Origin of the sequence: Nocardia sp. BSTN01, from assembly GCF_015354405.1 — a bacterium.
In the GTDB taxonomy this organism is placed as follows: Bacteria; Actinomycetota; Actinomycetes; order Mycobacteriales; family Mycobacteriaceae; genus Nocardia.
In genome coordinates, this window is record NZ_JADKYP010000009.1 from 1 (window position 1) to 56,312 (window position 56,312).

Consider the following 56,312-nt stretch of genomic DNA (forward strand, 5'->3'; position numbering starts at 1 on the left):
ACCGGACCCGGCGGCGCCGGATTCGGCACCACCGGAGCGGGCGTCCCCGGTGCCGCTGGAGTATTCGCCCCCGACGGTACTCCCGGGAGCGACGGCGTCACGGCCTTGTCGGGCTTCGACCGTTGTTCCATGGGGCGCAGCGTCCACGGCGTCGTCCCGTCGGACGGCTGCTCCTCGGTCGGCTCACCGGTGACTCCGGGCTGCACCTCGGCGGGTGATGTCATGCGCCGGCCCCCAATACCCGTTTGACCTGTACCCCACGGCTCGTCGGAACCGTCTGCTGCACAAGGGTTCCCGTCGTCGCATCGGCGGTGATCATGGTCCCGTCGCCGAGTGCCACACCGGCGCGAGCCGGCCCGCGCGAACCGTAGTCCCAGAACACCACATCGCCCGCCGATGCGGCGGAAAGTTGCACGCGCTGACCGCAGATCGCCTGACCCGCGAGAGTCGTCGGAAGGATCACCGCGCCCGAATTGCTTCCACGAATGGCGTCCGTCGAGGTCTGACAACCGTTCCCGGTGGGCGCGGGTATTCCGTCGAGCGACGTCTTCTCACATCGCTGTGTGGTCGCGGCCACCGACGCTTGGTAGATCACTCCTCGCACCAGTTCGGACATATCGGCCGCCTCGGAGCGGTAGCCGGCGGCGAGCGCAGCCGCGCAACTGCCGGCGAAACCGGTATTGCCGTAGGCCAACTCCGGCATTTGATAGGGCGCCGACTGCATCGGACCACTCAGACAGGACCGGATCCAATCGGAGACGTCGTGATCGCTCGGGTCGACCGTTACGCTCGCGTACGGATTGGTGGACGGGATATCCGATGCCGCGACCGTGCCGCCGCCTCCGCACTTGGAGCCGGTGGTGGTGGCGGTGGGCGTCTCGCTGGGGTCGTCCCCGATCGCGCTCGCGCATTGGCACTGCAGATCGGACGCCGACGAACCCGACTGTGCCGCAGTGGGAAACACCGCTCCCATGAGTACTACACCGCACAGCGCGACGACGACCACGACACCCCAAGCCCACCACGGCACGAATGCCAACGCTGTCCGCAGCCCGTCCGGCCGATTGCTCATCGACAGCCTCCTCACAAGCCTCTCGGTTTATCCGCTGCCTAGCGCATCTGCCGGCCGACGCGACCCATTTGGCGCCGCCAGTTCGGATTGGGTGGGTTGGTACCGGGCGGTTGCGGAGCATTCCACGGCGTCCGATGGACTCGAGAAGCCCAGAGATCGGTATCCGCCGCGTGGGAAATGACTCGGCGAACCTCTCGAATATTGTGCGGATCCCCTGGGTCGCCGACCAATCGGTCGACCGCTGTCGATACGACACGCGCGTGCTCGTTACCGATCCACATGAGCATACGGTCGGCACTGGTTTCGTTGATTCCGGCGAGGGCCGGCAGTGTAGATGTGCCGCCGCCTGCAACCAGCTGCAATTGTTCGATCTGTTCCTGACTGGGAGCCGCCATGTATCGCTCTACGAATGCTCGCTCCTGTCCGTGCGCCGCACCACCGTCCAACGTGACACCGCCCGGATTCGCGCGCCGGAAGCGGAAGGTCGCCGCCTGTAGGGTCGCCAGGTCCGCTGCCGCCTCTTCGACCGAACCTTCCCCCCGTAGCACACGATTGGCGGAATGCTGGGCGCGCGAGATAGCCGAGACCACATGACCGAGGTGTTTGTCGGTAAGCGTCTCGTCCTCGGCATTCTGCGCCACGATGCCCCAAGAACGAATGGCATTCGACATGATCTGCTCATCGGTGAATCCGGCGCCGATCATCGCGCCCCACGCATGGTCGAGACCACCGCCGTAGTCGAATATGCCCTGGATGGCCGCTGACGCACCCATGACGGTGTCGATACCGCCCGCGGCCTCCGCCGCTTGCCGCGCCGCGAAGGAGTACTGGTGCCGGTTCATGTACGACTGCGTATACAAACCGTCGGCACCACCGAAGTTCTCCCGGCCCCACACCCCCCACTGCGCGAGTTGCGCCTGACGCTCGGTGCGTGAGAAGGGGCGCAACGGGCTACGCGTGCGGCCCCACATCCATTCGGTGAGCGGCGAATTGCTCACGGTGCTGAAGCCGGCCAAGGTTGCCAGCATCGCCGCGCCGCCCAACTTGTGCTTGGCTCCGGCCTGTCCCATACCCAATGCCGTACCCGAGCCGCCGCCACCCCCGCCACGGGACACCCCCTGCATCGCGAGCGCGAAGCGATTGGCTACCCATTCGTTTCCGCTACTGAGCCCATTGCTCAGCCGTTGGAGCTGGAAGATGGCGATGATTTCCACGATGGCGCCGACAACGAAAATCGACATCACATCGTTCTGCGCCTCCTTGAACAGGTTTCCCAGAAAGAGAACGTAGACCCCGAGAAATATCGTGTAGCACGCCATGCGTGCGCCCGCGATGAAACCGTCGACGACATTGCGGACCAGGAAGGTCTGAGTCGGACCGTAAACGAATCCGCCTGCGGCGAAACCGAATATCGACATCAGGCCGTGGTAGATGGTGTCCAACGCGGCTTTGATGATCTTCAGCGCCAGGTAGACGGCGAACAGCAGCAACACGGTGCCCGCCAGCAGGAGGATCAGGCCCGCTCCGATCTGCCCCACGGTCGGCTCCCGGGTGGCATTGAAAGCCGCTCTGTCACAGTTCTCGAGACCGTCTTTCATCCTCTTGTCGCTGCCGGACATGACGGCCGAGGTCCACACCGACTTGCACGCCGGGTCGGTATCCACGACACGTCCGAAATTCCAGACCTGCAGCGGCCGTCGCGCGAAGTTGTCGGCCAAATCCGATTGCATATGCGGAACCATGGCCGCGGCATCGGGGCGACTGTTGCCGTTGAGACCTGCGGCCACCGAGATGCCGATATCCCGTCCTTGGGCCAGCAAGCCGTCGGAGGACAGTACGTCCGCGAGCGGCTCGGCCAGATAGATCGGACCCATGACGGCGATCAGCAGCATGGACACCACCTGCATGGTGGCCTTTGCGTGGAAGCCCCGGACGGTGAACCAAGCGACGAAGAACGCTCCGATCGTGACGGCGACCGCAAGCATCATGGGTGTGGCGATCTGACCGCTCAGACTGTGGGCAACACCGTTGAGGGCCCGGCTGAAAAGGTTCAGCCATTCGAAACTGAGGGCATAGCCGATGAGCCAGATCGCCGTTGTGACGATGACGATCCAGCCGGCGAACTCGAGGCTGATCACGAGGGATATGGCGGTGTTTCCCGGATGCAGCAGACCGCCGTGATTGGTCGCGAAAAGGTAGCTCGCCAACTCGGCGCCCGATGAGTCGCGCACATGCATCCAGCTCAGTCCACTGTTGACCGAGGACCCTTCCGCATCCCCCTCCCCCGTCTGTGCCGCGGCCACCGCACCGAGCACCACCGGCAGCACGACCATCACGACGAACACCACCAGCGCCGAGACACTCCAACGCCGCCGCCGGGTGGCCGACATCCAATTCCAGCATCGGCGGGCCACCGCGCGCGGCTGCCACCGAGCCGGGTCGAAGAATTCGAATTCCCAGTCCGGACCGAACCGGCCGTGCGCGGTGCCCGTATCGCTGATCATGGCACCGCCTGTCTTTCCAGTATCGCGCGCTTGGGTGCGGCATTCGGCGTACTGCTGATGGCCTCGGCGCGATCGGGGCGGGCCGGCCCGAGCACCTTGCCGCGGCCGATGCGGTTCAACGCATCCCGCATGAACATCTCGCCGCGCCGCTCCTCGGGCACCTGCCGTCCGGGGCCGATCGGCGGAGACGTCTCCTCGCGCAGAATCTGGAGCAGGAAGGGCGCCTCGTCGAGGTCCACGCCCAGCCATTCCAGGCTGTTGCGGGCCAGCGTCTCGTCGCGCTGCCGGAAGACGAACCGGTTCGGGATCAGATTGTGTGCCGCGCCCTGGAAGTCGGTGGCCGGATCGTGTGAGGCCAGACCGATTGCGGCCAGATGCTTTCGGCCGTCGCGACTGAAGTCGCTGGTCACCGCGGATCCCACCTGGGTCTGGGTGAAGTGGTGCGCCTCGTCACCGACGAGCAGCCCGAACCGGCCATTGTCGGAGAGGAAGGCCTCTCGCGCGGTGACGCCCACCAGTTCGTAGAGCGCGGTGCCCAGGCGCTTGGTGAGCGGCAACCGGTTGTACAGGTGGGGGGTGACCAGTTCTTCCGCCGTCGGCAGCGCCAGGTTGTGGCTGCGGATGACCGTGGCCGCGGCGTCGAGTCGCAGCGGTCGCAGGCCGGGATCGAACAGGACCGGCACCCGCTCCACGATGGCTCCCAGCCGGGCGGCGAGATCGGCGTACTCCTCGGCACTGCCGTGCTCGTCCCGCAGTCGGCACACCACGCGATACAGATCGAGCAGGCTCCGAATTCCGTGTTCGGCAATACCTTTCGGAGTGAGCATGCTGCCGATGAGCGCACCGGCACCGCTGGTGGGCGACAGGTCCAGCAGCGGCAGGATCGAGTCCAGCGCGCGCTCACCGGCGACACGCGGATCGAACAATCGCAGCGGATCCAGCGACACGGTCGGATTGCTGAGGTCGATGACGACCGCATTGTCGATCGAGGAGGCGAAATGTTCCCACTCCCCGACCTGACTGCGGTCGATGGCGAGGAACTGCCCGCCCATATCGTGAACCAGCACCGCCATCAGTTTCAGGAAATACGATTTACCCGAACCCAGTTCGCCGGTCACCGCGAACGAGGCCGACAGGTCGTGCAGCGCCGCTTCCATGATGCCGAAGTGAATCGGCTCGAATTGGCCGGAGAGCAAATTGACGCCGATCACCGGACCGCTGTCGTCACCGATCTGACTGGTCGTGAAGGGAACGAAACCCGACCACATATCCGACGGCACGATATGGGCGAAGTCATCGTAGGCGCGCCGGGGCGGACTGCCCGGGATCATCATGGACCACAAGTCGACCTGAGCGCCGACGGGTGCCGTCATCTCCACTTGGAAGCGTTTGTATCGGCGTTTGAGGGTGTTGACCGCATCCATGGTGGTGTCGTGCGAGGAACTGCCGACCGCGATCACGGTCGTGAACGACACCTCCGATTCGCCACCGTTGACCTCGAAGTGATTGTTGTATTCACCGAGCATCTGCACCTTCGACATCAAGGTATTCTGCGCGAACGACACCTCCTGATCGCGCTGATCCATCTGCTCACCGAGACGCCGCAGATTCTGCTCGTTGTTCTTCAGCACCGCGTCCGCGGGGCGCGTCGAAATTCGCATCGCCCAGTCGATGGTGACGTTCTCCATACCGTCGAGGACGCTGAGGAACTCGCTGCCGCCGGGAAAGTTCATCCCGGAGTACGGGAACGAATGGGGCGTCAGGATCGCCTGATAGGACGGCCGGAATTCGAAGTCGGGCTGAACCACCTTGATCACCGGCACGAACGACGGACGCAGGCGCCGGTTGCTGTCGGCCTGGGCGCCTTCGTCGAGGGCCGCGGACCGGAAGACGGCAGCGGTGGCATCGTCGAGAACGCCCGCGCGGGTCGGGGCGACCGGATCGCCGACCGCGCCCCGGGACAGATAGTGCTCCCACAGCCACTGGAACAACGCCGCCGGCACCGGCACCGGTTCGAAATCGCCACCGATTCGCGAGAGGATCTCGTTCGCGGTGTCGTCGTAGGCCTCCAGATCGGCGCGTGACAGCGCTGTGGCATCGATCGTGGTGGTGCTGCCGCGCCAGATCCGCGACAGTCCCGACAGTGCCGGGCCGCTGGAGCCGACAGGTATGGACAGCAGGAAGATCCGGGTCTGCGGCACGATGGCACGCACCCGTTCGTAGGCGGCGACCACCTCGAGCGCGTAATCCTCGCATTCGTCGAGATCGACGCCCTCGACCATCTTGCCCAGCACGTCGATGGTGTTGAGCCGCGCCTGAATTCCCAGCAGGAGCGACCCGTTGGGCAGGTTGTTGATCAGCGCGTGGTGGGCCGCCTTCACGTCGAACTTGTCACCGGCCTTGCGCAATCCGTAACCGAGCGGATTGATGAAATAGGTCGCGGTGACCAATCCGGCGTGCGTGAATTGCAGGTTGCCCCGAATGGCCGCGGTGGGCTGGATATCTCGCTCGAACGCCATTCAGTGCACTCCTCCTGCCACTGCGCGGCTACCCTCGGCACGAAGCGACGTGGACTGGGTAGCAAGCAACTCGGCGACATTTCCCGACCCCGGCCGGCCGACCGACGCGGCCTCGGGTGCCGGCCCGTCCGGAAAGATGATGACCACGGATTCCTCGATGAACAGGGTGTGCCGGGCGGATTCGGCGGTGACCGGAAAACCCGAGGCCGACACAGGTTTGCGGACGAAGACCAAACGGCCGAACCACATGGCCCGCGAGATAATCCGTACCCCGGTATAGGGCAGCAACCCCAGGCCGAACACCGCCACAATCGTCAGGATCAGCCCCGCCACGAACGTGATCGCCGGATTCACCGGCAGAATCATGGCGAGGACCGAGGTCACCAGAATGACCGCGATACCGCCGGCGACCTGTGGAAGTGTGTACGGCCCGAAGGGCAGTTTCTGCCCGTTCTGCGCTTTGCCGATCATGGTGGGCACCCGTTTGATCGGCGTGTACACCTTGATCAGCTGAGTCATCGGTATCGCCCGACCGGTTGATCGGGCACGACGCTGGTGGCATCGGATCGTGCGTAGTTGACCAGTGTCGGCAGCATCCAGAACAGCACCGCCGCGAGGATCGCCGAGCCGACCACGCCGAGCACCTTCGTCGGCGACAACTTCGACTTGGCCGCCTCGGAGATGAGGATGCCCATGGCGAGGATCGTGATGACGATGATGCCGAGCGCGCGGACCACCAGCAGGATGTAATACAGCAGCGCGTTGAGATTGTGCATGAGCGTCCCTTCTCGGATCAGTTCTGCGTCGCCGGCGGGATCTGCACGGTCGTCGTCGGTGCGGCGGGTTGGCTACTGCTCGGCGCCGGTGCGCCGGCGCCGCCGGGACCGGTGCCGTTCACGACCGTGAGCGGATTCGACAGCGCCGGAACACGATCGATGGCTTGTATCTGCCACTGTCCGGAGGGACGCACCATGGTGAGCGGATAGGACAGCGAGACCGAGGCGCCACCACTTCCCTTCGGCGCCACCGTGGCGAGCACTTTCGCGCTGTTTCCGCTACTGCCGCAACTGGACTCGTCCGCCGTGACCGACACACTCTCGAGGCCGGTGAACGGCGCCGGGCGCAATGCCGTGATCCCGGCGCCGACGGCCGTATAGCGGGCGACATCCCCCGATCCGGTCAGATAGGCAGTCAGAAAGCCCGTGGCGACATCGGCCAGCGGCGTATCCGAGGGGCAGGGCGTGCCGTAGGCGAGGGTGATATCCGGGCCACGCCCCGGCGGCTCCACCGCGGCCGGTAGAGACAGCGCGCGCCTGCGGCCGTCCGGTGTCACCGATACCGCGACCTGGTAGTACTGACGGGCGTCGGTCACGCTGCCGGTCCGCCCGGGGTGCACCGATAGCGTGACCGCCCAGATCTCCACGCTCACAGTCGATTCGGTGCGGCTGACGTGAACGACCATCGGGTCGCTCACCGGATGCGCGGTGGCCGGCAACCGCATCTGCTGGCCCGGATCGACATAGTCGGCGATCCGGTCCTGCTGCCCCGCGCTCGAACCGAGGTAGCTCACCACGAAGTCCTCGGCGAACGATGCCGCCAGTTGCGCATGGCCGATCAGGGTCGTCGTGTTCGCATCGGACGGACCCTGCGGCGGCTCCGAGAACCAGGACAGGACGGCATGTCCACCACCGAGGACGGCTAGTACGGCCAGTACCGCGACGAGGATGTTGTCGCGGCGGCGTCGCGCGGCCATCCGGCGAAGCAGTGCTTCGCCCGAATCCGCCGATCTACCAGCAATTGCCCGCACTCTCGGAATGGTAGAGAGGGCAACGGCATTCACCTTTCGGACTGTTCCCTGCCGTGGGAAGGATGCTCAGTACACGGGGCTGCGCTTCATCCGGCCGGCCAGACGATGCCGCAACTGGTCGTCGTAGCCGATGGGGGTGTGCAGATGGGGAAGCCCCGAGGACTGGCGTTGCGGCTCCATCACCGGGAGATCGTCGGCCACGCGGACCATCTGCGCGATCGCCAATTGCCGCGCCGAATATCCCGGATAGGGGTACAGCAGCAGGGAGGTCGGGGTGTACCCGCCACCGTAATTCAACGCCCGGACGGTCACCCCGGCGGTGTCGCCCGCGCGCAACCGCTCGTCGAGGGCGAGCAGGCGATGGCGATCGTCGGGATGGAAGACGTCGATCGGCCGGAACAGATAGTCCCACCTGATCCAGGGCGCCGGATCGGTCAGCCAGTGCGAAATGCTCGTGTATTCGAGTTGCACCACAGCCAGGTGGGTGCCGGCGCGGCGATGCGCTTCCCGCAGACCGACCTGCTCCAGCGTCGACCACGACATCGACGCCCGCTCGGCGCCGATCTCCTCGATCAACAGCCATGCGCCCCTGGATCGTTCGTCGTCGCGCGCGCGCATCGTGATGCGCCAGCGGCCGGGACGTTCACCGTCGGCACGGACGGTCACGTCGAACTGCATCTTGGCGCCGGCCGTCGGCTCGTACAGCAGATCGAGCACCTCGGTGTGCCGGTCGAATCCCGACATGCGGTGGAACAGTTCGGCGATCGATATCCGCGGCACGTACTCCTCGGCGGACATTCCCGACAAGCGCGCGACACCGCCCGGCAGCTGGATGGTCTGCGTCGACAGATCCCAGATCGCCCCTACCGCCGGACGCAGCGACGGCACCTCCGAGGTCGCCGGACCCAGCCACAGCCGGATGGCATGGACGTCACCGGCGGGACCGAAGACGGGTTTGATCAGCAGCCGATGCGGACCCGAGCGGGTCGCGATCCGCAGATCGACCTCTTGCGCGTGATCGCGGGCCGAGATCATGGCCTCGGCGATCCGCGCGGTCGTCAGGCCGTCGTAGATCGCGGGCATCTTCGCCAGCTGCCGTTGCAGCACACGCTGCCACGCCGCGAACTCGCGGGGCGTTTCCCCGACCGAGGCGACCGACATCGTCTCCGGCGTCAATGTTTCGATCGTCGTCCATCCGATCACCGCGTCACTCATCGCACTTGCCCTGCACCAGCCGTTCCTCCGCACTCATGACCGACGGGTTCAGACGATCATCGTGACCTAGACAATGTACCGTTATCCAGCGGTGCGATCAATAGGAGAGGAACAGGAGAGGAACGACTGCGCTGGTCAGCAGTGCGACCACTGCAAGTGAACCATGCTGAACGAACGCCCATTTCATAACGGACGGTGAACATGCGAAATCACGGCCGACGCCCGCATCCTGCGCGACTTCGGCCGTGATCGACGACGGTGCCGCTAGTCCTGGGCTGCGATCAGGGCGAGAACCCCCGCCCCGGCCAGGACGCCGAGATCCTCCAATTCCGAAGGGACCACTCGCAGTGCGGCCAGGAAGCCGGCCCGGGCATGGGTGGCCACGGCCGTGTTCAGCGGCTTCCACAGCGCTGGGCCGGCCGTGGCCATCGAACCGCCCACGACGACGAGACCGACGTCGAGCAGCGGCGCGATCGAAGCGATGGCCCGCCCCAACGCGGTACCCACCCGTTCGAACGCCGCGCCCGCAACCTCGTCGCCGGACTGCGCCGCCGAAACCAGTTCCGCCACCGTGGCTCCCGGCCAGCCCCGGCCCTGCGCCCACCGCACCGCGGAGAGGCCACCCGCGACGGCTTCGAGACAGCCTCGACCACCGCATTCACACGGTTCGTCGTAACCGGGAACGAGCAGATGGCCCAGATGACCGGCGTTGCCGGTACGACCTACGACCACCAGGCCGCCGACCATCACCCCGGCACTGATCCGATCCGACACCGCGATCGACACCGCGTCCATCACCTGGCCGGTGGCGCCGAAATTCTGTTCGGCCAGCGCGAGGCACACACCGTCCAACCCCAGTTGCACACTGGCGCCGGGAAACGCCTTCTTCACGGAATCGACCAGCTCGAAACCGGTCTGCCATTCCTTGACCGCGGTCGGCGCGACGACGCCGGCGGTCATGTCGATCGGCCCTGACGATCCGATCCCGATCGCCGCCACATCTTCGCCGCCCGCGGTCTCGTGCAGCAGTGTCCGGCAGGCTTCCCAGGCGCCGGCGGCGGGGATCGGAGCCCGGCGAATATCGTCGGTACCGACATCCTCTGCCACGCGAGTCGCCGCGAAGCCCGCCGGGCCGATTTCCAACGCCAGCACAGTCATGAATTACCCACCGTCACAGTAGTTTTCGCCTGTCGATGGTGACGGCTATCAGCAGCCACCGGTCGCTGCCGGTCGCAACCGGCGCCCCAGCACGATACGACGACGCGGCGTCGCGGGCGCGGGTTCCACACAGACCGGCCGGGCGCCGGTCCGGATGATCCGCAGCGGCCGTTTGTGATCCAGCGGGGCCGTCCGATGCCGATCGAGGTTCTCCACGATCTTGCCGGCGCTGTCGTAGGCGACTCCAGCCCAGATCATGGCCCGGGGACCGTCGCCACGCGCGATCAAAGTCTCTGCGAGCCGGGAACATTCGGTCAGCAGCGGGCAGCTCGCGCAGATCCGGACCGCGGCGCGCCAGGAGTCGGGGGTGCCGACGTCGAGGTCCCAGTCGTCGGGCCCGTCGGCGCACGGCGGGCGATGCGCGGCCGCGACGGCGACGGTCGCGACGGCGGGCGTGGGTACAGTCGAAAGCGGCGGCGCCACAGGGGATCCGAGGGGAAGCCGACGCGAGTGGATTGTGCTCATTTCCGTCTCCGGGGATGCCGAGGACACACGTGTGCAATCACCGTGTGGTTCGCAGACGTGGCCCATGGTCGGGCGGGCATCGGGGCTGCTCAACAGTCCCCGGCAACCAGCAGCGAACTGCTGTACTCGGCACGTTAACCCACGATTCGGCTGTCAGCAACCACTTTCGCCGCTATTTAACGGCACATTGACCAAGTCGTTGCACGGATGTATCGTCACTTAACGGGACGTTTTTGTACGGTCCGTTTTTCTACGGGGTAAGTTGTGATTTCCTAAGAGGTATGGCTGTGCACTCGGAGTACACGATCGACGAGCTCGCGCGGGCAGCAGACACCACCGTGCGCAGTGTCCGCGTGTACCACGAACGGGGGTTGTTGCCGTCACCGGAAGTCCGGGGCCGCATCGGCTACTACGGATCCGATCACCTGGAGCGGCTGCACACGATCAGCCGGCTGCTCAGCCGGGGTATGAAGCTCAACGGGATCCGCGAACTGCTCGAGGCATGGGATCGTGGCGACGGGCTCGCCGACGTCCTCGGGGTCAGCGATGCTCCGGGTGAGCGCGAACCCGTTGCCGCACAGGAGAAGCCGAACAACGACGATCCGCTCGCGGATCTGCCCGACTACGTCAAACAGGCACTGGCCGGCAGTTCCGACCCCCTGGAGGCCTATCGGGTCGCCAATCCGCGCTGCGGCGACCTCGCCGCGCGCCTCATCGACAGCGGGGTGCCCGACACCACCGCCTTCCAGCTCGTCGAGCGGCTGCGCGCGGACTGCAACCAGATCGCCGACCGCTACGCCACCGAATTGTTCTACTGCCTGGCCGGGCAGGCCTACGAGCGCTCACAGCGCGACAGCAAGGACCGCGCGCGGCTGGAAACCGAGGTGGCCATCGCCCGCCTGATCGTCACCCGCGCCGCCTCCGAGCTCATCGACCAGGCCTTCGCCCGGCACGCGGAACTGCCCGCACCCAACGAGACTGCCCGATAAGTCCGATTGTTCGCTGTGGCCGGCGCACCGGGCCGGTAGGCTCTGGGAATGCGCAGGCCTCTCGTCCCGCGGCGGGTTCGCGGAATCAATACGCTGGATCGGCGACTGGTCGACCGAAGCGCGCGGTTGCGGCCGAGTGCCGCCGATACCGTCCTGCGCTCCTTTAGTCACGCCGCCAATGCCAATCGGCTGTGGATCGCGGCGGGCGTGGGTGTCATCGCCTTCGGCACCACGACTCAGCGCCGTGCCGGGGCACGCGGACTCGTCGCCGTCGGCATCGCGAGTGGGCTGGCCAACGGCGTCGGCAAACCATTGTTCCCGCGGCGCCGGCCCCCTGCCGAGGCGGTGCCGCAGATGCGACGCCTCGTTTCGCCGCCGATCTCCTCCTCGTTCCCCTCCGGCCACGCCGCCTCCGCGGCGGCCTTCGTCACCGGAGTGGCGCAGGAATCACCGGCGCTGGCGGTCGCGGTGGCGCCGGTGGCGGCGGCGGTCGCGTATTCGCGGGTCCACGTCGGCGTGCACTGGCCCACCGACGTACTCGCCGGCGCGGCACTCGGCGCCACCGTCGCGGTCGGCACCAGGCGATGGTGGGCGGTGCGTCGCGACGAACCCGCGACGGTCGGCCCGGCACAGCGGATCGAACCGCTGATCGGCGGCGAGGGCCTGCTGTTGGTCGCGAATCCGAATGCCGGTAGCGGCGACGGCGGCGGACTCCTGGCCGATCTGATCCGGAAGTTGCCGGAGGCGGTCCTGCTCGAACTCGGCGATGACATCGACGTGGATGCCGAGATCGACACCCGGGTGCGATCCGGCTCGATTCGCGCGCTCGGCGTGCTGGGCGGGGACGGCACGGTCTCGGCGGTCGCGGAAGCGGCTGTGCGGCACGGGCTCCCGCTGGCTGTCTTTCCGGGCGGCACCCTGAACCATTTCGCCCGCGATGTGGGTGTCGAGGATATCGCCGCCACCGTCATCGCGCTCTCCTCCGGCCAGCTGGCGCTGGCCGACACCGCGCGGGTGCGCCTGGACGACGGCAGCGAACGCACGCTGGTGAACACCGCGAGCCTCGGCGGGTATCCGGATTTCGTCCGGCTGCGCGAACGCTGGGAACACCGCATCGGCAAATGGCCGGCCGCCGCGGTGGCGATGGTCTGCGTGCTCGTGCGCGCCCAACCATTGCGCGCCACCATCGACGGCGAGCCGGTCTCGGTGTGGATGTTGTTCGTGGGCAACGGAACCTACCGCCCCGGCGACCAAGTGCCCACGGCCCGAACCGATCTGCACGGCGCGGGACTCGATATCCGGTATCTGCGCGCGGATCGGCGGTTCTCGCGGGCGCGGCTGATCTGGGCGTCGCTCACCGGAACCCTCGGTGACTCCCCCACCTACGTCCATCGGCGTGCGGACAAGTTGCGGGTACGCGTGGACGGGCCGCCGATTTCGCTGGCCACCGACGGCGAAGTCGACACGCGCGGTGCGTCTTTCGAGTTCATCGGCGATCCGGCGACCCTGCCGGTATTCCGGGTTGCCGACCGTGATTCGGGGCCCCGCCGCTAGCCGGCACCGGAGACTGCGCCGAGAAGAAGTACACACCTCATGGTATGAAATCCCTAGTTTTCACATGACGGAGGTGTCGGATCGTGACGCAGGCCAATCCCATGACGGTCGAATCGGCCGAGGCCGCTCTGGCGCGGCTGACCGCCCACGATCGCGGCGTGCTCACCGATCTGGTGTGCCGGGTCGACAAAGCCGCCTCCGGCACCGCCGCCGCGGCCCGGTCACCGAAGGCGCCGGTCCTGGACGAGGTGGTGCGCTTCCTGGTCGATCGGCATCTGCTGCTGGCCCATTTCAATTGGGGCGCTTGGGAAGAAGGGCACCAGGTGATCCAGCGCCGCGACCGCGCGACGCTGGCGACCTGCACGGCCCAGCAGTGCCTGCAATATCTCACCCTGCTGGTCCGCGCGGACCGCTTCACGGAGGGCACGCTGGCGTCGGCCTTCGAGTCGGGGCTGATGCAGGCGCTCCTGCACCGCCTGCATCAGCACACCTACCCGCACGCGGGACGTTAACCCTCGGCCAGCGCGCGCACTCGGGCGAGGACGTCGGGATAGCGCTTCAAATGTGCGCCGCCGTTGAGATCGACAGCCGCACCGGTCATCCAGCTCGCCCGGTCGGAGGCCAGGAAGGCCGCCATCTCGGCGATCTCCTCGGGTCGGCCGCTGCGCCCGAGCGGGGTGTTCTCGAGGTACTCCTCGGTCAACCCCGGCACATACGCGATACCGGCGACCAGTGGGGTGTCGACCAGGCCCGGGTTGATCGCGTTCACCCGGATGCCGCGCTCGGCCAACTCCAGCGCCGCGACCTCCACCAGCATCAGCACACCCGCCTTGGCCGAACAGTAACCGGCCATTCCGGTGCCGGGCTGGCGGCCGTTGAGGGAGGCGATGCAGGTGATGGATCCGCCGTCGGCGAGGTGGCGGCCCGCGTATTTGATCGCCAGGAACGAACCGGTGAGGCAGACGTCGACGGTCGTTTTCCAGTGCGCCAGTTCGAGTTCGGTGATCGGGCCGGGCAGTGACAGCCCCGCGCAGTTCACCACCGCGTGGAGGTCGCCGCTCGCGTCGAAACCGGCCGCGACCGAGGCCTCGTCGGTGACGTCGAGCGCCACCGCGCTCGCCGCACCGCCGATCTCAGCCGCCACCGTCCGTGCCGCATCGAGATTCACATCGGCGACCACGACCCGAAAACCGTCGCGCGCCAACGCATGTCCGGTGGCGCGGCCGATGCCCGAACCGCCGCCGATCACCATCGCGCCCCGTGTGCCCGCCGGGGTTTCGGGCACGGTCGCCCCGTCGCCGGGTGTGCTCATCGCTGCGCCTCCCGGGTGGTCGCGTGCTGCGCCGCGAGATGGCGGGTCAGGAAGTGCACCTGATGGTCGACGGCGGGCTCGAACCAGTCGTTGCCGGCGAAGATGTCGAAGTGGTCGCACGGATAGTGACGCACCTCGGCACGTGCGGCGAAGGCGGCCTTGGCCGCCGCATGGGCCGGCGCGGCCCGGTCGAAGTCGGCGATCTGCATCAGCACCGGCGCGGTGATGCGCGCGGCCCGTCGATCGGCGCGATAGTTGCCCAGTTCCAGCCCGATCGCCGCGTTGACCTCGTTGCGCCAGGTCGGACCGGCCAGTGCGGTATAGCTCTCGTAGTAGCCGTCGGCCGACAGGGCGGCATGTTCGCCCGGCCTGCCGACCAGCGGCATCATCACCCGATTGCCGCCGAACCGCCCGGCCAGGGCGCTGCGCACACTCGACACCGTGGATTTCGCGATCGCCGCCGCACCGACCTGTGCGAAAGCGACTCGGCCCGCGGCCAATCCGTTCACCAGCGGCACCAGAGCCACCACCGCGCAGATATCGGAACGATCCGCGGAGACGGTGAGGGCATGGCCACCGGACAGTGAGATACCCCATGCCACCAGCCGTTTCGGATCCACACCGGGCTGGCGTGCGGCCGCGGACAGTGCGGCGCGGTAGTCCTCGGCCTGCGCGGCCATCGAGACCCGCTGCCGGGGCTCACCGGCGGAGGCGCCGAAACCGCGGTAGTCGAAGGCGAAGACGGCCAGTCCGGCCGCGGCGAGGCGCTGCGCGAACGGTTCCAGTCCGGAATCCTTCGTCCCACCGAATCCGTGTGCCATCACCACGACCGGGCGGCCCTCGGGACCGTCGAACGGGCCGTCCGCCGCGCCCTCGAAAAACCATGCGTCACAGGTGGTTCCGCCGGAAGTAAAGTCGGCCTGCCGATACGTCGTCACTGTGCCACTCCCACCGGTCGATCCGCCTCCGCCACTCGCGCCCACGGCGGCGGTCCCGACAGCCGCGCCCGTTCGGCGCCGGCCGGAATCTCGCGCGCCCGCATATCGTGTTCGTAGAGGAAGTAGTCCACCTGCTGGGTGTGCCGGGCACTGGGCACCATATGTCCGGTGTAGTGCTGCTGTTCGGCGACGATCACCCGCCGCATCTCCTCCGCCGAGGGCAACCGGTACCGGCCCACCGCATACGCTCCGATCAATCGCGCCTGACATTCGACGAACGGGAACAGGGTCGGGGTGGACTGGGCGAATCCGGCGAAGGCCAGATCCTCCATCCCGGGCAGGAACATCCGCTTGTACAGGTCGATCTTGTTGTCCGGAGCGCTGATGAACTCCGGATCGAAGAACGGGAAGGTGATGTTGTAGCCGGTGGCGTAGATGATGATGTCGAAGTCGTCGGCGGTGCCGTCCGCGAAATGCACGGTGGCGCCGTCGAATCGGTCGATATTCGGTTTCGGGATCACATCGCCCGAGCCCAGCCGCAGCGGCAGTTCCACCGACTGGGTCGGATGCGCCTCGAAGAATTTGTGATTCGGCTTGGGCAGGCCGTAATTCTCCGGCCGCCCCGCCGTCAGCGGCTGTCCCCACTGCGCGATCTTGCGCTGCCAGGAGAAGGGGATGTACGGGCTGGTGCGGTAATACTTGTCGGCCGGCTTACCGGCGATGTATTTCGGCACGATCCAGGCGCCGGAGCGAGTGGACAGCGTCAGCTTGTTGCCCAGCGCCTTCGACGACAGCTCCACCGCGATATCGGCGGCACTGTTACCCAGTCCGACCACCAGAATGCGCTGATCGGAGAAGTCCATCGGGGTGCGCGGATCGATGTAGTGGTGGGCGTGCATGGTGCGGCCGGTGAATTCGCCCGGGAATTCCGGATAGCGCGGATCCCAGTGGTGACCGTTGGCGACGACCAGGAAATCGAAGTGGCGCACCTCGTTTCGCTGGGTGCGCAACTCCCAGCCGCCACCGGGCAGGCGCCGCGCGTGTTCCACACCGTTGCCGAATTCGATGGAACGGTGGAGATCGAAGGCGGTGCAGTAATCGTCGAGATACTGCTTGATCTGGGTGTGGTGCGGGAAGTCCGGGAATTCCCCGGGCATCGGGAAGTCTCGGAACGACAGCTGGTGTTTGGAGGTGTCGATGTGCAGGGAGCGATATGCGCTGCTGTGCCCGTTCGGATTGCCGAAGGCCCAGTTGCCGCCGACTCGATCCGAGGATTCGAAGCACACATACGGCACCCCGTAGTCGCCGAGCATCTTGCCGGCGGTCAGACCGCTGATTCCGGCGCCGATGACCGCGGTACGCGGTTGATACATCCACCACTCCTTTCACGCCGTGGGGCGTGTAGACAGATTCTTGATAGTGTCTACTAGTAGACACATTCTCAGATCTGTCCACACATTGCTAGGGTTTTCCGGAAACCGGTCGACAGCGGACCGGTGCGGGTATGCGGCGAAAGGGGCGGCGGATGAGCGAGACGACAACCACGACGGTGGTCGACCGGCTCTTGGAAGCGACACAGAAGTTACTGGCCGCCAAGGGAATTCGGGCCTCCACGATGATGGAGGTGGCCGAGGAGGCGGGCGTCTCGCGCGCCTGGCTGTACCGCCACTTCCCGGACAAACCCGCACTGATCGGCGCCGCGATCGTGCGGCTCACCGACACCTGGTGGAACGACGCGCGCGCCGAACTCGACCGCATCGACACCTTCGCCGAACAACTCACCATCGGCGTGCGCATCGGCCGCGGCGCCTACGACGACCCGGGCGCGCTGCTCATGCGCCTGCGCTCCTCCGAACCCGAGGAGTTCGCGGCCTGCGCCGGCGCCGGCGTCACCGCGCTCGTCCCCGCCCTGGCCGCGTTCTGGCGCCCCTACATCGATCGCGCCGCCGAGCGCGGCGAAGTCCATCCCGGTCACGACCTGGGCGAAGTCGCCGAGTGGGTGGCCCGGATCCTGATCAGCCTCGGCACCGTCCCCGGCGACACCATCGACCCCGACGACCCGACCGCGGTGTCGCACCACCTGGCCACCTACCTCCTGCCCGCTCTGCGCCACGCTCCCGCCGGCGCTTCCCAGCGGAGCCGCCGTACGACCTGACCAGGGCCTCTGGCGCGGCCGCGCCCAGTTCACGCCACTCGGCTCCGCCTGCCGAATGGAAAATGGAAATCATTTCCGTTAATGTCTGATCTCGCTCCATCGAGCGCTGCGCAGAACACAGAACGGAACAGAGATCAGATGAACAAGATCACCCGCATGACCGTCACGGCGATGACGGTGGTGGGCGCCCTGGGCGCCGGTTCGGCCATCGCCTCGGCCGCGCCCACGGCGGCAGATCACGTCCTGAGCACCGAGATCATGCCGGGCGTGCAGTACACGAGTTCCACCGCGGACCAGTCCGTGGTGATCGAGACCGGCACGGCCATGCTCGTCGCGGCGGGCGGCCAATTCCAGGTGCGCGACGCCTCCGGCGCCACCGTCGCCGGCGTCTCCGAATTCCCGGTCGAGCCGAAAGCGCTGGCCGCCACGCACGCCGCGCCGGAGGTGCGAGCAGCAGCCCGCGCCGCCACGCCGGAGCTGCACTTGGAGAACATCGACGGCGATCCGCAGACCGAACGCTTCGATGCCGCGATCCAGGCGGCCATCAACGAATTCGGCCTGGCCACCTCCGTCGGAACCATGACCGGCGGCCTCATCGGCCTTGCGGTCGGCTGCGGAGTCGGCGCCGTAGCGGGTGCGGTATTCGGCGCTCCCGTCCTCGACGCCGCCGGACTCACTCTCATCGCCGGCTGCCTGGCCGGAGCGGGCGTCCTCGGCGGTATGGGTGCCATTCTCGGCGCCGCCCTCCTCGGCGTCCCCGTCGGCATCGCCTCCGCGATCAAGTTCCAGCACACCATGAATCAGCCGTACGAACAGCACACCCACGACAACGAGAGCAACTGAACGCGAATCGGGCCCCGCGATCGATCGCGGGGCCCGATTTCGTCGTCAGCTGACGGGTTGGGTCAGGTCGTAGACCGTCGTGCCGCCCACTGTTATCGCGGTGTAATGGGATTCGATCCAGCTGGTGATCTCGCTCGCGCTGCCGGAGCCACCACCCGGACCACCGCCGCCACCGGGGCCGCCGCCCGCGAAGAAGTAGTGGATGTCACCGTTCTTCACGTACTGCTGGAATTGGGCCAGGGTGGGCGAGTTGTCGCTGCCGGTGAAGCCGCCGATCGCCATGATCGATGTGCCGGTGGACAATTCGAGGCTGCCCGCCGACTGGGAGCCGACCGTGGCCGCCGCCCAGCGGTTGGTCGCACTCTTCACCAGTTCCTGCAGGGCGGTGTTGCCGGAGTTGCCTCCGCCGGGACCGCTGCCGCGGGTGCCGGTCGAGTCGGCACTCGCCGGTGGTTGTGCGCTCGTGGCGTCGCCGGATGTCGAATCCGTTGTGCTCGAACCAGTCCCATCGGGCGCAGTGCCGCCGGACGCGGATACCGAAGCACCCGGGGCATTTCCGCCCGGATCCATACCTCCGGGCCCGCCACCGAATCCGCCCATGCCGTGGCCAGTGTTGGGTCCGGAGGTCGGAATCGACCCACTGTGCGGGGTCGCCGCGGTTTCCAGGGCGTAGGCGGTGGTGCCGGCGAATCCGAACAGCAGTCCGGCCGCGGCGACCGCCACGGTCATCTTGCCGAGGGCGTGCCCGCCGGCGATGAGGATCGCCGCGACCACGATCGAGCCGACCAGCACGATCCAGCGCAGCGCCGGATACCAGTCGGGCGTGCGATCCAGCAGGACGAAGTTCCACACGCCGGTCGCCACCAGCATCAGACCCAATGCCGCACGTGCCGAACGGAATTCACGTCCGCGCCACAATTCCACCACCGCGATGGCGACCAGCGCGGCGATCGCGGGCGCCAAGGCCACGGTGTAGTAGGGGTGGATGGTGCCCTGCATGAAGCTGAAGACCACGCCGGTGACCAGCAGCCAGCCGCCCCAGAGCAGCAGGCTCGCGCGGATGCGTCCGGTGCGGGATGTGCGCCGGGTGAACCACAGGCCGGCCACCAGCCCGATCAGCGCCGCCGGGAGCAGCCACGAGATCTCGGTGCCCATCGAGTCGCCGAACAGGCGGGTGATGCCGGTGCTGCCACCGAATCCGGTATTGCCGCCGCCACCGCCGGGGCCACCGCCACCACCGCCGTTGCCTTCGCCGCCCATCACCCGGCCGAGTCCGTTGTAGCCCAGGGCGAGTTCGAGCAGGCTGTTGTCGGTGGAGCCGCCGATGTAGGGGCGCGAACCGGCGGGCCACATGCTCACGAGTGCAACGAACCAGCCACCTGAAATCACGAGCGCGACAACAGCTCCCAGGAGTTTGAGAATCCGGGCGCGCAACGCGATCGGCGCGGCGACGAGGAACACCAGGCCCAGCGCGGGCAACACCAGGAAGGCCTGCATCATCTTGGTGAGAAAGCCGAAACCGACCGCCACCCCGGCCGCCGCCAGCCAGCGGCCACTACCCTTCTCGGTGGCGCGAACGGTGCAATAGGCCGCCGCGACCAGCAGCAGGACCAGCAGAGCGTCCGGGTTGTCGAACCGGAACATCAGCGCCGCGACGGGAGTCAGCGCCAGCGCCGCACCCGCGATCAGCCCGGCCGCCGGACCGCTCCAGCGCCGCACCGCCCCGTACACCAGCCCGACGGACGCCACACCCATCAGCGCCTGCGGCAACAGCAGCGAGAAGGAACTGAATCCGAGCAGCCGCCCGGACAAGCCCATCACCCACAGCGCGGCGGGTGGCTTGTCGACGGTGATGGCGTTACCGGAGTCGAGCGAACCGAACAGCAGCGCCTTCCAGCTCTGCGTACCGGCCTGCACGGCGGCGGCATAGAAGTCGTTGGCCCATCCGGACGCACTCAGACCCCACAGATACAGGAACGCGGTCGCGACGAGCAGCACCAGCAGTCCGGGCCGCGCCCATCGCGGCTGGCCGGACGGGCCCGACAGGAGAGCTCCCCACCTCGTGGGCTGCGGTGGCGACCCGGTCGGCTCGGCCTGCCGACGCGGCGCCTCTGTGATCGTCATACGGTTCTCCTCCGCCTCGCTCGCCGGGCTGTCTGCCGCGGCCGTTGCATCGAGGATCGCGCCCGGAGGTGAGCCGGCTCTTTGCCGAACCTATGCGCCGACTGTGAGAAGACTCCCTTGACCTCAACCATGGTTGCGGTATGAGAGTTGTCGGATGACCACTTCGATCGACACCGTGACGCAATGGGTCGAGCAGCACGCTCGTCCGCTCTCCGCATCGGACCCCGAGCAGCCGCTCACCGATCCGGCAGCACTGCGTCAGATGATCGGCGCCGCACGCGTCGTCGCCCTGGGCGCCGCGACCCGCGACGCCCACGAACTGTCCGTTACCGCCCACCGGATCCTACGATTCCTCGTGCAACACTCGGGATTTCGCAGCCTCCTCCTGGAAGGCGACGATGCGACCAGCGCCGCACTCGACGAGTACGTGCGCACCGGGATCGGCGACCCGCGCGCGCTGCTGACCGAGGCGCGGTCGTTCTGGCGGACCGAGGAGATACTCGAGGTCGTCGCCTGGATACGCCGATACAACGAGCTGCACCCGGACGATCCGGTTCGTATCGCCCACCCGGAACCCGAGGGCCGGGTCACAGCCGAATCCGGCGACCTCGGCGATATCGAAAGAATGCTGGCAGACAACGTGATTCGCTGGCACGCCGACACCGGCCACAAGATGGTGTACTGGGGCGGAACGACGCATACGGTCGCCGCGGCGGCACGAAATGTGCTCCTCGGCGAGCAGCGGTTCATCCATCGCAGCGCGGGCGGCCATCTCCGACAGCATTTCGGCGCCGGCTACCTGTCCGTCGGCCTGACATTCGATCACGGCTCGACCGGGCACACCTTCCCCTCCCCGCCGGCCGATTTCGCCGAAGCAGTACTCGGCCGCGTCGATCTGGATGTCTACCTGCTGGATCTACGCACCCCCGCTCCGGACTCGGTGCGAACCTGGCTCACCGAGCCCGCGAAGACTCGCGTGATCGGGCCCGTGTACGACCCGGAGAACGATGCTGCGTTCCACCTCTCGGGCGGATCCCTCGGCGAATGGTTCGACCTCGTGGTCCACCACCGGACGGTGACGTCCATTCGACCACTCGGGTCCCGTCGTGGATGAGGCGGTCATGGCGGTGTCTTGAATCACTCGTGCCGCCGGCATACAACCCCAGCCTGGCCGCCGACGCGGGGTCTGTCCGCGCGGTGTCCGAGGGGTCGACGGTCGGGTGCTGCCGGCCGGTCACAGGTGCGGCGGCACGGTCATCTCCGGTGCCCTCGCCGAACTGTCCTGTCCCGCGCGCCGGCCCGACCGGCACCTTCCGAGCGCACCAGCGGCCGCTCTACTCGATGGTGGACGAGAGGCGATGCGACGGAACGGTTTCCGCCACGAGTGGCACGATTGCGCCACAGCGGTGTGTTGTATGGTCTTCGCGTTGGGCGTGTTGATCGTTCGCCGGTACTTTGCCGAATATGACTGCGAAGCAGGATAATCCGCACGACTCGCTGTTTCGCAAGATCATGTCGAACCCCGCCGCGGCTGCCGGAGAGTTTCGGGCCGTCCTGCCGGAGTGGCTCGTCGCGCTGATCGATTGGGAGGGTATGGAACTGGCGCCCAGCCGATACGTGCTGCCGAACCTTCGAAACCGCGACAGCGACATCCTGTTCAAAACGACGGTCGGGGGTCGCGATGGGTACATCCACCTCTTACTCGAACACCAGAGCACTCCCGACAAACATATGCCGTTGCGCGTCCTCGAGTACATGATCGGCACTTGGACTCAGCACCTGAACGACCAGCCCGGTTCCGATTACTACCCCCTGGTGATACCGGTCGTGGTCAACTCCGGCCCGAACACCTGGCGCTGGAACTACACCACTGAACTGTGGGACCGCATCGGCGCGGACACCGCAATCCGCGCACAACTCGGCGATCTGGTGCCACGGTTCCGGATCATCGTCGACGACCTCGCCGGACTCGAGTTCAGCGATCTCTACGGCCGTGAGCTGGCACCAGCGGTATTGATGATGCTGATCCTGCACCGGCTGGCATTCAGGAACGAGCACCTGGACCGGGATCTCCAGCCACACATCGAGGTGCTGCGCGCTGTCGAGGATTCACCGAACGCGACGAATGACCTGTTCAGCCTGTTCACGTACATTAGTAAGGTGTCCGAGACCAACGCGCGGGACCTGGGGCGCTTGGTCGACCAACTCGGCCCGCTGGCAAAGGAGGTCGCGATGACCACAGCCGAACAGCTCCGCGCAGAAGGCCAGACCAAGGGGCAAGCCAAGCTAATCCTGCGCCAGCTGACCGTCAAGTTCGGCCCTCTGGCCGCTGAGGTCGTAGACCGAGTACAAGCCGGCAGCGCAGCCGAACTGGAAATGTGGGCCGAACGAGTGGTAACCGCAACCACTCTCGACGAATTCTTCGCCTGACCGGCTGTTGGGCCGACCGACGCGTTACGCAGCGAGGTAGTCGCACTACTCGGTCCACATAGACGTCCGGCCGTGGATGGCCGCATCCCGCACGGAATGCGGCCATCCACGCGGCGATCACGCGGTCAAGTCATAGACCGTGACTCCGTCGATCGTCCGGGCGGCGAAGGTGTCGGCTACCCAGGCGGCGATCTCGGAGGCGGCCTGGCTGCCGCCGCTGGAGGTGCCGCGCATGCCGCCCATGCCGGCGCCGCCCACGAAGTAGTGGATCTTGTGCTGGGCCACGTACTGCTGGAATTGCGCCAGGGTCGGGGACGGGTCGGTGCCGTTGAAACCGCCGACAGCCATGACCGGGTCGCCGGTCGCCAGTTGGTAGGCGGCGGCGCTGTTGGAGCCGACCGCGGCCGCTACCCAGGTGTAGGCGTCGGCGTTGTCGCTCAGTGCCGCAGACAGATTCGAGCCGACGGTGATACCGCCGAGGAGCCCGCCCATCGGTCCGCCGGCATGCGCGGTCGCACCGCTCGTCGTGGACTGCCCACCGGGCGCCGCACCGAATTGGCTGTTCCCCGTGCCGGATCGGCTGCCGGCTCGCGTGCCGGGCGACGATTGCGAACCGGCGGCAGATCCGGACTGCGTGCCGTTCGAGGGCCCGGTTTGCCCACTGCCGGGAGCATTTCCACCCTGACCACCGGGCGCGCCACCCGGCGGCATCCCACCGAAGCGCCCGGTGGACGGTCCGGCGGACGGGATCGCCCCCGTGTGCGGAGTCGATGCCGTCGCCAGCGCGTAGGCAGTCGGTCCCGCCAGTCCGGCGGCCAGCGCGACGGCCACCACCGCCGCACCGAGTGCCCGTGGCAACCGGGAGACGACCAGCAGCAGCGCCGCGGCACCGACACCGACGACCGCGATGACGGGCCGCAACCACGGATTCCACTCACTGGTGCGCGCCAGCAGGATGCAGGCCAGCACGGTGGTCACCACCAGCGTGCCCGACAGGACGGCGGTCGCGCGAAGGTCGTTGCGCCGCAACCACAGTTGCCGGGCGCCGATCGCCACACTGCCGGCGACGGCCGGGGCCAGCGCCACCGTGTAGTAGGGGTGCAGGATGCCGCTCGCGAAGCTGAAGATCCCGCCGGTGAGCACCAGCCAGCCCAGCCACAGCAGCAGCGCCGCGCGAGTCGGGTCGGTGCGGGGTGCGCGGCGGGTGAGCCACAGTCCGGCCACACCGAGGATCAGCGCCGCGGGGATCAGCCAGGAGATCTGGCCGCCCATTTCGGAACCGAACAGCCGCGCCCAGCCGACGTCGTGGTTCATATTGCCCAGACCGCCGACCTCGTCGCCGGTGAGCCGCCCGAAACCGTTGTAGCCCAACGCCAATTCGAGCACACTGTTGTTCTGCGAACCGCCGATGAACGGCCGCGAGGAGGCCGGCCACAGCGCGACCACGGCCAGATACCAGCCCGCGGACACCACCATCGCCACCACGGCCAGTACGGAACGAATCAGCCGCGTCTTCCAGGGTGCCTGCGCGGCAAGCAGATACACCACAGCGAAGACCGGCAGCACGATGAACGCCTGCATCATCTTCGCCAGGAATCCGAACCCGACGGCCACGCCCGCCAGCGGCAACCACCATGCGGCGCTGTCCTTTTCGATGGAGCGCACTACGCAGTAGGCGGCGGCGGTCAGCAACAGCACGAGCAGGGCGTCCGGATTGTCGAACCGGAACATCAGCGCCGCGGCCGGCGTGAGCGCCAGCACGGCACCGGCGAGGATGCCCGGCCAATGCCCGGCGACCCGCCGCACCGCGGCGTACAACACCGCGACCGCGGCAACGCCCTCGAGCGCCTGCGGCACCAGCAGACTCCACGAGTTGAAGCCGAAGATCCGCGCGGAGATGTCCATGACCCACAACGCGCCGGGCGTCTTGTCCACGGTGATCGCGTTGGCGGCATCGCTGGATCCGAACAGCATCGCCTTCCAGCTCTGCGATCCGGCCTGCACGGCCGCGGCATAGAACTCGTTGGCCCAGCCGCCGGCACCCAGGTCCCATACGTACAGCAGCGCGGTGGCCGCCAGCAGCGCCACCAGCGACAGCCGCCGCCACCGCGGACCCGAGGCCCGCGGCTCGGGCGGCTCGGTCGTCGCCGTGGCCGGGGGCGCCGCCAGCACAGTCGTTGTCATACGTCGATCGTTATCGATCGAGGTGGTTGACACCTTGGGCCTCCCTGTGGGCCGGCTGTGAGGTTTCGGTGCCGTCGCGCTCGCCCGGGATGCGAACGGTGAAGACCGTATGCCCCGGCGCACTGTCCAGGCCGATCTCGCCGCCGTGCGATTTGATCACCGCCGCGACGATCGCCAGCCCGAGCCCACTGCTCCCGGCGCGCCGCGAGCGCGAGGAATCACCGCGCGCGAAGCGTTCGAACACCTCCGGCTGCAGCGCGGCCGGAATACCGGGACCGTTGTCGGCGACCCGCCAGATCGCGCCGCCGCCGGCCTCGCGCTCCAGCGAGACCGTGACAGTGGTGCCGGGACCGGTATGCACCCGCGCGTTGGCGAGCAGGTTGGCCAGCACCTGATGCAGTCGCGCCGCATCGCCGGTGACGACGACCGGTTCATCCGGCAGATCCAGATCCCACCGGTGGTCCGGGCCCGCGATATGGGCGTCGCTCACCGCGTCGACGGTCAGCCGCGTCACATCAACCGGCTCGTGTTCGAGGCCGCGCCCGGAATCCAGCCGGGCCAGCAGCAGCATGTCCTCGACCAGCGCCGTCATCCGCCGCGATTCCGAATCCACTCGGCTCATCGCGTTGGCGACATCGCCGGGCACCTCGGCCCGTTTCCGTTGCGCCAGTTCGGCATAGCCGCGGATCGCCGCCAGCGGGGTGCGCAGTTCGTGACTGGCGTCGGCGAGGAACTGCCGCACCCGCGTCTCACTGGCGTGGCGGGCCGACAAGGCACCGTCGATGTGATCGAGCATGCGGTTGACCGCCGAGCCGAGCTGTCCGACCTCGGTGCGTGGATCGGCGTCGTCGGCCGGAACCCGCACCGGCAATTCGACCTCGCCCCGATCAAGCTGCAGATCGGCGACCCGGGAGGCGGTGGCGGCCACGCGGTCCAGCGGCGCGAGCGCACGGCGGATCACCCAGATACCCACGGTGATCGCGATGACGAACACCACCGCGGTGACCACCACCAGGATCAGCAGGACCCGCATCAACGTGGCGTGGACCGCGGTCAACGGCATACCGGTCACCACCGTGGCCCCCGACCAGGTCGAATTCGCGACCACGCGATAGGAGCCCTGCCCGTCGAGGTCGACGGTGACGGGAGTGCCGTCCGACGACACCTCGGCCAGCTGCCGCTGGGCGGCCGCCGACAGGCGCGTCTGGGTCCCGTCGGCGTCGATTTTGGCGGCGGTGATCTCGGTGCCGTCGATACTGGCGCCGACGGTATCGGCCTGGATACCGCGACGGTCGAGGAAGTCCGGCCCCGGACCGCCGTGGTTCGGCGGCGGCGGCCGGTTGTCGTGGTCCTGAGCGCCGGGTGGCGGGCCCAGACTCGGACCACCACCGGCCTCGCCGAGGGAACGCTTCTGCACATCGACCAACTCGGTGTCGAGCTGATGCACGAGAAACTGCTGCAGCGCGAATTCCGTTGCGGCGCCGATACCTACGACCACGACCACCAGCAACAGCAATTGCCCGACGAGCAGTCGCGCGCGCAACGACCAGCCGCGTGCCGACCACCACCGGCGGGGCCGCGGCCCGGCCGGGGCCTCAGCCGGCGGGTTTGAGGACATATCCGGCGCCGCGCAGGGTGTGGATCATCGGTTCGCGCCCGCTGTCGATCTTCTTGCGCAGATAGGAGACATAGAGCTCGACGATATTGGAGCGTCCGCCGAAGTCGTAGCTCCAGACCCGGTCCAGGATCTGTGCCTTGCTCAGCACACGGCGGGGGTTGCGCATGAAATAGCGCAGCAGTTCGAATTCCGTGGAGGTCAGGGTGATCGGTTCGCCCGCGCGAGTCACCTCGTGGCTGTCCTCGTCGAGCATCAGATCACCCACCACGATCTGAGCGTCGTTGTCGACGGTGGTGATACCGGTGCGGCGCAGCAGCGCGCGCAGGCGCAGGACGACCTCTTCGATGCTGAACGGTTTGGTGACGTAGTCGTCGCCGCCGGCGGTGAGACCGGCGATGCGGTCCTCGACCGAATCCTTCGCGGTCAGCAGCAGCACCGGCAGATACGGCAGATCGCGGCGCAGCTTCGCGAGCACCTCGAGCCCCGTCATATCGGGCAGCATCACGTCGAGAACCACCACGTCGGGGCGGTTCTCGCGGGCGGCGGTGACCGCGGTGCGGCCATCGGCGGCGGTGACGACCTGCCAGCCTTCGTAGCGCAGCGCCATCGACACCATTTCCGCGAGCACCGGTTCGTCGTCGACGACGAGGACGGTCACGGGGCTGCCGTCCGCGCGGCGCATCACGACGCGTTCGGCCGGGGTGTTCGTGGTGGTCATGACCCCAGTCTGGGGACGGCTGCTATGCGTCCGCTGTGCCATGTCTGGGGGTCGGCTGTGAGTGCGGCGGTCGCGGCCCGCCCACCACAGCGAGTACCGAACGAGTCCACAGCGCAGACCCAGCTTCGCACCGCAGGGTTGACCGAGCAACGCGATCGCGGCATCGACGGCCCGCGATCGTCTTCGACGACAAGGAGTACGCGATGACCGAGCCCACCTCACAGCCGCCGGCCAGGCCCACCCCACAGCCGCCGGCCGGGCCGGAACACACCTGGGGCGCACCGCAGACCCAGCCGGCCGCCATCTGGTCGACGAAGAAGTCGCTGGCCGCGGTCGGCATCGCCGCGGTGATCGCGGCGGCCGGGGGCGGCGTCGTCTACGCGGCCACCCATTCCGGCGGCAGTGAGCACGGCGGTCCGGGCGGCCCCGGAACCAGCTGGGGTGGCGGGCGCGATGCCGCGGGTCCCGGCGGTATGGGCATGACGGGCGCGAGCCTGCACGGCCAGTTCGTGATCTCCGACGGCAACGGCGGCTACACCACCGAGATCACCCAGACCGGCACGGTGACCGCGGTCTCGGACACCTCGATCACCGCCAAGAGCGCCGACAACTTCAGCCAGACCTACACGATTTCCGGCAGCACCCAGCATTCGGAGGTGAAAGTCGGTGACACCGTGCGCATTCAGGGCACGGAGGCGAACGGGACCGCGACCGCGACGGCGATCACGAGCGGCACCGAATCCGGTCAGATGGGTGGCCGCACCGGACGGTCGAGCCGCTTCGGCGGGATGGCGCAGGGCGGCGATCCGGGGCAGAACGGTCCTGGCCCGGGTGGTGCGGCTCCCGGACAGGGCGGCGGACCCGGTATGGCACCGCCGATGGACGGCGCGCCGAATCAACCCAACGGCTGATTTCCCACTCCGGCCGCCCGGCACACCTCTGGCAAACTGGGCGAATGGACAGCGATGCGGTGCTCGTGCCCATGGGTCTGGGGCATTTGCGGCAGGTATTGGATCTGGGGCACGAGGTGTTCGACACCGACGTCAAGCCCTACACGTCGTGGTCCTTGACGTCGGTGGCCGAGCACCTCGATTCGGCGGACAACGCCTGCTGGGTGGCGTTGGATTCGGATCGGGTGGTGGGATTCGTCCTCGGATCCATGGAATTCGAACTCCGGGACGACTGGGGATACCTCGAATGGGTCGCGGTGGCACCGGACATGCAGGGACGCGGACTGGCGCGGCGACTGGTGGATATCTGTTCGGAGGCGTTGTTCGCGCGGGGAGCCCGGCGCATCGTGACCGACGTGGAGCAGAGCAACACCGCCTCGGCCACATTGATGACCCGCAGCGGATTCAGTCCGGCCGCCTCGGTCACCTTGTTCGTCCGGCCCAATCCCGCCGAGCCGGAACCGGATTCGGAGGCGCCGCTGCCGCCGATCGCACCGGGCGCCAAACGAGCGTTGATCCGGCGCGGCCGCCTCGCCGGCGACAACCGCGGCCCGCACTGAACCGGGCGAAACTCACCGCGGGCGGGCGTTATCCGATCCGCCCCTGCCGCATAGCCGGCGCCCCGCCGAGAGCGCCGACGCCGGATGCACGGCCGTCGTGGGACCCACGGTCGACGCACACGGCCCGCACCAGGAAGTAGTTCAGGACCGGAATCAGCAGTTCCACCGGCGTCATGAGCACATAGAACCAATTCGGTTCCCCGCTCACCGCCCACGCCAGCATCCGGGCGAGCCCGCCGGCGAAGAAGACGGCGCCGAGGGCGTTGATCGCCGGCCCTCGGCGCTCCACATCGCGCGCACACCACGCCACGGCCAGGCCGTAGGCGCCGAACACGACCGCGTAGAAGCGCATATCGGAATCGACGGTGGCGTTCACCGGGCCGCCGCCGATGATGCTGGCGGTGCCGAATACCAAGTGCGCCAGCGCGATCCCCGCACAGACGAGCCCGAACACCAGTAGCCAGATCTGCAGCACTCGTCGCATGCCGACCCCTATTAGACGGTTGTTGAATAAGGTCCACGGTAGGCCGCTTCCCGGGTTCGCGTCAACACCGCACGCCTACGATGAGCAGATGCCGAGCCGACGCCGACTCACCCCCGAGCAGCGCCGCGACGAATTGATGGACGTGGGCGCGCGATTGTTCGGCGAACGCTCATTCGACGAGGTCGCGATGGAGGACATCGCCGCCCAGGCCGGCGCCTCCCGCGCCCTGATGTACCACTACTTCCCCACCAAGGGGGAGTTCTTCGCGGCCATCTGGAAACGGGCGCACGATCGACTGCTCGCCGAACTGCGCATCGATCCCGAGGAGCCGGTTCGCACCGCTGTCTACCGCAGCCTGGTGGCCCATCTGGATTTCTACCGCGCCCACATTCCACTGGTTCTCATCGCCAACCGCACCGCCTTGGCGGCCGATCCGGCGGTACGCGGTCCGGTGGTCGAGGATCTGAATGCCCTGTGCGAGCGCGTCCTCGACGCATGTGGCGCCACGGGGCATACGCGCGAGGTGGCCGCCGCGGCGCTGGCCGGATGGATCGCCTTCATCCGCGAGGTGGCCGTCGAATGGCTTGCCCATCAGCGTATTTCGCGCGACGAAGTGCTGCGGATGTGCATGGCGACCTTGGACGCCACCGCGGGAGCACAGCTCGATCTGACCGCGCCGCCGCGACGCTGAGGCACTGGGCACGGCACCGGCGCCGGGCGAGCCGTGGTCGCCTATCGCTGGGAGAGCCGATCGAATATCGCACTGGCCGCGCCGAATCCGAGTACCGCGAGCCCCGCACACCAGGCGAGGGCCCATGCGGCGCTTCCGCCGGTCCCGCTCGAATTCAGCAGGCCGCGCACGGTGTCGACCACGGGTGTGGCGGGTTGATAGTCGGCGAAGCCGCGCAGCCATCCGGGCATGGTGGAGGTCTGCACGAACGCGCTGCTGATGTAGGGGATGAACATGATCGCGTAGGTCATCCCGCCGGCCGCTTCCGGATTCTTCGCCACCAGCCCCAGCGCCACCGCGATCCAGCAGATCGCCACCACGAACAGCACGATCATGGCCAGTGCGCCCAGCCAGCCCAGCGCATCCGCGTGCGGGCGATAGCCGAGCAGTACGGCCACGGCCACCGCGATCACGATGGCCGCGAGATTGCGCGCCACCCCCTCGCCGACGTGCCCGGCGAGGATCGCCTGCCGGAACATCGGCAGCGTCCGGAACCGGTCGATACTGCCCCTGGTCATATCCGCCGAAACCGCGGTCGCGGTGATGGACGCGCCGAATCCGGTGCACAACAACATGATTCCGGGCACCACATAGTCGAGGTAGGAGCCGCCGACGTCGATCGCGCCGCCGAAGACGTAGGTGAACAGCAGCATCACCAGGATCGGCATGAGCAGCGAGATGATCAGCGTGTCCGGACTGCGCAGGGTGTGCCGGGCGCACCGGCGGAACATCACCGCCGAATCCGCGGCGATCATCCTCACCGGGCTGCCGCCTCGACGATATCGGCGGCATGGGCGGCGGCGCCCTCGGTGCGCAACGTGGCCGCGAATTGATGTGCGCGAGCGCGGCGTTCGGGTTCCAGTAGCGTGGTCACGCCGCGCACGAGTCGTTCGGTGGTGAGGTCGGTGAAACGCAGATGTGCGCCGAGGCCGAGCCGGTCCACCTGCCCGCCCCACATCGGCTGTTCGAACGACACCGAGCACACCAGCGTCGGCAGACCGGCGCGCAGACTCTCGAACAACGTGCCGATCCCACCGTGATGCACCGCGGCCGCGCAGTACGGGAACACCAGGTCGTGGGCGAACGGGCCGACCACCTTCACGGTCGAATCACCCTGTCTACGAACGGTTTCCATACCGCTCCAGCCCGCACTCACCAATGCCCGCACGCCGAGCCGCCGCGACACCTCGCGCACCATGGCCAGGACGGCGGCGGGATCGCTGATCGGCATACTGCCGAATCCGAAGAACACCGGCGCCTCCCCCGCGCGCACCCAGGACAGGATGGCGGTGTGGTCGTCGCCGAGTTCGCCGACCGCATGCCGGGTCCGCTGATCCAGCGTCAGGAATCCGGTGAACGGGCGCCGGCCGTCCCACTGCGCCGGTAGTCCGGGCACCAGCGCCGGATCGTAGATCTGCACCTCGGGGACCCGCCGCCGCGCCAGCACCGCCGCGATACTCGCCCGCGACTTCGGCAGTCCGAGCATGCCGCGCAGATCGTTCAGATAGCGCATGAACACGATGCGCCGCAGATTCTCGGCCACCGCCCATGTCGCGCGATTCACCGGCGCGGGCGGCGCCCAGTTCGCCGGCAGCGCACCCGGGAAGGGGTAGGCCCCGTTCGCCCGCGCCGGGTAGTAGTGCAGACTCACCAGCGGCACATCCATCGCCTCGGCGACCGAGCAGGCCCGGTCCTCGGTGACGGTGCTCGCCACGATCAGGTCGGCGCCCGCGCACACCTCGACCACCTCGCGGTTCATCCGATCGGCGTAGTCGGCCATCTGCCGGGCGACCAGTTGCATCAGCCGCAGCGTATTGCCCGCGGCGAGGGCCCGCTGCCCGTCCTCGGAGCTGTAGAGCTGCTGCACATCGGGCCCGCAGGCGCGCGCGGCGAGCCCCGCCGAGGTGGCGAAATCGACCAGATTCGGCGGCACGCCCAGCACCACGTCGTGGCCCCGGCGCCGCAATTCCAGCCCCAGGGCCAGCACCGGTTGCACGTCGCCGCGGGTGCCGGTCAGCGGAATGGCGATTCTCATGTCGAGTTATCTCCCCTTTTCCCGAGAGCGCAACACTTTCGGCCGAGAAACCCGATGGGGACACTATGGGATATCGAACAACCGGGCGCGTGGGTAACGTGCCGGGCGTGCACATCGCCATGTTCATGGACTATCACCCGGCGACGCTGGGCGGGGTGCAGACCGCGGTGGCCGCATTGCGCCACGGCCTCGAACGCGCCGGACATCGGGTGACGCTGTTCGTGGCGCCACTGTCGGGCGCGGCGATGCCGCCGGATATGGCATCCGACGACGGGGTGGTCGAACTGGCTCCCCTGGCCGGCGCGGTGGTGAACGGCTTTCCGATGGTGCTGCCGACCGCGCGCAACGCCGCGCTGATCGATGCCGCCTTCGCCGCCCGCGGCCCCGTCGATCTCGTCCACACCCACACCACCTACGGTGTGGCGATCGCGGGGATGAAAGCCGCACGGCGGCACCGTATTCCGCTGATACACACCGCGCAGAGCCGCGACGACGCCTTCATCGAGCACACCGCCCCGGCGCCCTACCTCTCGGCGCTCGCGCTGCGAATCCTGCACGGCCGCTTCGTCACCCATCCCGCGCGGATGCCGCGGGGCCCGCAGAGCCGGGCGGCCCGGCACGCGTGGCACACCATCGTGGGCCAGGGGCAGGCCGCCGACCGGGTCATCGCACCGACCCGCCATTTCGCGGATCTGCTGCTCGACCACGGCCTCACCCGGCCGATCCGGGTGGTCTCCAACGGCGTCGACGACGCACTGCTCGACGATCAGCGGCCCGCGGCCGCCCGCGACATCGACGCTCCGCTGCGGTTGCTCTGGTGCGGACGGCTCTCCGCGGAGAAGCGACTGCTCGAATCGATCGAGGCGGTGCGGCGCGTCCCGGCCTGCACCCTCGACGTATACGGCGAGGGCGAACTGTCCGCACGCGCGGCCGCGGTGGTCGCCGAACACGGGCTCTCGGATCGAATTACACTGCACGGCCGGGTTTCTCAGCAGCAGTGCCTCGATGTCATGGCCGCCGCGGACGCCCTGCTGTTTCCGTCGTGGGGTTTCGACACCCAGGGCATGGTGCTGCTCGAAGCGATCGCCACCGGCCTGCCTGTGTTGTACTGCGATCCGGACCTGGCCGAATCCGTTCCGGCGGGCGGCGGTCTGCGCGCCGGCGACGCCTCCCCCGCGGCGCTGGCGGAGACGATCGGCGTGCTGGTGAACGACCGCGGCGGGCTGCTCTCGATGCGTGCCGAGATGACCCGTCATCGCGATTCGGTGCGACAGTCCGGCCGCATCGACGCGATCGTCGAGGTCTATGAGCAGGCACGGGCCGACCTCGAGCCCGCCGCACAGCGACCGGTGCCACAGCGGCTGTCCGACGTGCCCACCGCGCCCGGCGCCCTGCCGCTGATCGGCCACAGCCTGCGCGCCCTGCGCGACGCCCCGGGATTCGTGACCTCGCTCGGCGAACTCGGCCCGATCGTGCGCATCCGGTTCGGCCGCAAGACCGGCTATGTGCTGACCACGCCGGAGCTGGTGCGCGAGATCGGTCTCGGCGACGCGGAATTGAATCGCGACGATCTGCGGGAAGCGATCGCCGATGTGGCCGGCGGTTCGGTGAACGTACTGCGCGGCGCCGAACACAAACTGCGCCGGCGCATGATCGCGCCCGCCCTGCGGCAGAGCCGGCTCGCCGAATACACGGTCACCGCGGCCGAACTCGCCGACACCTGGTCGGCCGCACTGCCCGCGGGCGTCCGGGTCGACCTGATGGACGAGGCGCACGGCCTGATCCTCGACACCGTGTCCTCGACCCTGTTCACCGCCGAATTCAGCGAGGAGGCCCGGCGCCGGATTCGCGACAACGTGCCGTGGCTGCTGAGCCAGGTCATTCTGCGCACCGCCCTGCCGCCTCAGATCCGCCGCCTGCGGGTGATCGCGAATCGGCGCTGGGAGCGCAAGGCGCGCCACCTGCGGGCCGCGATCGGCGCCGCGATCACCGAGTACCGCCGCCGCGACGAGGATTTCAACGATGTGGTGTCGGCGTTGATCCGTCACACCGATCCCGAGACCGGCGCCCGACTGTCGGACGACCACATCATCGACGAAGCCATTCTGATGCTGGCCGGTGGGGTGGGGTCGATGGCCTCGCTCACCGGCTGGCTCTGGCACGAGGTGATGCGGCGTCCCGATATCGCCGAACGGGTACGAGCCGAACTCGACGATGTGGTCGGCGCCGGACCGGTCCGCGCGGAACACATCGGCAAGCTCAACTACCTGAAACAGGTTGTCTCGGAAACTCTTCGGTTCTGGGGGCCGTGGATCAGCGCCGGGAACGCGTCCGGGCCGGTGACCGTCGGCGGGCTCACCATTCCCGACGGCACCGCCATCATGTTCAGCCCATATCTGGTCCAGCACGACCCGTGCCACTTCCCGAATCCCGAGGCCTTCGATCCGGACCGCTGGTCGCCCGCCCGCACCGGTGAGATCGACAAGCAGGCGAACCTGTCCTTCGGCGTCGGTCGCCGGCGCTGCCTGGGCGATCACTTCGCGCTGCTGGAGATCACGCTCGCCTCGGCGGCGCTGCTGGCGCGATGGCGGCCCGAGCCGGATCCGGCCTACGTCGTGCGGGCCTCGAACCGGGACTTCGTCCTCTCGCCGTCGGCGATTCCGGTGACCCTGCACCGGCGCTAGCGGCGGCGCAACAGCACTCCGCGGATGAACGCCGCCTGACCGGAGTGCTGGATATCGTCGTCGACCACGCTGATCAGCCGCACGCCGAGGGTCACCGGCGGATCCCAGCGGGTGTCGACGATCCGCGGCAGGTCGGCGTCGGCGAGGGTGCGGACGTAGTCGACGGTGCGGTCGTGCACGGCGTCGTGATAGCCCAGCAGCAATTCGGCCGAGATACCGCCGAGGGCCGCCACCTCGTCCGGATCGTCGCCGTATCCGGTGGCCGACTCGTCGAAGGGCAGATCGAAGCGGCGCGACCAGCCGGCCGCCGTCCACACCTGTTCGGTGCCGGCCACATCGGCGATGTGGTCGTCCTGCACGCGGGTCAGATGCCAGATCAGCCAGGCGATGGAATTGGCCCCAGGGTCCAGCCGCGCGGCCAGTTCCTCCTGGGTGAGCCCGGCGACCGCGCCGTGCACGTTCTCCTTGATCCGCCCGAAGGCGTCTGCCAGCAGATCGGTGCTCGTCATGGTGGTATGCAAACACACCGGACCGACAGTTCGGCGGTACCGCGGTGAATATGCCCGCTCACAAGGTGTTTCACGGTGATTCACCGGCCCGTCCCGCACCGGCGTGCCGAGAGTGGAAGACCGACAGAGAGTTCGGTACGTTCCTGCTACCCTGGACGACAGTCCGGTTACGGATGTCCGGCCGGGCGGCTAACCAAGCCTCTTGTCCTACAACAGATGTGGGGTGACGCTGTAGGACCATACCGACAGCGGAATTCTTCGTCGCGCTCGACAGTTCATTCTCTGGAGTCACATCTTTTGACCACACCACGTTCTGCACTGTCCGCACTCCCCGACGCGGGCGGTCCCGCCACCTGCCCGGTCCAGCACATGGGCTCCCCGGTCGACACCGACGGTCCTCGGATTCTGCTGGACACACCGGAATTCGCCGCCGATCCGCACGGCACGTATCGGGAGATGCGCCGTCGCTACGGTTCCCTGGTCCCGATCGAGCTGTCCCCCGGCGTCCCGGCCACGCTCGTGATCGGCTACCACACCGCGTTGCGAATCCTCAACGATCCCGAGCACTTCCCGGCCGACCCCCGGGCGTGGCAGGACACCATTCCCGAAGACTGCCCGGTGCGGCCGATGATGCAGTGGTATCCGAACGCGCTGCGCAATGCCGGCAACGTCCACCTGCGCTACCGGCAGGCGTATACGGCGGCCGTCGACGGTATCGACCTGCACGCGCTGCACAGCACGGTGGAGAAGATCGCGGTCCCGCTGATCAACAGCTTCTGTGAAGCCGGATCGGCGGATCTGGTGTCGCAGTACGCCTTCCCCCTGGTCTTCGAATCGCTGAACCGCATGGTGGGCTGTTCGGCCGAGCTGGGTCAGCGAGTGGCCACCGGTATGGCCGCGCTGTTCGACACCGTGAACGCGGCCTGGGGTATGGAACATCTGAGCCAGGCGCTGATGGAGCTGATCCACCTGCGCCGCGCCGACCCCGGCGACGACGTCACCTCGCGGCTGGCCCACCACCCGGCCAACCTCAGCGACGAGGAGATGCTCTACAACCTGATCAGCTTCTACGGTGCGGGCATCGAGCCCCAGCAGAACCTGATCGCCAACACCCTGCTGCTGATGATCACCGACGACCGGTTCGGCGGCGGCATGCTCGGTGGCAGTCTCTCCACCCGCGACGCACTGGACGAGGTGTTGTTCAAGGATCCGCCGATGGCGAACTTCTCCATCAGCTATCCGCGCCAGCCCATCCTGATCGACAACGCCTGGCTGCCCGCGCATCAGCCGGTCGTCATCAGCCTGTCCGCGTGCAACAACGATCCGGTCATCGCCGGCGGCGACCGCACCGGCAACCGCTCACATCTGGCCTGGAGCGCCGGACCGCACGCCTGCCCGGCCCGTTCGGTGGCCTACCTGGTGGTGCAGGACGCGATCGACCAGCTGCTCGACGCACTGCCGGAGATGCGCCTGGCCATCGAGCCGAGCGAAATCACCTGGCGTCCCGGCCCGTTCCACCGTGCGATGGCAGCGCTGCCGGTCACCTTCCCCGCATCTCCTCCGTTGAATCTGGTGTAAGGAGCTTCCGATGAAGCAGGAACCACTGGTGCTCGATCTGACCGGCGCCGATATCCAGGCCGAGAACGAGCGCATCCGGGAACGCGGTCCCGTGGCGCTGGTGGAGTTGCCGGGCGGAGTGCCGGCCTGGTCGGTGACCGATGCGGTCGTGTTGAAGAATCTGCTGTCGGATCCGCGAGTGTCGAAGGATCCGCGTCAGCACTGGTCGGCCTACATCAACGGTGACATCAACGAGTCGTGGCCGCTGCAACCGTGGGTGGCGGCGCAGAACATGTTCACCGCGTACGGAACCGAGCATCGGCGGCTGCGCAAACTGGTCGCCCCGGCGTTCACGCATCGCCGCACCACCGCGATGCGTCCGCGGATCGAGGCGATCGTGGCGGATCTGCTCGAACGGTTGAGCGCGACCGCGCCGGGCGAGGTCGTGGACCTGCGCCCGAACTACGCCTACCCGGTGCCGATCCGGGTGATCAGCGAACTGCTGGGCGTGCCCGGCCATCTGGACTCGGCCATCCACGCCTGTGTCGACGGCTTCTTCGACACCTCGTTCACACCGGAGCAGGCGCAGGCGAACTTCATCGAGATGGGCCGCCTGATCGGTGAATTGGTGGCGTTCCGCCGGGAGAACCCGGGTGACGACATCACCAGTGTGCTGATCGCGACCCGCAACGAGGACGGCGCCCAGCTCTCGGAGACCGAACTCGTCGACACCCTGATGCTGGTGATCAACGCCGGCCACGAGACCACGCTCAATCTGATCGACCAGGCCATCGTGGCACTGCTGACCCATCCGGAGCAGCGCGCCGATGTGGTCCAGGGCCGGGTGCCGTGGGCGGAACTGGTCGAGGAGACGCTGCGCTACCAGGCGCCGGTCGCGCATCTGCCGCTGCGATACGCCGTCGAGGACATCGAGGTCGGCGAGATCCGGATTCCGAAGGGGGAGGCGATTCTGGCCTCCTACGGTGCGGCCTGCCGCGATCCGAAGGTGCACGGCGAGACCACCGCCGAGTTCGACGTACACCGGGCGAACAAGGAACATCTCGCCTTCGGCCACGGCGCGCACCACTGCCTGGGCGCTCCGCTGGCGCGCATGGAGGCCGCCATCGCGTTGCCCGCGCTGTTCGAACGCTTCCCGGATCTGCGGCTGGCGGTCGACCCCTCCGAGCTGAAGCCGCTGGGCAGTTTCATCTCCAACGGGCACATCTCGGTTCCGGTGTACCTGCGATAGTTCGGCCGGTTCCGCACCGGCGCTTTCCGGTGCGGAACCGCCTACCGTGAGATCTCGTGCGGGCAGCGGAGAAGAGGGCAGTGCCACACCGGGAGGCGAACCCATGGCGTATTCGGGCGTGCGGAACCTGTCGCATCCACTGTCCGCCGAGGTCGTCTCGGTGTTCCCCGGCGATCCCGCGCCGCGGATCGACACCATCGCCACTCTCGGCGAACACGGCTTCCACCTGCAGGCCGTCACCGTCGGCGAACACACCGGAACCCATTGGGGCGCACCGGCCCACTTCACCGCCGGTGCGGCCACGGCCGATCGGCTCGATCCCGAGGATTTCGTCCTGCCCGGCATCCGGATCGACATCAGCGCGCGGGCGGAACGCGATCGCGATTACGCGGTGACCGTCGACGATCTGCTCGAATGGCAGCAACAGCACGGCCCCTTCCCCGCCGAGGCCGCCGTCCTCCTGCACACCGGCTGGGAAAGATACTGGGGCACCGATGATTTCGCGTCGATGGACGCGCAGGGCCGCATGCATCACCCCGGTTTCTCGGTGGCGGCGGTGCATTGGCTGCTCGACCACGGCGTACTCGGCCGGCGCGGCGCCCTCGGCACCGACGCCTTCAGCCCCGATATCGGCACCGACGACAGCTACCGAGTATCGAAGCTGTTGTACCGTGAGCACCGCCTCAGCCTGGAAATCCTCGCTCACCTGGGGGAACTGCCGGATCGGGACTTCACCGTCGTCGTGGGCGGATTCGTCACCGAGGGCGGCGCGGGGTCACCGGCGTCGATCTACGCGTTGATCGAATCCTGAACAGCCGGTATCGCGGCCCCGAGTCGCCCGGACGCACCCTGCTCATCGCAGCGGTTCGAGAACTCGCTCCACCAATGCGGTGTCACAGTATTCGGTCACCTCGGCCAACCGCCCGGCTTCGACCCGGAATACGAAGCAGTAGTACTGGATCGCACCGTGGCCGCGGCGGCGACCGATGCGTTCATCGAGGCGTTGCGCGATATCGCGGCGGCCCTCTCCAGCGAGATGCGGGACCGGCTGCGCCCGATCACCGCGGGTTCGCGAGCGAACTCGCAGCGGTAGCCCGCGCTGCGCCGAAAACACTGTCCGTCAACGGAATAGGTCGCGGTTGCGGTCGCACCAGTCGGCGAAGATTCGCGGTGCGCGGCCGAGCAACCGCCGTACCGTATCGGTCCGCAGGCCGACGGTGTCGGCGCGCATCAGCGTGAAGCCCTCCAGGATCGCTGCCGCCAGCGCCGGTGGCGCCCCCTGGGGATAGCGGGAGCGAACGGCCTCCTCGGCGGTGGTGGCGGTTTCGACCTCGATCGGACGGCCGATCGCGCCGGCCAGCACCGCGACCTGTTCTCCGATGGTGAAGGTCTGCTCGCCGGTGAGGCAGTAGGTGGTGTCGTGTCCCGGCTCGGTGAGCGCGATCGCCGCCACCGCCGCGATATCGGCGGGGTCGATCGGCGCGTAGCGCCCGGGGCCGGTCGGATCGAATACCGGCCGGCCGGCGCGGATATCGGGCGCCCACTCCAGAGCGTTGGTCATGAATCCGCCGGGGCGCAGGATCGTCGCGGACATGCCCGAGTTACCGACGATGCCCTCCCGTTCGTGGTGCCAGCGCCCCATGGCCGGCATCGGATCGCCCAGCACGTTGTACGACGACACCAGCACCAAATGCCGGATCCCCGCATCCCGCGCCGCCGCCACCGCATGCCGCGCGGGCTCCACCGCCAGTCCCGGAACGAGCAGGAACAGCGAGTCGATCCCCTCGCACGCCGCCCGCAACGCCGCCGAATCCGTCAGATCGCCGACCACGCGTTCGGCGGAGGACGGGAGATCGGCGGCGCGCGCCGGGTCCCGGACGAACAAGCGCATCGCCGCACCCGTTCTGTCGAGTTCGGCCACGAGCTCTCGGCCGATATGTCCGGTCGCGCCGGTCATCAGTATCATTTCACTCCGAATCGTTAGCCGCCTATCGACGAACATTAGGCGGCTAACGAAACCTCGTCAATCGATGATCTCCGAAGAACGAACGCGGCCGCGACACCCACCCCGTTCCCGGGGCGAATCGGTCCACCGCTGACAGCCGGGTCGTAGCGTGGGCGCATGCGCGCGCTCGTGTTCTCGATGTGGGCCTCGGTGGTGTTCGTGGTGGTCTCGCTGGCGTGGGGGCTGGCCGCGGGATCGCAGATGATCGTGTTCGACGGGTTGTATTCCCTTGTGGGCATCGCGCTTTCGGCGGTGTCGGTGGCGGCGCAGCGGACCGTCGCGAAGGGGGCCGACGCGTCGTATCCGTGGGGGCGCGAGACCTGGGAGCCGGTCGCCATCGTGGTGCGCTCGACCGCCCTGGGCGGACTGTGCGTCTACGGATCGGTGAACGCCGTGCGCGAGATCCTGCACGGCGGCCGGGCCGTCTCGGCCGTCTCCGCGCTGGCGTACGCGATCACCGCGTCCCTGCTCAGCGTGCTGGTGGCGCTGGTGTTGTGGCGGGCCGGACGCTCCGGTTCGGGGCTGGTCCGGGCGGAGGCCGCCGAATGGGGCGGCGACGCCGCCTTCAGCCTGATCACCTTGGCCGGATTCGGCGCGGCGGTGGCGTTGGAGGCCGCCGGCCGCGACGATATCGCGCGCTACGTCGACCCCGCGCTGGTGATCATCGTGTCCCTGGCCTATCTCTGGATCCCGATTCGGCTGTTCCGCTCCGCCTTTCGCGAAATTCTCACCATGGCCGCCCCGCACTCGGTGGTCACCGACGTCGAGCGGCTGTGCGACGAGGTCCGCGCCGACCACGGCTTCGCCGCATCCTTCGTTCGCGCCTCCACCGTGGGCAGCCGCCTCGATCTGGAACTCGCCTTCGTCCTCGATCCCCGGACCCCCGAACGCACCGTCGAATCCTTCGACGCCATCCGCGCCGATATCGATGCCCAGCTGAACGCCCGGAACTACCACCACTCGACGTCGGTGGTGTTCACCGCGGATCGCCAGTGGGTGGAGTGGGCGAGCTGAGCGGCGACGCGAATTACGCTGTCGGACCCACGGTTTCGAGATAGCGCCGGAACGGGACCAGCGCCTCCTCCCCCAGATGCGGACCCGAGACGGCGATCTGCGCATCACTGGCCCCGACGACCTCCGCGCAACCGAGGGCGAACCGCGGATACCCGCCGATGATCACGGCGAAATCCGCCTCCGCGGCGGCGAAGACGATACGGGCGACGCCAGCCCATACGAGCGCGGCGCCGCACATCGGGCACGGCTCGCCGGAGGCGTACACGGTCGCGCCGGCGAGAACGGCGGACGGGCCCGCGGCGGTGAGGGCGGCGAGTTCGGCATGTGCTGTGACCACACCGGATGTGGCGACCTCATTGCGCCCCTCGGCGATCGTCGTCCCGTCGGCGGCCACGATCACGGCGCCGAAGGGGCGGTTGCCCCGCCGGCCGGCTTCCTCGCCCAGGGCGATCGCCCGGCGCAGGTGGTCGTTGTCTCGGTTCATCGCTGTCCTCGCTCCGATCGGCTGCGCGGGTGGTATCGCCAGCATGCCGAACAGGGCCGATAGTGTCCAAGACGCCGTCCCCATCACCGCCATTGACGGGACCTATAGTTGGCCGATGGAGTTGCGCCACATCCGGTATCTGCTGGCCGTCGCCGACCACGGCAACTTCACCCGCGCCGCGCACTCCCTGCGCATCTCCCAGCCGACGCTGTCGCAGCAGATCAAACAGCTCGAGCGGGTGCTGGGCGTGGTCCTGCTCGATCGCTCCGGCCGTACGGTCCGGCTGACCGATGCCGGCCAGGCGTATGCCCGGCATGCCCGGTTGGCACTGCGCGACCTCGAGGCCGGCGAACGCGCGGTGCACGACGTCCAGGATCTGTCCCGCGGCCATCTGCGGGTGGCGACGACGCCGACCTTCACCGCCTATCTGATCGGACCGCTCGTGCACCGATTTCGTTGCGAGCATCCAGGAATCAGCCTCACCATTCGTGAGACGACCCAGGATGCGATCGAGGCGGATCTGCTCGCCGACCGGCTCGATCTGGGGATCGCCTTCGCCGGCGCGCACGCCGCCGGGGTCGAGCACACCGCGCTGTTCACCGAGAAACTCGGTCTGGTCGTCGGCTCTGACCATCCGTTCGCCGCTGCCGCGCAACCACTGTCGGCCGGGGCCCTCGCCGGCGTCCCGCTCGGGCTGCTGAGTGCGGATTTCGCCACGCGCCTGCACATCGACCGGTACTTCGACGAATCCGGTGTCGCTCCGGATATCGCGGTCGAGGCGAATTCGATCAGCGCGCTGCTGGAATTCGTCCGGCGCGGATCGCTCGCCACGGTATTGCCCGATGCGATCACGCGCGCACATGCCGATCTGCACCCGATACCCCTGAACCCTCCCCTGCCGATCCGCACGGTGGAACTACTGCGCCGCCACACCGCCTACCACTCGGCCGCCGCCCGCGCGTTCACCAGCGCGATCCACGCGACCGCACGCGACTATTGACCCATTCTATAGTTACGATTCGATACAAGTATTGGACCCTATAGCTACTGGTCATGCAGGCTGGTCTCAGTCCCCCAGCCACTCCGAACGGAGCGTTCATGCATGACCTCACCACCGATGCTGGGCGTCGAACGCATCGTGGTGTGCGGGCACTCCGGCTGCGGGGCGATGACGGCGCTGGCCGAAAGGCGAATCTGGCCACCCACCCGGCGGTGGCGCGGGCGTTGTCGACCGGAGCCGTCACCGTCGAAGGCTGGGTCTTCGACATCGGCACCGGCACCGGCACGGTGATCGATCCGGCCGGATCCGACCGAACCATCGCCGCCTGAAAACCCCTGTGCCGCAGCGTGATACGGCGGCGAAGGAAAGGAAACCTCATGGTGCACGCACAATTCGATCCGACCGCCCGCCAAGCGCTGGCCGCCACTGCGGTCGAGGCCAAGATCGCCAAGGATCTCACCTGGCAGCAGATCGCCGATACCGCCGGCTATTCGACGGCCTTCGTGACCGCGGCGATCCTCGGGCAGCATCCGCTGCCGAAACAGTCCGCGGAGGCCGTGGCCGAACTGCTCGGGCTGGGCGAAGAGGCCGCGGCGCTGCTGCAGACCATCCCGACCCGCGGGTCGATTCCGGGTGGCGTGCCGACGGATCCGACGATCTACCGCTTCTACGAAATGCTGCAGGTGTACGGCACCACATTGAAGGCGCTGGTCCACGAGCAGTTCGGCGACGGCATCATCAGCGCCATCAACTTCACACTCGACGTGCGCAAGGTGCCCGACCCGGAGGGCGGCGAACGCGCCGTGATCACGCTGGACGGCAAGTACCTGCCCACCAAGCCCTTCTGAGCACCCGACTCTCCAAGGAGTGCAATGGATTTCGCACAACGCACCATCGATCTGGCCCGCCGCAACGTCGAGGAGGGCGGCCGGCCGTTCGCGACGGTCATCGTCGAGGACGGGGAAATTCTCGCCGAGAGCCCCAACCTGGTCGCACAGACCGCCGACCCGACCGCACACGCGGAGATCCTCGCGATCCGCCAGGCCTGCACCACCCTCGGCACCGAACATCTGACCGGCGCCACGATCTACATCCTCGCCCTGCCCTGCCCGATGTGCCTGGGCGCGCTGTACTACTGCTCCCCCGACGAGGTCGTCTTCCTCACCACCCGCGAGGCCTACGCTCCGCATTACGTCGACGACCGGAAGTACTTCGAGCTGAACACCTTCTACGACGAATTCGCCAAGCCGTGGGATCAGCGCCGTCTGCCGATGCGCCACGAACCCCGCGCCGATGCGGTCGAGGTCTACCGCCGCTGGCAGGAACGCAACAACGGCGAGCGCCGGGTGGCGGGAGCGCCGACGGCCGAGTGAATCAGTGCGGCCGCGGCGTTCTCCCGGCAAACGGCGATCACCCCGCGACGGGAATGGCACGCTCCACGATCGTGCGCACCAGTTCCGCGGCCCGCTGCTCGTCGAAAATGCCGGGAAGAGTGAGCCGTTCGAGAATGAGCCAGTTCAAGGCGAGGTACAGCAGCACCACGGCGTCCTCGTCGCCGGGCAGCTGCGACTCCCGGAAGTTGGCGATGTTGAAGTCCAGGTCCGCGCGGACTCGCTCGGTCAGCAGCGCCTGCAGTTCGGGACGGCGGGTGGCCTCCAACCGCAATTCGAGAATCGCGAGATAGCCGGTGCGGAAATGGAAGACGCGCTCGACCACCTCGGTCATGAGTTCGGTCATCGTCTCGCGGGTCTGCGGTCCGCGCGATTTCGCCATCGCTTCCTCGCTCGGGATCAGCCGCTCGTAGTAGCGGTTGCCGACCTGAACGAGCAGCGCGTCCCGGTTGGGGAAGTAGTTCGACGCCGTTCCCGCCGGGACCCCTGCCTCCTGATCCACCGCCCGGAAGGTCAGCCCGCGGGCCCCTTCCCGGGCCAGGACCTCGATCGACGCGTCCAGCAGAACCTGCCGGCGTTCCGGATTCGTGCGCACCACTTGACACCACTCCATCTGTAGTACTACGGTTCAAAACACTTCGATCAGAGTACTACAAATGGATCGGTTAAGATTCGCGCGTACGGGCGGCCACACTGGAGAGCCTCCGGCACGGTCAGCGCGCGGAGGCGCGATCTAGCCGTGACCGGAATCGTCGGTCAGCAGGCGCTGGACGACGTATCCGAGGAACCATAGCGACAGCGCGATGGCGAGATAGAAGATGATTTCGATCGCGAGCACCATCGAGGAACCCCTTTTCGCAGTGTGGATGAAGAAATCGCTTGCACAACAGAGGTTTCGCACCTCTCGATATCGGCCCGCCCGGTAACGCGATCAGCATGTACGGCAACCGTTTTCCGCACGGCGCCGCAGCCCCGATCACCGCGGGCGGACCGGGACCACCGAGGGGACGCGCCGATTCGTCACTTCGAACATGTTCTCCCCCAATACCGAAACCCCTCCAGCGGACGACCGTGGCGCTCACGCACGACGGCTGCGAATCGAGGGTACAAGGCGAGAGCCGCCGTGTACCAATGTGATTCGGGTGAGGTGATCAACGACTCGGTCCGATCACCGCTTCCGACGCCGTTCCGAGCTCGGACAATTGCCCGATCGCCCGCCCTGCCGCGACGCGCTCGTCCATGCCCTCCCGGAGGACCGCGACCAAGGTGGCATCGAGGACGTCATTGATTTCTGCCAGCCCGGTCAGGGTGCCGAACAGTGCCGCCTCGGGTTGTAAGCGCTGAGTCACCGCACACGCCTCGTCGATACTGGCCGCCTCGCCGGGCAGCGAAGCCAGGCGTGGACCCGCATGGTGGCCGGGCGCGGCACGACACCAGCGGGCCGCCCGGAGATCCGGCCGCCACTCGAGCCTGCGAGGCAGCCCAACTACGACCCATCAGTGATTGCACGGTTGCTTGATAAGCACACTAGGTGCATAGTTTGAGGATCCGTTCCACTCTCCGTTCGAAAACGACGAGGTTACGATGACTCTTCCCCTCTCGACCGCCGACTCCTCCCCGCCGGACGCACGTCGCTGGATTGCCTTCGCCGTAGTGCTCGCCGCCGGATTCATGGATCTACTCGACGTCACGATCGTCAACGTGGCGCTACCGAGCCTGCAGACCGATCTGAAGGCCGAGTATTCGCAGCTGGCCTGGATCGTCGCGGCATACGTGGTGTCTTTCGCAGCCGTGCTGATCACCGGCGGGCGTCTTGGCGATATCTACGGGCGCAAACGCATCTTCCTGGTCGGTATGGTCGGCTTCACGCTGGCCTCGCTCGCCTGCGGCATCAGCACCAGCCCCTCGATGCTCATCGGATCGCGGTTCGTCCAAGGCGTATTCGCCGCCCTGATGGTGCCTCAGATTCTGGCCACCATTCGGGTCACGTTCCCGAAAGATGAACGCGGCAAGGCGATCGCACTGTACGGCGGAGTCTCCGGATCGGCCTCCGCGGTCGGCCTGTCACTGGGCGGCCTGCTGGTCCAGGCCGATCTGTTCGGCCTGAGCTGGCGTCCGATCTTCCTCGTCAACGTTCCGGTCGGCGTCATCGCGCTGGTCGCGGCGGCCGCGGTGATGCGGGATTCGCGTTCAGCGGCCGCACCTCGGCTGGACGTCCTCGGCATGGTGCTCGCGATCACGGCCGTGCTGCTGCTCGTCTACCCGCTCACCGAAGGGCGGCGACTGCACTGGCCTGCTTGGACATTCGCGATGATGGCGGCGGCGGCAGTGGTCTTCGTGGCCTTCATCGCCTACGAACGGTGGCGCACCCGCACGTCCGGCTCGCCGCTGATCGACCTCGCACTCTTCCGCTCGCGCCCGTTCACCGTCGGGCTCGTCGCCTGGATGCTGTTCTGGATCGGCTTCGGCGGCTTCTTCCTCGTGTGGACGCTGTTCATGCAGGAGGGCCTGGGCTGGACGCCCATGCGGGCCGGACTGACCGCGGTGTTCTTCGCCGTCGGCGCCGGTATGGGAGCGGGACTCTCGGCCAACACGCTGGCACCGAAATTCGGCAGACGCGTGCTCGTCGCCGGTGGCCTGGTCACCATTACGGGGCTTTACCTCTACAGCGTGATGACGGCGCACTACGAAGGCGCGTTCGCCTCGTGGCAGATGATTTTCCCGCTCGTCGTCACCGGCCTGGGGTTCGGAGCGGTGCTGGCGCCCACCATCGACCTGCTGCTCGGTCAAGTGCCCGCGCACGAGGCGGGCAGCGCGTCGGGAGTACTCAGCGCCGCACAGCAATTGGGCTTGGCACTCGGGGTCGCATTGGTCGGCGTCGTATTCTTCACCCAGTTGGACCACGATTCGGCGCGCGGAACCGACGCGGTGACTCCCCAGGCTCGAGCCGAGCTGGCCGCACAGGGATTACCCGAGTCCGCGCAGGACACCATCCTGGCGAATTTCCGGGCGTGCGTTACGGACCGGTCGGCGCAGGTAGATCCGACCGCGGTACCGGAGAGCTGCCGCGTCGCCCCGGCTAAGGTCACTCCGGCTGTGGCACAGACGCTTTCGGACGCGGGCAAGCGAGCCAACACGGTGAATTTCGCCCATACCTTCGCCTACACGCTGTGGTTCGGAGTGGCGCTCATGGTGCTGGTGAGTATCGGCTTCCTCGCGCTGCCCAAGGATGCCCGCACGGAACACCACGAACTCGACGAGCCGGACGACGAACTGGTCCGAGTGTGATCGCATCGGCCGCCGCGGCGGACCACCGTGATGCCGGGACCCGGCGGCGAGCTCGAAGCCGACCCCGCGCACCGACACGATCCAGTCGCTGGTGGCGTATCCCGCGATCTCCGCGTAGCTGTGCGCGCCGCGCCGCCGGGCCGACTCCCGCTCCTCCAGAACGAACATCGCCGCAGCCTCACCGAGCACGAACCCGTTGCGCGTCGCGTCGAACGGGCGGGAGGCGCGATGGGGATCCCCGTAGCGCGGGGTTGTCACCTTGATCGCGTCGAAGCACGCCATCGTGATCGGTGAGATCGGCGCATCGGAGGAGCCGGCCACCATGACGTCGACGGAGCCTTCCGGGGTCAGTTCCACGGCATAACCGACGGAGTCGATTCCCGAGGTGCACCCCGTCGACACCACCGCGCATTGTCCCTGTGCACCGACCGTCGTGCGACCTCGGCAGCGAAAGAACTCGGCACCAGATAGCTGTAGAGGTTCGGCACGGCATAGCGGTGGTCGACGAGGTGGAGCGGGCCGCCGTCGCTGACCACCCGGTACTCCGTGTCGAGACCCATGGTGGCGCCGACCGCGGTGCTCATGGTGACGCCGAGCCGGAAGGGTCGTGGCCGTCCGGTTCGATTCCGCCGCCGACCAGGCTTGTTCGATCCGCTCGCCACCGTCCGCCGACACGAAGTCCCGCAGATGAAAGTAGAGCCCCCGGTAATAGAACAGCTGACGGCGGCGAGTGCCCATCAGAGGCTGCATCTCGGACCGGTCGAATTCCGCGAACACGTCGGCAACGGCGGAACTCGATGTCGGATCCACTTTCGCCACGATCAGTGTGCTGTGCATTGACAATCTCCTTCTTCCCGCCCCCACCCATGCGAAAATGCCTGCAATGCAGCCTGATTCGGCCCGAGGGGATTCTGCGACAAAGAATCTGCGAATTCGCATGTCAATCATGATCGAGCGGATACCGGTATTGGGGCGCCACCGGTCAGAGGTGCGTAAATTCTCTCTTGCCAGCACCGGTGCCGCATCGCCGCCGGAACAGCGAGCTGGACCAGCGCCGGACGGACCACCGGCCGGGCGACGGCATCCGCGCGGGACGCGAATCAGCAGGTCGGCCCCATACCGCGGCTGAGGCCGGGATGCACCCCCGGGGCGAGGCCGGCGCCGGCGACCACCTTGTCCAGCAGCTCGTGTAGGACGGCTTGCTCGTGGGGTTCCAGCGGCTCTTGGATGCTGTCGTCCAGTTCGCGAACGATCGGCTCGACCCGTAACAGCATCTCCTGCCCGGCGGGCAGCAGATGCACAGCATGCGCGCGCCGGTCGGCAGGGTGGCGACGCCGCTCCACGAAACCGCGCTTCTCCAGATCGTCCACGAGTCCGACCATCACGTTGCGATGAATTCGCAGCGTGTCGCACAGCTGCTGTTGCGACTGACCGTCGTTTGCCTGCAACAGCTTCAAGGTGCTGAAGTGGCGCGGGCCGATTCCCAACGGCGCCAGCGCGTCGCCGAACCGATACGCGATGTGAAAGCCCAGCTGTCCGATCAAGAAGGAAGTCCGCTCGGACAGCGGGGGAAACGACGTATCACCCTCGGTCACGATCCCAGCATACCCCCGAGTGGGTCCCTTCGGTGATTGCCCGGTTGCCTGATAAGCACTTTAGGTGCATAGTTTGCGAGTCGCCGTATGCCGAGCGCGGATCGGGCCCGTCACATGCCCGCGACGCGGACGCACGGGTGCGGCGACCGATGTGAGGGGGCAGGACCAGCCGCGCCACGGCACGAGCCGGCGGAGGGTCCCGTGGGCGAACGTCGTCGCCCCCACCGACCTGCGAGGAGCGATGGAGTGACGACGGTTGTCAGCCGGGGCGAGCTGTACGCGGAGGTACAGCAGTTCTACGCCGACCAGATGCGGCGACTGGACGATCGAGACTTCACCGCCTTCGCGGAGACCTTCGTAGCAGACGGCGAGCTCGTACATGCCGGCCCACAGCCGCCCGCCCGCACTCGGGCGGACATAGTCGCGGTTCTCACCGCCGACGCCGAGAGTTGCGCCGGCGATCCGATGCGGTGCCGCCACCGGTTCAACACGATGAGCCTGCGCCCGCAGGAAGACGGCACCATCGCTTCCACCGCGTACGCCAACGTCTTTCGGAACCGCCCCGGCACCGAGCCGCGGATCGAGATGAGCTGCGTGGTCCACGACGTGCTCGTCCGCATCGACAGCGAGCTCCGCAACCGGTCCCGGCGAATCGTGCCGGACTGATCGGCCGACCGACTATTCCAGGTCAGGAGAACCTATGGATACCAACGATATGCACGCGCAAGCCCGGCGAAACAGGAGCAGCGGGGCCGTGGGCGACGTCGACTTCACGATGATGTACGCCGCGCACGACGCCTTTCGGCGCGACTTGCAGCGGATGACCCGCGCTGTCGCCGCCGGGAAGGCGGACGACCCCGCCGTCCGAGCCGGGTGGCAGACCTTCGAGAATCAGCTGGTCAACCATCACAACGCGGAAGACCAGGCGATCTGGCCGCAGCTGCGCGATCGTGTGCGCGAACCGGGCGAGGCGGCCGTCCTCGATCAGATGGAGGCCGAGCACGCCCGTATCGATCCACTGCTCGCCGCGATCGATGACGCCCTCGCCCACCACCGGCCCAACCTGGCCGCACTGGTGGACGACGCCGACCGGATACTCCGTGAACACATGGATCACGAGGAAGACAGCGCCCTTCCGCTGATCGCGCAGCACCTGGGATCGAAAGGCTGGAATCGGTTCCAGAGCTACATTCGCCGCGAGTACGGGCTGAGTGGGGCCGCCGAATTCCTGCCGTGGATTCTCGACGGCTTGCCGAGCATCGAGCGCGCTGCGGTGCTGCGGCAGTTGCCGGCTCCGGCCCGGCTTCTGTACCGCCGGGTCTTCGAGCCTCGCTATGCCCGGGCCGGACGCTGGGGCGGCTTCGCCTGACCGGCGAGCAACGAATCCACGATCGCGACGGGCCCCTACGCCGTTTTCATGGCACCGTCACCGACGAACCGAAAGCCGATGCCGCGCACCGTCGTTATCCACTCACCGCCGCCCAATTTCCGGCGCAGTGTGTTGACGTGGGTATCGAGGGTGCGGCTGGGCCACGAACCGTCCCAAATCTGCTCCATGAGGGCACTGCGGGTGACCATTTGGCGGGGTTTGGAAGCGAGCATCACCAGCAGGTCGAACTCTTTCCTGCTGGTCTCGATCGGCCTTCCGTTCAGTGAGACGCGGCACGATGTCGCAACACGATTGATTCCGCTCCGCTTCTACCCATCCGAGCGGCAGAAACACATTGCGGCACCGCATGACTGCGATATCTACGACATTCGGGTTGTTCACAAATGCGTACCGGTTCCGCCGGCGCATGTCCTGCTGAACGAAAAACGGTCCCGGAACCAGTGGTTCCGGGACCGCACTCCCTAGTAGCGGGGACAGGATTTGAACCTGCGACCTCTGGGTTATGAGCCCAGCGAGCTACCGAGCTGCTCCACCCCGCGTCGGTATGTCCAACCCTACGCAACCGTCCGGAGAAAACCAAAACGCCTGGTGGCGGCGTATGGATCGCTCATTCCGCGGCGAATTCGGCGAGTCCCGCCGAGACCGCTTCCGGTCGGCCGCCGTTCTGCGTGGCCGCGGCGGTGAGTACGTCGATGTGGTTGTAGCCGGGCAGTTCGGTGACCCGGTCGCGCGGATTGCCGGAATCGGCGACCGGGATGCCGCCGCTGCCGCGGAAGGTGCGGATCGGGTTGCGGTTCACCCCGTCCAGATGAATGTGGTTGTGCGCGAACGACGGTGCCGAGGTCTGTTGCAGGTCGACCGCGAGCCGGCTCGGAAAATACCATTCGGTGAAGTCGAGGGGCGGCTCGCAGAGGCTGCGGGCCAGTTCGTGAATGGAGCTCACCTCGTTGTCCGGACCGGTGTAGGGCGCGGCTTCGGGGGACGTCAACGCCGCGACGTCGTCGTAGTCCGCCCAGCGATAGACCGTATTCGGGTCGTAGACCGTGGGAGACGCCTTCGGGGCGTCGCCGAACATCCGCAGCGCCAGGGGGCTGCGTGCCACCGCGTCGGGAACCGGAAAGGTCTTGGGTCCCACGGGTCCGCCGGTGACGAATCCGAGGCTGGCCTGCAGGAAACCCAACGGCTGCGAATTGTCGTCGAGGATCGCGCCGAGGACCGCGTCGTTGGTCGCGGTCAGCTTGCGCACGTCCGGATTCCCGGTGGCGAACATCGCCGCGTTCTGTGACAGCAGGGTCCGCAACGTCCAGGTGATGTTCGGATTGTCGGGCAGGCGATCGACCAGATCGTTCACGCCGTCGGGGCGCAGCCGCGCCGCGAGTCCGGCCAGCGCGAGCAGGTTGGTGGTTTCCGGGTTGATGACGGCGGGCAGTCGCAGGACCGGAAGCGTCGTATCCAGTTGCCACGAAACGGATTCCACCGGCGCGGCGACAGCGGGCGGCAGGTCGGGCAACTCGACACCGCGCAGGCTCAGGCCCGCCGCGATGGTGGTGTCGAGCGCGAAATAACCGGAGCACTGGTTGTATCCCGCGTCGTCGGTGGTGGCCGGGTTGCCGTCGACATCCCACTCCGCGAAATATCCGGTGATGAACCCGCCCAGCGAATGTCCGCCACACAGCACCTTCTGCTGGCGCACTCGCTGATCCGGGAATTCGGCGCGCAGTACGTCGTATTCGTCGCGCAGCGTCTGCGCGAGCCCCTGATCGCGCAACCATGCCGTCTCCGCGCCGTCGGCGAATCCCGCGAATCGCCGGCCGTCCACCTCGGCGTCGTGGAAGTAGTAGTCCGTCGCGGTGTCGAAGGAACCGGTCCGCAGCGCGGCCTGGACGCCGGTGTGGTCCTCGAGGCAGTTCGAGCGCCGGTCCAGAGCCCAGAACTCGATGTGCCGTCCGCCGGCGGCAGCCTGGGCGACGGTATTGCGGGCCACGCTGTCGAAGGCGCCGGCTCCCTCGAAGATGCCGGGTTGCGCCACCAGTACGCGGTCGGCATCGGCGGCGTCCGCCGGCCCGTCGGCCGAGCGCCACCGCAGATAGGACAGGGTGTCGCAGGCCGCTGGATGCGGCGGGCTGTCCGGCGGCAGCGGCGCCGCGAGGGTGACCACCGACGAGACGACGGAGCTCACCGGCGACGAGGTCGAATAGACCGATTCCCAGCGCCCCGGCGGCTCGGCACGCGCGGCCGTCACCGAGGAGACACTCGCGACGGCCACCAGCGCAACCGTCCACGCGGACAAGCTGTTTCGCCGAAACCGCATCCGCCCATCCTTCCGCCGATCGCGGTCATCGAACCGCACCGCACGAACGACGCCCCCCGGTTCGGGCCGAAATCCGGAATATGTCACAAAAACGGCGAGGCGGCCTGGGTGTACGTCACAACCACGGCGGTCCATCGGCGCACGGTGATCGCAACGATGGAGCTCGCCCGCCGCGCGACGCCACACTGTCCGGGTGACGACGACGAACCTGCATCCCGTGCGCGGCCGCTACCGCGATCCGGAGCTGACCTCCCTGGCGCGGACCAACTCGGTGATCGAGTTGCAGCTCGCGCACCGGTCGGTGCGCGCCTTCCTCGACGAGCCCGTGGGTGAGGAGGAGCTGACCGCGATCGTCGCGGCGGCACAGTCGGCGTCGACCTCGTCGAATCTGCAGGCGTGGAGCGTCGTCGCGGTGCGGGATCCGGCGCGCCGCGATCGACTGGCGACGCTGGCGGGCGATCAGGATTTCATCCGCCGCGCGCCGCTGTTTCTGGTGTGGCTGGCCGACCTGGGCCGGATCGCCCGGCTCGCGGCGGCCCGCCAGGCGACGGTCGACGCGACCGAATACCTCGAGTCCACGATCCTCGGTTTCGTGGATACGTCCCTCGCGGCGCAGAACGCGGTGATCGCCGCCGAATCACTGGGTCTGGGCACGGTCTTCGTGGGCGGTATCCGCAACAACCCCGACGGCATCGCCGCCGAGTTGAATCTGCCGGACCGAGTGTTCGCCGCCTTCGGACTGGCGGTCGGTGTCCCCGATCCGGCCGAATCCGCCGGTGTGAAACCGCGACTGCCGCAACGCGCGGTCCTGCATCACGACGTCTACGACGCCGCCGGGGATGCCGTGATCGACGATTACGACACCCGGCTGGCCGAATACAACGCCGAACACGGTCGCTCGATCGGCTGGATCGCCACCGTACTCCACCGCCTGGCCGACCGCGACAGTCTCAAAGGCCGGCACCGCCTGCGAGAACATCTGCGGAGTCAGGGTTTTCCGTCGATATAAGCACTGCTGAACACGAAAAAGGTCCCGGAACCTTCTGGTTCCGGGACCTCTTCACTAGTAGCGGGGACAGGATTTGAACCTGCGACCTCTGGGTTATGAGCCCAGCGAGCTACCGAGCTGCTCCACCCCGCGTCGGTGAACACAACATTACACACGAGTCGACAGACGTAGCAAATCCGGTGGTCAGCGCCGGTTTCGACGAGCCCCGACGCGATCTTCGCCGTCGGCCGCCACAGCGTCGCGCAAGCGAAATTCGGTCGGCCACGCTCGCGGATCGCATCGACACCGCCCACCGGCCGCCGAAATCTCACACGCGACGCTCGAATCGGACGAACCGGCGACTCGGTAGGGAAGCCTCGCAACACCCGAATGAGAAGAACTCGTGTGGGAAACGCGCGCGTTTCCACAAAACATGCCTGAAAAACGTGACCCGGCCCACTATTTTCGCGTGATTCACCGCACATAACTGCCACATAACGAACGACAGGAATGTCCGAACACTGCATAGCCAACCTGCATCAACGCCCGGATCGGGTTATTCGCTTCATGCAATTGTCTCTGTTATCAAGACGTGATCTGTCGAGATCTTTTCGTTATGGTCGATCGCGGCCCGGAGCGAACCCGTGATGGGCATCCAGACCCGAACCGTTGCACACCGGCAAGCCTGCCCCGCGGTTCGGGGATCCCCGACCTCCTGGGGGCAGGGACGCGGCAGACCATCGCCGGGCCGGCGGGCGCAGGGAGGGACACCACCATGAACAAGAACCGGAAGATCAGCAGTCGCGCCCTCGGCTTCGCCGCCGTCGCCGGCGCCCTTGTTGCCGTCCCGTTCGCAGCTTCCACCACTGCTTCGGCTGCGCCCGCCCACGACTGGGACGGTGTCGCGCAGTGCGAGAGCGGCGGCAACTGGAATATCAACACCGGCAACGGCTACTACGGCGGCCTGCAGTTCACGCAGTCCACCTGGAACGCCAACGGTGGCAGCGGCTCGCCGCAGAACGCGAGCAAGGAAGAGCAGATCCGCGTCGCGGAGAACGTGCTGCAGACCCAGGGCCCCGGCGCCTGGCCGGTGTGCGGTCAGTACCTGCGCTACGCGCCCGCCGAGGAGACTCAGCCGGCGCCGGCCCCGCAGCCCGAGCCGACCGCTCCGGTGCAGCTGCCGAACGATCGCCAGGACTTGATCAACAAGGCCACCGACGCCGGTAAGCAGGCCGCGCAGCAGTTCGGTGTGGGCGAGCAGTTCCAGCAGGTCCTCGACCAGAACAGCGGTCTGATCGACTCCCTGGGCCGCTGAGCCCGAGCGCGGCAGTTCCGCGCACGCCCGCAGAGATGCCAACGGCGCCCCGGATGTACCGGGGCGCCGTTGTCGTCGATCACCGGCCGCCGCTAACCCCCGGCCTTGTTGTAAGCGTCGATGGCCTTCTGCAGGCCTTCCAGCGCCTTGCCCAGCTGCCCGAGGTCACCGGACTTCTGCGCGTCCTCGACTCCCTTCAGGGCGTCGTTGAGCTCCTTGACCGCGGCGTCCTTGCCCGCCGACCCGGTCGCGGGTGGCGGCGCCGTCGTCGAGGGCGGCGGAGTGTTCTGGTTCGACGGTGGTGGTGAGGTACTGCCCTGCTGGCCGGGCGGGTTGATCGCCGCCTGCCCGGGCTGCTGCGTCGTCGCGGCGCCCAATCCGTCCTGGACGTCGTTGAGGGCATCACCCAGCGTGGATTGGTAGCCCACCTTGTCGCCGTAGGAGGCCAGGACCTTCACCAGCTGTGGGAACGACGCCGTGGTCGGTCCGCTGTTGCGCTCCAGGTACCAGGGTTCGACGTAGAGGATGCCGCCCTCGCCGATGGGCAGGGTGAGCAGATTTCCGTATTTGATCTTGTTGGTGTTGCCACCGGTCAGCAATGTCCGATCGTTCGAGACCCGGGCATCGGTGGTCATCGACGTCTGGACCTGTTGCGGGCCCGGCGTCTGCGAATCCGTCGGCAGCTTGAGCACCGTGAACTTGCCGTAGTTCTCCGGATCCGCCGCGACCTGGATGTAGGCCGCGAGGAACTGGCGTTTGAAGCCGACCATCGCACTGGTCAGATTGAACTGAGGGCGGCCGGTTTTCGGATCGCCGATCAGCACGTAGTACGGCGGCTGATGCGCGTTGGTCGGGGTGTCGGAGGTCGGATCGTTCGGGACCGACCAGAACGCGTTGTTGGTGAAGAACTCACGCGGATCGTTGACGTGGTAGCGCGCCAACATCTCGCGCTGCACCTTGAACAGATCCTCCGGATACCGGAAGTGCGCACGCAGCTCCGGCGAGATCTCGCTCTGCGGCTTCACCGAGTTCGGGAACACCCCACGCCAGGCGTTGAGCACCGGATCGGTGGGATCCACGTCGTAGAGGTTGACCGTGCCGTCGTAGG

The 56,312-nt window shown here is 67.5% G+C and carries 54 protein-coding genes, 2 tRNA genes and 3 pseudogenes (1 of these 59 running past the window's edge); 25 read left to right on the forward strand and 34 right to left on the reverse strand.

The genetic code is table 11. The features are described from left to right. The 10 genes and pseudogenes from IRT45_RS36760 to IRT45_RS10560 all read right to left on the reverse strand — a co-directional run. Positions 1-224: pseudogene (locus tag IRT45_RS36760) on the reverse strand (hypothetical protein); the annotation flags it as partial. After that, entirely contained in the window at positions 221-1,072 is an 852-nt protein-coding gene (locus IRT45_RS10520; protein ID WP_194805686.1) for an NlpC/P60 family protein, read from the reverse strand. The gene IRT45_RS10520 and the pseudogene IRT45_RS36760, both read right to left, overlap by 4 nt. Positions 1,073-1,110: 38 nt before the next feature. Then, positions 1,111-3,576 carry a hypothetical protein gene (locus IRT45_RS10525; protein WP_228534142.1) on the reverse strand — a complete coding sequence of 822 codons (2,466 nt, stop codon included), beginning with the start codon at positions 3,574-3,576 and terminating at the stop codon, positions 1,111-1,113. Beyond that, positions 3,573-6,095: an ATP-binding protein gene (locus IRT45_RS10530; RefSeq protein ID WP_063010447.1), complete on the reverse strand. Its 2,523-nt coding sequence runs from the start codon at positions 6,093-6,095 to the stop codon at positions 3,573-3,575. Before IRT45_RS10530 ends, IRT45_RS10525 begins: the two co-directional genes overlap by 4 nt. Further along, entirely contained in the window at positions 6,096-6,614 is a 519-nt protein-coding gene (locus IRT45_RS10535) for a hypothetical protein (protein WP_194805688.1), read from the reverse strand. Next, positions 6,611-6,871 carry a hypothetical protein gene (locus IRT45_RS10540; RefSeq protein ID WP_030517937.1) on the reverse strand — a complete coding sequence of 87 codons (261 nt, stop codon included), beginning with the start codon at positions 6,869-6,871 and terminating at the stop codon, positions 6,611-6,613. The genes IRT45_RS10535 and IRT45_RS10540 overlap by 4 nt, the downstream gene beginning before the upstream one ends. Positions 6,872-6,888: 17 nt before the next feature. Further along, entirely contained in the window at positions 6,889-7,848 is a 960-nt protein-coding gene (locus IRT45_RS10545) for a conjugal transfer protein (protein WP_194805689.1), read from the reverse strand. A 120-nt stretch (positions 7,849-7,968) separates the two neighbouring features. Next, positions 7,969-9,117 carry a GAF domain-containing protein gene (locus tag IRT45_RS10550; protein WP_194805690.1) on the reverse strand — a complete coding sequence of 383 codons (1,149 nt, stop codon included), beginning with the start codon at positions 9,115-9,117 and terminating at the stop codon, positions 7,969-7,971. A 264-nt stretch (positions 9,118-9,381) separates the two neighbouring features. Next, positions 9,382-10,275 carry an ROK family protein gene (locus tag IRT45_RS10555; protein WP_194805691.1) on the reverse strand — a complete coding sequence of 298 codons (894 nt, stop codon included), beginning with the start codon at positions 10,273-10,275 and terminating at the stop codon, positions 9,382-9,384. A gap of 48 nt (positions 10,276-10,323) precedes the next feature. Further along, a complete protein-coding gene (locus tag IRT45_RS10560) occupies positions 10,324-10,800 on the reverse strand; it encodes a hypothetical protein (RefSeq protein WP_194805692.1) in 477 nt (158 codons plus the stop codon). Between the two features lie 281 nt (positions 10,801-11,081). Between IRT45_RS10560 and IRT45_RS10565 the strand changes: the two genes are divergently transcribed. The 3 genes from IRT45_RS10565 (at position 11,082) to IRT45_RS10575 (ending at position 13,855) form a co-directional block, all read left to right on the forward strand. Then, positions 11,082-11,789, forward strand: a complete 708-nt coding sequence (locus tag IRT45_RS10565) for a MerR family transcriptional regulator (RefSeq protein WP_194805693.1) — start codon at positions 11,082-11,084, stop codon at positions 11,787-11,789. A gap of 48 nt (positions 11,790-11,837) precedes the next feature. Continuing rightward, positions 11,838-13,343, forward strand: a complete 1,506-nt coding sequence (locus IRT45_RS10570; protein ID WP_194805694.1) for a phosphatase PAP2 family protein — start codon at positions 11,838-11,840, stop codon at positions 13,341-13,343. Positions 13,344-13,426: 83 nt separating this feature from the next. Beyond that, positions 13,427-13,855 carry a DUF6508 domain-containing protein gene (locus tag IRT45_RS10575; protein ID WP_194805695.1) on the forward strand — a complete coding sequence of 143 codons (429 nt, stop codon included), beginning with the start codon at positions 13,427-13,429 and terminating at the stop codon, positions 13,853-13,855. On the opposite strand, the gene IRT45_RS10580 is transcribed toward IRT45_RS10575, so the two are convergent. From IRT45_RS10580 to IRT45_RS10590, 3 genes are read right to left on the reverse strand one after another with little or no spacing between them, the layout of a single operon-like run. Beyond that, on the reverse strand, positions 13,852-14,595 hold the full coding sequence (locus IRT45_RS10580) for an SDR family NAD(P)-dependent oxidoreductase (RefSeq protein WP_194805802.1): 744 nt from the start codon (positions 14,593-14,595) through the stop codon (positions 13,852-13,854). The two genes, IRT45_RS10575 and IRT45_RS10580, sit on opposite strands and share 4 nt — an antisense overlap. Positions 14,596-14,651: 56 nt before the next feature. Next, on the reverse strand, positions 14,652-15,593 hold the full coding sequence (locus IRT45_RS10585; protein ID WP_194805696.1) for an alpha/beta hydrolase: 942 nt from the start codon (positions 15,591-15,593) through the stop codon (positions 14,652-14,654). Next, positions 15,590-16,966, reverse strand: a complete 1,377-nt coding sequence (locus IRT45_RS10590) for an NAD(P)/FAD-dependent oxidoreductase (protein ID WP_194805697.1) — start codon at positions 16,964-16,966, stop codon at positions 15,590-15,592. Before IRT45_RS10590 ends, IRT45_RS10585 begins: the two co-directional genes overlap by 4 nt. 152 nt (positions 16,967-17,118) lie before the next feature. On the opposite strand from IRT45_RS10590, the gene IRT45_RS10595 reads away from it, so the two are divergent. Next, positions 17,119-17,748, forward strand: coding sequence for a TetR/AcrR family transcriptional regulator (locus tag IRT45_RS10595; RefSeq protein WP_194805698.1), 630 nt, complete (start codon positions 17,119-17,121; stop codon positions 17,746-17,748). A gap of 138 nt (positions 17,749-17,886) precedes the next feature. Further along, complete coding sequence (locus tag IRT45_RS10600; protein WP_194805699.1) at positions 17,887-18,591, forward strand: hypothetical protein; 705 nt, start codon at positions 17,887-17,889, stop codon at positions 18,589-18,591. 45 nt (positions 18,592-18,636) lie between these two features. Here IRT45_RS10600 and IRT45_RS10605 read toward each other — a convergent pair whose 3' ends face one another. Beyond that, the gene (locus IRT45_RS10605; RefSeq protein WP_194805700.1) at positions 18,637-20,715 is read right to left on the reverse strand and encodes a glycosyltransferase family 39 protein; all 2,079 of its coding nucleotides are present in this window, start codon (positions 20,713-20,715) and stop codon (positions 18,637-18,639) included. 154 nt (positions 20,716-20,869) lie between these two features. On the opposite strand from IRT45_RS10605, the gene IRT45_RS10610 reads away from it, so the two are divergent. Beyond that, positions 20,870-21,829 (forward strand): erythromycin esterase family protein, encoded by a 960-nt coding sequence (locus tag IRT45_RS10610; RefSeq protein WP_194805701.1) that lies wholly within the window; start codon positions 20,870-20,872, stop codon positions 21,827-21,829. Between the two features lie 350 nt (positions 21,830-22,179). Beyond that, positions 22,180-23,145 carry an Rpn family recombination-promoting nuclease/putative transposase gene (locus tag IRT45_RS10615; RefSeq protein ID WP_194805702.1) on the forward strand — a complete coding sequence of 322 codons (966 nt, stop codon included), beginning with the start codon at positions 22,180-22,182 and terminating at the stop codon, positions 23,143-23,145. Between the two features lie 117 nt (positions 23,146-23,262). On the opposite strand, the gene IRT45_RS10620 is transcribed toward IRT45_RS10615, so the two are convergent. Genes IRT45_RS10620 through IRT45_RS10630 form a run of 3 tightly spaced genes read right to left on the reverse strand, consistent with a single transcriptional unit; the run spans position 23,263 to position 27,629 of the window. After that, positions 23,263-25,329, reverse strand: coding sequence for a glycosyltransferase family 39 protein (locus IRT45_RS10620; RefSeq protein WP_194805703.1), 2,067 nt, complete (start codon positions 25,327-25,329; stop codon positions 23,263-23,265). Between the two features lie 10 nt (positions 25,330-25,339). Then, on the reverse strand, positions 25,340-26,947 hold the full coding sequence (locus IRT45_RS10625) for a HAMP domain-containing sensor histidine kinase (RefSeq protein WP_194805704.1): 1,608 nt from the start codon (positions 26,945-26,947) through the stop codon (positions 25,340-25,342). Beyond that, positions 26,925-27,629, reverse strand: a complete 705-nt coding sequence (locus IRT45_RS10630) for a response regulator transcription factor (protein WP_062963626.1) — start codon at positions 27,627-27,629, stop codon at positions 26,925-26,927. The genes IRT45_RS10625 and IRT45_RS10630 overlap by 23 nt, the downstream gene beginning before the upstream one ends. 239 nt (positions 27,630-27,868) lie before the next feature. Here IRT45_RS10630 and IRT45_RS10635 point away from each other — a divergent pair, with 239 nt between their 5' ends. Together IRT45_RS10635 and IRT45_RS10640 are read left to right on the forward strand one after the other, a co-directional pair. Continuing rightward, a complete protein-coding gene (locus IRT45_RS10635) occupies positions 27,869-28,576 on the forward strand; it encodes a hypothetical protein (protein WP_194805705.1) in 708 nt (235 codons plus the stop codon). A 44-nt stretch (positions 28,577-28,620) separates the two neighbouring features. Beyond that, positions 28,621-29,175: a GNAT family N-acetyltransferase gene (locus IRT45_RS10640; RefSeq protein WP_194805706.1), complete on the forward strand. Its 555-nt coding sequence runs from the start codon at positions 28,621-28,623 to the stop codon at positions 29,173-29,175. A gap of 28 nt (positions 29,176-29,203) precedes the next feature. Here the strand turns inward: IRT45_RS10640 and IRT45_RS10645 are convergent, their stop codons facing one another. After that, positions 29,204-29,659 (reverse strand): DUF4345 domain-containing protein, encoded by a 456-nt coding sequence (locus IRT45_RS10645; protein WP_194805707.1) that lies wholly within the window; start codon positions 29,657-29,659, stop codon positions 29,204-29,206. Between the two features lie 88 nt (positions 29,660-29,747). Here IRT45_RS10645 and IRT45_RS10650 point away from each other — a divergent pair, with 88 nt between their 5' ends. Next, a complete protein-coding gene (locus IRT45_RS10650; protein WP_194805708.1) occupies positions 29,748-30,350 on the forward strand; it encodes a TetR/AcrR family transcriptional regulator in 603 nt (200 codons plus the stop codon). Positions 30,351-30,391: 41 nt separating this feature from the next. Here the strand turns inward: IRT45_RS10650 and IRT45_RS10655 are convergent, their stop codons facing one another. Beyond that, positions 30,392-31,144: an ABC transporter permease gene (locus tag IRT45_RS10655; RefSeq protein ID WP_194805803.1), complete on the reverse strand. Its 753-nt coding sequence runs from the start codon at positions 31,142-31,144 to the stop codon at positions 30,392-30,394. Between the two features lie 2 nt (positions 31,145-31,146). Next, positions 31,147-32,424, reverse strand: coding sequence for a glycosyltransferase (locus IRT45_RS10660; protein WP_194805709.1), 1,278 nt, complete (start codon positions 32,422-32,424; stop codon positions 31,147-31,149). 65 nt (positions 32,425-32,489) lie between these two features. Between IRT45_RS10660 and IRT45_RS10665 the strand changes: the two genes are divergently transcribed. Beyond that, complete coding sequence (locus IRT45_RS10665) at positions 32,490-35,108, forward strand: cytochrome P450 (protein WP_228534143.1); 2,619 nt, start codon at positions 32,490-32,492, stop codon at positions 35,106-35,108. On the opposite strand, the gene IRT45_RS10670 is transcribed toward IRT45_RS10665, so the two are convergent. Beyond that, entirely contained in the window at positions 35,105-35,617 is a 513-nt protein-coding gene (locus tag IRT45_RS10670) for a DUF664 domain-containing protein (protein ID WP_194805710.1), read from the reverse strand. The two genes, IRT45_RS10665 and IRT45_RS10670, sit on opposite strands and share 4 nt — an antisense overlap. A 369-nt stretch (positions 35,618-35,986) precedes the next feature. Here IRT45_RS10670 and IRT45_RS10675 point away from each other — a divergent pair, with 369 nt between their 5' ends. The 4 genes from IRT45_RS10675 (at position 35,987) to IRT45_RS37470 (ending at position 39,516) form a co-directional block, all read left to right on the forward strand. After that, entirely contained in the window at positions 35,987-37,195 is a 1,209-nt protein-coding gene (locus IRT45_RS10675; RefSeq protein ID WP_194805805.1) for a cytochrome P450, read from the forward strand. Positions 37,196-37,205: 10 nt separating this feature from the next. Then, the gene (locus IRT45_RS10680; protein ID WP_194805711.1) at positions 37,206-38,423 is read left to right on the forward strand and encodes a cytochrome P450; all 1,218 of its coding nucleotides are present in this window, start codon (positions 37,206-37,208) and stop codon (positions 38,421-38,423) included. A 103-nt stretch (positions 38,424-38,526) separates the two neighbouring features. Beyond that, a complete protein-coding gene (locus IRT45_RS10685) occupies positions 38,527-39,234 on the forward strand; it encodes a cyclase family protein (protein ID WP_194805712.1) in 708 nt (235 codons plus the stop codon). A 156-nt stretch (positions 39,235-39,390) separates the two neighbouring features. After that, positions 39,391-39,516 carry a hypothetical protein gene (locus IRT45_RS37470; RefSeq protein ID WP_255535561.1) on the forward strand — a complete coding sequence of 42 codons (126 nt, stop codon included), beginning with the start codon at positions 39,391-39,393 and terminating at the stop codon, positions 39,514-39,516. Between the two features lie 27 nt (positions 39,517-39,543). On the opposite strand, the gene IRT45_RS10690 is transcribed toward IRT45_RS37470, so the two are convergent. Next, a complete protein-coding gene (locus IRT45_RS10690) occupies positions 39,544-40,380 on the reverse strand; it encodes an NAD(P)H-binding protein (protein ID WP_255535562.1) in 837 nt (278 codons plus the stop codon). Between the two features lie 165 nt (positions 40,381-40,545). Between IRT45_RS10690 and IRT45_RS10695 the strand changes: the two genes are divergently transcribed. Beyond that, positions 40,546-41,442 (forward strand): cation diffusion facilitator family transporter, encoded by an 897-nt coding sequence (locus tag IRT45_RS10695; protein WP_194805714.1) that lies wholly within the window; start codon positions 40,546-40,548, stop codon positions 41,440-41,442. 13 nt (positions 41,443-41,455) lie between these two features. On the opposite strand, the gene IRT45_RS10700 is transcribed toward IRT45_RS10695, so the two are convergent. Beyond that, on the reverse strand, positions 41,456-41,926 hold the full coding sequence (locus IRT45_RS10700) for a nucleoside deaminase (protein ID WP_194805715.1): 471 nt from the start codon (positions 41,924-41,926) through the stop codon (positions 41,456-41,458). 115 nt (positions 41,927-42,041) lie between these two features. On the opposite strand from IRT45_RS10700, the gene cynR reads away from it, so the two are divergent. From cynR to IRT45_RS10720, 4 genes are all read left to right on the forward strand, one after another. Beyond that, a complete protein-coding gene (cynR, locus tag IRT45_RS10705; RefSeq protein WP_194805716.1) occupies positions 42,042-42,926 on the forward strand; it encodes a transcriptional regulator CynR in 885 nt (294 codons plus the stop codon). Between the two features lie 117 nt (positions 42,927-43,043). Then, entirely contained in the window at positions 43,044-43,217 is a 174-nt protein-coding gene (locus tag IRT45_RS10710; protein WP_305082303.1) for a carbonic anhydrase, read from the forward strand. Between the two features lie 86 nt (positions 43,218-43,303). Next, the gene (cynS, locus tag IRT45_RS10715) at positions 43,304-43,774 is read left to right on the forward strand and encodes a cyanase (protein ID WP_194805717.1); all 471 of its coding nucleotides are present in this window, start codon (positions 43,304-43,306) and stop codon (positions 43,772-43,774) included. 24 nt (positions 43,775-43,798) lie between these two features. Further along, complete coding sequence (locus tag IRT45_RS10720; protein WP_194805718.1) at positions 43,799-44,299, forward strand: nucleoside deaminase; 501 nt, start codon at positions 43,799-43,801, stop codon at positions 44,297-44,299. A gap of 37 nt (positions 44,300-44,336) precedes the next feature. On the opposite strand, the gene IRT45_RS10725 is transcribed toward IRT45_RS10720, so the two are convergent. Both IRT45_RS10725 and IRT45_RS10730 read right to left on the reverse strand, forming a co-directional pair. After that, on the reverse strand, positions 44,337-44,915 hold the full coding sequence (locus tag IRT45_RS10725; RefSeq protein ID WP_309240888.1) for a TetR family transcriptional regulator: 579 nt from the start codon (positions 44,913-44,915) through the stop codon (positions 44,337-44,339). 553 nt (positions 44,916-45,468) lie between these two features. After that, on the reverse strand, positions 45,469-45,666 hold the full coding sequence (locus IRT45_RS10730) for a hypothetical protein (protein WP_194805720.1): 198 nt from the start codon (positions 45,664-45,666) through the stop codon (positions 45,469-45,471). 235 nt (positions 45,667-45,901) lie between these two features. Between IRT45_RS10730 and IRT45_RS10735 the strand changes: the two genes are divergently transcribed. Next, on the forward strand, positions 45,902-47,605 hold the full coding sequence (locus tag IRT45_RS10735) for an MFS transporter (protein ID WP_194805721.1): 1,704 nt from the start codon (positions 45,902-45,904) through the stop codon (positions 47,603-47,605). Between the two features lie 198 nt (positions 47,606-47,803). Here IRT45_RS10735 and IRT45_RS37990 read toward each other — a convergent pair. From IRT45_RS37990 to IRT45_RS10750, 4 genes and pseudogenes are all read right to left on the reverse strand, one after another. Then, positions 47,804-48,010, reverse strand: a pseudogene (locus IRT45_RS37990) (beta-ketoacyl synthase N-terminal-like domain-containing protein); the annotation flags it as partial. Beyond that, positions 47,953-48,189, reverse strand: coding sequence for a hypothetical protein (locus IRT45_RS37640; protein ID WP_305082304.1), 237 nt, complete (start codon positions 48,187-48,189; stop codon positions 47,953-47,955). The pseudogene IRT45_RS37990 and the gene IRT45_RS37640, both read right to left, overlap by 58 nt. Before the next feature lie 85 nt (positions 48,190-48,274). Beyond that, positions 48,275-48,553, reverse strand: a pseudogene (locus tag IRT45_RS10745) (TcmI family type II polyketide cyclase); the annotation flags it as partial. A gap of 152 nt (positions 48,554-48,705) precedes the next feature. Then, positions 48,706-49,200 (reverse strand): MarR family winged helix-turn-helix transcriptional regulator, encoded by a 495-nt coding sequence (locus IRT45_RS10750; protein ID WP_194805722.1) that lies wholly within the window; start codon positions 49,198-49,200, stop codon positions 48,706-48,708. A gap of 246 nt (positions 49,201-49,446) precedes the next feature. Here IRT45_RS10750 and IRT45_RS10755 point away from each other — a divergent pair, with 246 nt between their 5' ends. Together IRT45_RS10755 and IRT45_RS10760 are read left to right on the forward strand one after the other, a co-directional pair. Then, complete coding sequence (locus IRT45_RS10755) at positions 49,447-49,866, forward strand: nuclear transport factor 2 family protein (protein WP_309240889.1); 420 nt, start codon at positions 49,447-49,449, stop codon at positions 49,864-49,866. A gap of 34 nt (positions 49,867-49,900) precedes the next feature. Further along, positions 49,901-50,569 carry a hemerythrin domain-containing protein gene (locus tag IRT45_RS10760; protein ID WP_228534145.1) on the forward strand — a complete coding sequence of 223 codons (669 nt, stop codon included), beginning with the start codon at positions 49,901-49,903 and terminating at the stop codon, positions 50,567-50,569. 35 nt (positions 50,570-50,604) lie between these two features. Here IRT45_RS10760 and IRT45_RS10765 read toward each other — a convergent pair whose 3' ends face one another. From IRT45_RS10765 to IRT45_RS10775, 3 genes are all read right to left on the reverse strand, one after another. After that, a complete protein-coding gene (locus IRT45_RS10765) occupies positions 50,605-50,886 on the reverse strand; it encodes a response regulator transcription factor (protein WP_309240900.1) in 282 nt (93 codons plus the stop codon). Positions 50,887-51,055: 169 nt separating this feature from the next. Beyond that, positions 51,056-51,129 (reverse strand) — tRNA-Met (locus tag IRT45_RS10770). Positions 51,130-51,197: 68 nt separating this feature from the next. After that, positions 51,198-52,901, reverse strand: a complete 1,704-nt coding sequence (locus tag IRT45_RS10775) for a hypothetical protein (protein ID WP_194805725.1) — start codon at positions 52,899-52,901, stop codon at positions 51,198-51,200. A 193-nt stretch (positions 52,902-53,094) separates the two neighbouring features. On the opposite strand from IRT45_RS10775, the gene IRT45_RS10780 reads away from it, so the two are divergent. Beyond that, positions 53,095-53,910, forward strand: a complete 816-nt coding sequence (locus IRT45_RS10780; RefSeq protein ID WP_375540085.1) for an NADPH-dependent oxidoreductase — start codon at positions 53,095-53,097, stop codon at positions 53,908-53,910. Between the two features lie 58 nt (positions 53,911-53,968). Here the strand turns inward: IRT45_RS10780 and IRT45_RS10785 are convergent. Then, a tRNA-Met gene (locus IRT45_RS10785) sits at positions 53,969-54,042 on the reverse strand. A gap of 622 nt (positions 54,043-54,664) precedes the next feature. Here IRT45_RS10785 and IRT45_RS10790 point away from each other — a divergent pair. After that, entirely contained in the window at positions 54,665-55,204 is a 540-nt protein-coding gene (locus tag IRT45_RS10790) for a transglycosylase family protein (protein ID WP_194805726.1), read from the forward strand. Between the two features lie 92 nt (positions 55,205-55,296). On the opposite strand, the gene IRT45_RS10795 is transcribed toward IRT45_RS10790, so the two are convergent. Next, positions 55,297-56,312 carry the 3' portion of a UPF0182 family protein gene (locus tag IRT45_RS10795; protein ID WP_194805727.1) on the reverse strand. 1,999 nt of this gene lie beyond the right edge of the window, so 1,016 of the gene's 3,015 nt are visible here — the last part of the coding sequence; the start codon falls outside the window, past its right edge; it ends in the stop codon at positions 55,297-55,299.

What these genes read in the sequence shown, in the direction of transcription:
- IRT45_RS10520 (WP_194805686.1), bottom strand. Translation starts at nt 1,072, where the DNA reads ATGAGCAATCGGCCGGACGGGCTGCGGACAGCGTTGGCATTCGTGCCG.
- IRT45_RS10525 (WP_228534142.1), bottom strand. Translation starts at nt 3,576, where the DNA reads ATGATCAGCGATACGGGCACCGCGCACGGCCGGTTCGGTCCGGACTGG.
- IRT45_RS10530 (WP_063010447.1), bottom strand. Translation starts at nt 6,095, where the DNA reads ATGGCGTTCGAGCGAGATATCCAGCCCACCGCGGCCATTCGGGGCAAC.
- IRT45_RS10535 (WP_194805688.1), bottom strand. Translation starts at nt 6,614, where the DNA reads ATGACTCAGCTGATCAAGGTGTACACGCCGATCAAACGGGTGCCCACC.
- IRT45_RS10540 (WP_030517937.1), bottom strand. Translation starts at nt 6,871, where the DNA reads ATGCACAATCTCAACGCGCTGCTGTATTACATCCTGCTGGTGGTCCGC.
- IRT45_RS10545 (WP_194805689.1), bottom strand. Translation starts at nt 7,848, where the DNA reads ATGGCCGCGCGACGCCGCCGCGACAACATCCTCGTCGCGGTACTGGCC.
- IRT45_RS10550 (WP_194805690.1), bottom strand. Translation starts at nt 9,117, where the DNA reads ATGAGTGACGCGGTGATCGGATGGACGACGATCGAAACATTGACGCCG.
- IRT45_RS10555 (WP_194805691.1), bottom strand. Translation starts at nt 10,275, where the DNA reads ATGACTGTGCTGGCGTTGGAAATCGGCCCGGCGGGCTTCGCGGCGACT.
- IRT45_RS10560 (WP_194805692.1), bottom strand. Translation starts at nt 10,800, where the DNA reads ATGAGCACAATCCACTCGCGTCGGCTTCCCCTCGGATCCCCTGTGGCG.
- IRT45_RS10565 (WP_194805693.1), top strand. Translation starts at nt 11,082, where the DNA reads ATGGCTGTGCACTCGGAGTACACGATCGACGAGCTCGCGCGGGCAGCA.
- IRT45_RS10570 (WP_194805694.1), top strand. Translation starts at nt 11,838, where the DNA reads ATGCGCAGGCCTCTCGTCCCGCGGCGGGTTCGCGGAATCAATACGCTG.
- IRT45_RS10580 (WP_194805802.1), bottom strand. Translation starts at nt 14,595, where the DNA reads ATGGTGATCGGCGGCGGTTCGGGCATCGGCCGCGCCACCGGACATGCG.
- IRT45_RS10590 (WP_194805697.1), bottom strand. Translation starts at nt 16,966, where the DNA reads ATGTATCAACCGCGTACCGCGGTCATCGGCGCCGGAATCAGCGGTCTG.
- IRT45_RS10595 (WP_194805698.1), top strand. Translation starts at nt 17,119, where the DNA reads ATGAGCGAGACGACAACCACGACGGTGGTCGACCGGCTCTTGGAAGCG.
- IRT45_RS10600 (WP_194805699.1), top strand. Translation starts at nt 17,887, where the DNA reads ATGAACAAGATCACCCGCATGACCGTCACGGCGATGACGGTGGTGGGC.
- IRT45_RS10605 (WP_194805700.1), bottom strand. Translation starts at nt 20,715, where the DNA reads ATGACGATCACAGAGGCGCCGCGTCGGCAGGCCGAGCCGACCGGGTCG.
- IRT45_RS10610 (WP_194805701.1), top strand. Translation starts at nt 20,870, where the DNA reads ATGACCACTTCGATCGACACCGTGACGCAATGGGTCGAGCAGCACGCT.
- IRT45_RS10615 (WP_194805702.1), top strand. Translation starts at nt 22,180, where the DNA reads ATGACTGCGAAGCAGGATAATCCGCACGACTCGCTGTTTCGCAAGATC.
- IRT45_RS10620 (WP_194805703.1), bottom strand. Translation starts at nt 25,329, where the DNA reads ATGACAACGACTGTGCTGGCGGCGCCCCCGGCCACGGCGACGACCGAG.
- IRT45_RS10625 (WP_194805704.1), bottom strand. Translation starts at nt 26,947, where the DNA reads ATGTCCTCAAACCCGCCGGCTGAGGCCCCGGCCGGGCCGCGGCCCCGC.
- IRT45_RS10630 (WP_062963626.1), bottom strand. Translation starts at nt 27,629, where the DNA reads ATGCGCCGCGCGGACGGCAGCCCCGTGACCGTCCTCGTCGTCGACGAC.
- IRT45_RS10635 (WP_194805705.1), top strand. Translation starts at nt 27,869, where the DNA reads ATGACCGAGCCCACCTCACAGCCGCCGGCCAGGCCCACCCCACAGCCG.
- IRT45_RS10640 (WP_194805706.1), top strand. Translation starts at nt 28,621, where the DNA reads ATGGACAGCGATGCGGTGCTCGTGCCCATGGGTCTGGGGCATTTGCGG.
- IRT45_RS10645 (WP_194805707.1), bottom strand. Translation starts at nt 29,659, where the DNA reads ATGCGACGAGTGCTGCAGATCTGGCTACTGGTGTTCGGGCTCGTCTGT.
- IRT45_RS10650 (WP_194805708.1), top strand. Translation starts at nt 29,748, where the DNA reads ATGCCGAGCCGACGCCGACTCACCCCCGAGCAGCGCCGCGACGAATTG.
- IRT45_RS10655 (WP_194805803.1), bottom strand. Translation starts at nt 31,144, where the DNA reads ATGATCGCCGCGGATTCGGCGGTGATGTTCCGCCGGTGCGCCCGGCAC.
- IRT45_RS10660 (WP_194805709.1), bottom strand. Translation starts at nt 32,424, where the DNA reads ATGAGAATCGCCATTCCGCTGACCGGCACCCGCGGCGACGTGCAACCG.
- IRT45_RS10665 (WP_228534143.1), top strand. Translation starts at nt 32,490, where the DNA reads ATGGGATATCGAACAACCGGGCGCGTGGGTAACGTGCCGGGCGTGCAC.
- IRT45_RS10670 (WP_194805710.1), bottom strand. Translation starts at nt 35,617, where the DNA reads ATGACGAGCACCGATCTGCTGGCAGACGCCTTCGGGCGGATCAAGGAG.
- IRT45_RS10675 (WP_194805805.1), top strand. Translation starts at nt 35,987, where the DNA reads ATGGGCTCCCCGGTCGACACCGACGGTCCTCGGATTCTGCTGGACACA.
- IRT45_RS10680 (WP_194805711.1), top strand. Translation starts at nt 37,206, where the DNA reads ATGAAGCAGGAACCACTGGTGCTCGATCTGACCGGCGCCGATATCCAG.
- IRT45_RS10685 (WP_194805712.1), top strand. Translation starts at nt 38,527, where the DNA reads ATGGCGTATTCGGGCGTGCGGAACCTGTCGCATCCACTGTCCGCCGAG.
- IRT45_RS10690 (WP_255535562.1), bottom strand. Translation starts at nt 40,380, where the DNA reads ATGACCGGCGCGACCGGACATATCGGCCGAGAGCTCGTGGCCGAACTC.
- IRT45_RS10695 (WP_194805714.1), top strand. Translation starts at nt 40,546, where the DNA reads ATGCGCGCGCTCGTGTTCTCGATGTGGGCCTCGGTGGTGTTCGTGGTG.
- IRT45_RS10700 (WP_194805715.1), bottom strand. Translation starts at nt 41,926, where the DNA reads ATGAACCGAGACAACGACCACCTGCGCCGGGCGATCGCCCTGGGCGAG.
- cynR (WP_194805716.1), top strand. Translation starts at nt 42,042, where the DNA reads ATGGAGTTGCGCCACATCCGGTATCTGCTGGCCGTCGCCGACCACGGC.
- IRT45_RS10710 (WP_305082303.1), top strand. Translation starts at nt 43,044, where the DNA reads ATGCTGGGCGTCGAACGCATCGTGGTGTGCGGGCACTCCGGCTGCGGG.
- cynS (WP_194805717.1), top strand. Translation starts at nt 43,304, where the DNA reads ATGGTGCACGCACAATTCGATCCGACCGCCCGCCAAGCGCTGGCCGCC.
- IRT45_RS10720 (WP_194805718.1), top strand. Translation starts at nt 43,799, where the DNA reads ATGGATTTCGCACAACGCACCATCGATCTGGCCCGCCGCAACGTCGAG.
- IRT45_RS10735 (WP_194805721.1), top strand. Translation starts at nt 45,902, where the DNA reads ATGACTCTTCCCCTCTCGACCGCCGACTCCTCCCCGCCGGACGCACGT.
- IRT45_RS37640 (WP_305082304.1), bottom strand. Translation starts at nt 48,189, where the DNA reads ATGAGCACCGCGGTCGGCGCCACCATGGGTCTCGACACGGAGTACCGG.
- IRT45_RS10760 (WP_228534145.1), top strand. Translation starts at nt 49,901, where the DNA reads ATGGATACCAACGATATGCACGCGCAAGCCCGGCGAAACAGGAGCAGC.
- IRT45_RS10775 (WP_194805725.1), bottom strand. Translation starts at nt 52,901, where the DNA reads ATGCGGTTTCGGCGAAACAGCTTGTCCGCGTGGACGGTTGCGCTGGTG.
- IRT45_RS10790 (WP_194805726.1), top strand. Translation starts at nt 54,665, where the DNA reads ATGAACAAGAACCGGAAGATCAGCAGTCGCGCCCTCGGCTTCGCCGCC.